The sequence below is a fragment of the Pectobacterium sp. IFB5596 genome (genome assembly GCF_021432585.1).
Classification (GTDB): domain Bacteria; phylum Pseudomonadota; class Gammaproteobacteria; order Enterobacterales; family Enterobacteriaceae; genus Pectobacterium; species Pectobacterium punjabense.
On record NZ_LXFY01000010.1, the window covers coordinates 24,856 to 76,683 of the forward strand.

46 protein-coding genes and 6 tRNA genes are annotated in these 51,828 nt (G+C 50.5%); 30 read left to right on the plus strand and 22 right to left on the minus strand.

The genetic code is table 11. The features are described 5' to 3' along the window. Positions 1-83 precede the first annotated feature (83 nt). Positions 84-2,102, plus strand: coding sequence for a Fe(3+)-hydroxamate ABC transporter permease FhuB (gene fhuB / locus A6301_RS09235; RefSeq protein ID WP_234257630.1), 2,019 nt, complete (start codon positions 84-86; stop codon positions 2,100-2,102). 42 nt (positions 2,103-2,144) lie between these two features. Here the strand turns inward: fhuB and A6301_RS09240 are convergent, their stop codons facing one another. After that, positions 2,145-2,735 (minus strand): LysE family translocator, encoded by a 591-nt coding sequence (locus tag A6301_RS09240; protein WP_039280663.1) that lies wholly within the window; start codon positions 2,733-2,735, stop codon positions 2,145-2,147. 135 nt (positions 2,736-2,870) lie between these two features. Here A6301_RS09240 and A6301_RS09245 point away from each other — a divergent pair, with 135 nt between their 5' ends. Continuing rightward, entirely contained in the window at positions 2,871-4,331 is a 1,461-nt protein-coding gene (locus A6301_RS09245) for a PLP-dependent aminotransferase family protein (RefSeq protein WP_205540069.1), read from the plus strand. A gap of 2 nt (positions 4,332-4,333) precedes the next feature. Here A6301_RS09245 and A6301_RS09250 read toward each other — a convergent pair whose 3' ends face one another. Both A6301_RS09250 and hemL read right to left on the minus strand, forming a co-directional pair. Beyond that, entirely contained in the window at positions 4,334-4,957 is a 624-nt protein-coding gene (locus A6301_RS09250; protein ID WP_205540068.1) for a glutathione S-transferase family protein, read from the minus strand. 162 nt (positions 4,958-5,119) lie between these two features. Beyond that, positions 5,120-6,400 (minus strand): glutamate-1-semialdehyde 2,1-aminomutase, encoded by a 1,281-nt coding sequence (gene hemL, locus A6301_RS09255; RefSeq protein ID WP_215484296.1) that lies wholly within the window; start codon positions 6,398-6,400, stop codon positions 5,120-5,122. Between the two features lie 267 nt (positions 6,401-6,667). Between hemL and erpA the strand changes: the two genes are divergently transcribed. After that, complete coding sequence (erpA, locus tag A6301_RS09260; protein ID WP_005969047.1) at positions 6,668-7,015, plus strand: iron-sulfur cluster insertion protein ErpA; 348 nt, start codon at positions 6,668-6,670, stop codon at positions 7,013-7,015. Between the two features lie 143 nt (positions 7,016-7,158). On the opposite strand, the gene A6301_RS09265 is transcribed toward erpA, so the two are convergent. The 3 genes from A6301_RS09265 to mtnN form a co-directional block, all read right to left on the minus strand. After that, positions 7,159-7,437, minus strand: a complete 279-nt coding sequence (locus A6301_RS09265) for a hypothetical protein (protein WP_205540066.1) — start codon at positions 7,435-7,437, stop codon at positions 7,159-7,161. Between the two features lie 233 nt (positions 7,438-7,670). Continuing rightward, positions 7,671-8,510 carry a vitamin B12 ABC transporter substrate-binding protein BtuF gene (gene btuF / locus A6301_RS09270; RefSeq protein ID WP_234257631.1) on the minus strand — a complete coding sequence of 280 codons (840 nt, stop codon included), beginning with the start codon at positions 8,508-8,510 and terminating at the stop codon, positions 7,671-7,673. Positions 8,511-8,513: 3 nt separating this feature from the next. After that, positions 8,514-9,212 (minus strand): 5'-methylthioadenosine/S-adenosylhomocysteine nucleosidase, encoded by a 699-nt coding sequence (gene mtnN, locus A6301_RS09275; protein ID WP_107168733.1) that lies wholly within the window; start codon positions 9,210-9,212, stop codon positions 8,514-8,516. 121 nt (positions 9,213-9,333) lie between these two features. Between mtnN and dgt the strand changes: the two genes are divergently transcribed. The 7 genes from dgt to A6301_RS09310 all read left to right on the plus strand — a co-directional run bounded on the left by dgt (position 9,334) and on the right by A6301_RS09310 (position 18,248). After that, positions 9,334-10,845 (plus strand): dGTPase, encoded by a 1,512-nt coding sequence (gene dgt, locus A6301_RS09280; protein WP_234257632.1) that lies wholly within the window; start codon positions 9,334-9,336, stop codon positions 10,843-10,845. Positions 10,846-11,034: 189 nt separating this feature from the next. Then, positions 11,035-12,498, plus strand: a complete 1,464-nt coding sequence (gene degP, locus A6301_RS09285; protein WP_234257633.1) for a serine endoprotease DegP — start codon at positions 11,035-11,037, stop codon at positions 12,496-12,498. A 232-nt stretch (positions 12,499-12,730) separates the two neighbouring features. Then, positions 12,731-13,888: a CdaR family transcriptional regulator gene (locus tag A6301_RS09290; protein WP_010280713.1), complete on the plus strand. Its 1,158-nt coding sequence runs from the start codon at positions 12,731-12,733 to the stop codon at positions 13,886-13,888. Between the two features lie 510 nt (positions 13,889-14,398). Beyond that, positions 14,399-15,403, plus strand: coding sequence for a sulfate ABC transporter substrate-binding protein (locus A6301_RS09295; protein WP_370642206.1), 1,005 nt, complete (start codon positions 14,399-14,401; stop codon positions 15,401-15,403). Positions 15,404-15,559: 156 nt separating this feature from the next. After that, positions 15,560-16,372, plus strand: a complete 813-nt coding sequence (gene cysT / locus A6301_RS09300) for a sulfate ABC transporter permease subunit CysT (RefSeq protein WP_107168728.1) — start codon at positions 15,560-15,562, stop codon at positions 16,370-16,372. A 12-nt stretch (positions 16,373-16,384) separates the two neighbouring features. Next, positions 16,385-17,266, plus strand: coding sequence for a sulfate ABC transporter permease subunit CysW (gene cysW, locus A6301_RS09305; RefSeq protein WP_107168727.1), 882 nt, complete (start codon positions 16,385-16,387; stop codon positions 17,264-17,266). Next, positions 17,256-18,248, plus strand: coding sequence for a sulfate/molybdate ABC transporter ATP-binding protein (locus A6301_RS09310; protein WP_107168726.1), 993 nt, complete (start codon positions 17,256-17,258; stop codon positions 18,246-18,248). Before cysW ends, A6301_RS09310 begins: the two co-directional genes overlap by 11 nt. 79 nt (positions 18,249-18,327) lie before the next feature. On the opposite strand, the gene A6301_RS09315 is transcribed toward A6301_RS09310, so the two are convergent. The 3 genes from A6301_RS09315 to A6301_RS09325 form a co-directional block, all read right to left on the minus strand. Next, the gene (locus A6301_RS09315) at positions 18,328-18,762 is read right to left on the minus strand and encodes a DoxX family protein (RefSeq protein ID WP_039352393.1); all 435 of its coding nucleotides are present in this window, start codon (positions 18,760-18,762) and stop codon (positions 18,328-18,330) included. Positions 18,763-19,084: 322 nt separating this feature from the next. Further along, a complete protein-coding gene (locus A6301_RS09320) occupies positions 19,085-19,666 on the minus strand; it encodes a TetR/AcrR family transcriptional regulator (protein ID WP_205540060.1) in 582 nt (193 codons plus the stop codon). An 84-nt stretch (positions 19,667-19,750) separates the two neighbouring features. Then, entirely contained in the window at positions 19,751-20,800 is a 1,050-nt protein-coding gene (locus A6301_RS09325; RefSeq protein ID WP_234257634.1) for an aldo/keto reductase, read from the minus strand. Positions 20,801-20,987: 187 nt separating this feature from the next. On the opposite strand from A6301_RS09325, the gene A6301_RS09330 reads away from it, so the two are divergent. Further along, on the plus strand, positions 20,988-22,094 hold the full coding sequence (locus A6301_RS09330; protein WP_215484289.1) for an NADH:flavin oxidoreductase: 1,107 nt from the start codon (positions 20,988-20,990) through the stop codon (positions 22,092-22,094). A 149-nt stretch (positions 22,095-22,243) separates the two neighbouring features. Here the strand turns inward: A6301_RS09330 and A6301_RS09335 are convergent. The 4 genes from A6301_RS09335 to A6301_RS09350 form a co-directional block, all read right to left on the minus strand. Then, positions 22,244-22,319, minus strand: a tRNA-Lys gene (locus A6301_RS09335). Positions 22,320-22,326: 7 nt separating this feature from the next. Further along, positions 22,327-22,402, minus strand: a tRNA-Val gene (locus A6301_RS09340). 66 nt (positions 22,403-22,468) lie between these two features. Continuing rightward, positions 22,469-22,544 (minus strand) — tRNA-Val (locus A6301_RS09345). 58 nt (positions 22,545-22,602) lie between these two features. Further along, positions 22,603-22,678 (minus strand) — tRNA-Val (locus A6301_RS09350). A 290-nt stretch (positions 22,679-22,968) separates the two neighbouring features. Between A6301_RS09350 and gltX the strand changes: the two genes are divergently transcribed. Then, on the plus strand, positions 22,969-24,384 hold the full coding sequence (gene gltX, locus A6301_RS09355; RefSeq protein WP_234257635.1) for a glutamate--tRNA ligase: 1,416 nt from the start codon (positions 22,969-22,971) through the stop codon (positions 24,382-24,384). Between the two features lie 76 nt (positions 24,385-24,460). Here gltX and A6301_RS09360 read toward each other — a convergent pair whose 3' ends face one another. Further along, entirely contained in the window at positions 24,461-25,345 is an 885-nt protein-coding gene (locus A6301_RS09360; RefSeq protein ID WP_234257636.1) for an alpha/beta hydrolase, read from the minus strand. A 250-nt stretch (positions 25,346-25,595) separates the two neighbouring features. Between A6301_RS09360 and A6301_RS09365 the strand changes: the two genes are divergently transcribed. Together A6301_RS09365 and A6301_RS09370 are read left to right on the plus strand one after the other, a co-directional pair. Further along, positions 25,596-25,671, plus strand: a tRNA-Ala gene (locus A6301_RS09365). Between the two features lie 47 nt (positions 25,672-25,718). After that, positions 25,719-25,794: transfer RNA gene (locus A6301_RS09370), tRNA-Ala, on the plus strand. A gap of 189 nt (positions 25,795-25,983) precedes the next feature. Here the strand turns inward: A6301_RS09370 and ung are convergent. Beyond that, positions 25,984-26,670, minus strand: a complete 687-nt coding sequence (gene ung, locus A6301_RS09375; protein ID WP_107170780.1) for a uracil-DNA glycosylase — start codon at positions 26,668-26,670, stop codon at positions 25,984-25,986. A gap of 376 nt (positions 26,671-27,046) precedes the next feature. Between ung and grcA the strand changes: the two genes are divergently transcribed. Further along, complete coding sequence (gene grcA / locus A6301_RS09380; RefSeq protein ID WP_107170779.1) at positions 27,047-27,430, plus strand: autonomous glycyl radical cofactor GrcA; 384 nt, start codon at positions 27,047-27,049, stop codon at positions 27,428-27,430. A gap of 82 nt (positions 27,431-27,512) precedes the next feature. Here grcA and srmB read toward each other — a convergent pair whose 3' ends face one another. Then, on the minus strand, positions 27,513-28,838 hold the full coding sequence (gene srmB / locus A6301_RS09385) for an ATP-dependent RNA helicase SrmB (RefSeq protein WP_107170778.1): 1,326 nt from the start codon (positions 28,836-28,838) through the stop codon (positions 27,513-27,515). A gap of 134 nt (positions 28,839-28,972) precedes the next feature. Here srmB and A6301_RS09390 point away from each other — a divergent pair, with 134 nt between their 5' ends. Continuing rightward, positions 28,973-29,719, plus strand: a complete 747-nt coding sequence (locus A6301_RS09390; RefSeq protein WP_234257638.1) for a tRNA1(Val) (adenine(37)-N6)-methyltransferase — start codon at positions 28,973-28,975, stop codon at positions 29,717-29,719. A 42-nt stretch (positions 29,720-29,761) separates the two neighbouring features. Here A6301_RS09390 and nadB read toward each other — a convergent pair whose 3' ends face one another. Then, positions 29,762-31,363: an L-aspartate oxidase gene (nadB, locus tag A6301_RS09395; RefSeq protein ID WP_215484446.1), complete on the minus strand. Its 1,602-nt coding sequence runs from the start codon at positions 31,361-31,363 to the stop codon at positions 29,762-29,764. Positions 31,364-31,764: 401 nt separating this feature from the next. Between nadB and rpoE the strand changes: the two genes are divergently transcribed. From rpoE to rseC, 4 genes are read left to right on the plus strand one after another with little or no spacing between them, the layout of a single operon-like run. Beyond that, positions 31,765-32,340 (plus strand): RNA polymerase sigma factor RpoE, encoded by a 576-nt coding sequence (gene rpoE / locus A6301_RS09400; RefSeq protein WP_005973561.1) that lies wholly within the window; start codon positions 31,765-31,767, stop codon positions 32,338-32,340. 59 nt (positions 32,341-32,399) lie between these two features. Beyond that, positions 32,400-33,047, plus strand: a complete 648-nt coding sequence (gene rseA / locus A6301_RS09405) for an anti-sigma-E factor RseA (RefSeq protein ID WP_107170775.1) — start codon at positions 32,400-32,402, stop codon at positions 33,045-33,047. Next, positions 33,047-34,009, plus strand: a complete 963-nt coding sequence (gene rseB, locus A6301_RS09410) for a sigma-E factor regulatory protein RseB (protein ID WP_107170774.1) — start codon at positions 33,047-33,049, stop codon at positions 34,007-34,009. The genes rseA and rseB overlap by 1 nt, the downstream gene beginning before the upstream one ends. Continuing rightward, positions 34,006-34,458, plus strand: a complete 453-nt coding sequence (gene rseC, locus A6301_RS09415; protein WP_205540053.1) for a SoxR-reducing system protein RseC — start codon at positions 34,006-34,008, stop codon at positions 34,456-34,458. The genes rseB and rseC overlap by 4 nt, the downstream gene beginning before the upstream one ends. Positions 34,459-34,550: 92 nt before the next feature. Here the strand turns inward: rseC and A6301_RS09420 are convergent, their stop codons facing one another. After that, a complete protein-coding gene (locus A6301_RS09420) occupies positions 34,551-34,763 on the minus strand; it encodes a hypothetical protein (RefSeq protein ID WP_133169879.1) in 213 nt (70 codons plus the stop codon). Between A6301_RS09420 and lepA the strand changes: the two genes are divergently transcribed. The 7 genes from lepA (at position 34,755) to acpS (ending at position 41,348) form a co-directional block, all read left to right on the plus strand. Beyond that, positions 34,755-36,554, plus strand: coding sequence for a translation elongation factor 4 (lepA, locus tag A6301_RS09425; RefSeq protein ID WP_039476015.1), 1,800 nt, complete (start codon positions 34,755-34,757; stop codon positions 36,552-36,554). The genes A6301_RS09420 and lepA overlap by 9 nt on opposite strands. 16 nt (positions 36,555-36,570) lie before the next feature. Next, positions 36,571-37,536, plus strand: a complete 966-nt coding sequence (lepB, locus tag A6301_RS09430; RefSeq protein ID WP_234257639.1) for a signal peptidase I — start codon at positions 36,571-36,573, stop codon at positions 37,534-37,536. Positions 37,537-37,824: 288 nt separating this feature from the next. Further along, positions 37,825-38,505 (plus strand): ribonuclease III, encoded by a 681-nt coding sequence (rnc, locus tag A6301_RS09435; protein ID WP_012822897.1) that lies wholly within the window; start codon positions 37,825-37,827, stop codon positions 38,503-38,505. Then, positions 38,502-39,407: a GTPase Era gene (era, locus tag A6301_RS09440; RefSeq protein WP_107170771.1), complete on the plus strand. Its 906-nt coding sequence runs from the start codon at positions 38,502-38,504 to the stop codon at positions 39,405-39,407. Before rnc ends, era begins: the two co-directional genes overlap by 4 nt. Positions 39,408-39,418: 11 nt before the next feature. Beyond that, complete coding sequence (recO, locus tag A6301_RS09445) at positions 39,419-40,156, plus strand: DNA repair protein RecO (protein ID WP_215484443.1); 738 nt, start codon at positions 39,419-39,421, stop codon at positions 40,154-40,156. Positions 40,157-40,236: 80 nt separating this feature from the next. Beyond that, complete coding sequence (pdxJ, locus tag A6301_RS09450) at positions 40,237-40,968, plus strand: pyridoxine 5'-phosphate synthase (protein ID WP_234257640.1); 732 nt, start codon at positions 40,237-40,239, stop codon at positions 40,966-40,968. After that, entirely contained in the window at positions 40,968-41,348 is a 381-nt protein-coding gene (gene acpS / locus A6301_RS09455; RefSeq protein WP_234257641.1) for a holo-ACP synthase, read from the plus strand. Before pdxJ ends, acpS begins: the two co-directional genes overlap by 1 nt. A gap of 17 nt (positions 41,349-41,365) precedes the next feature. Here acpS and A6301_RS09460 read toward each other — a convergent pair whose 3' ends face one another. Beyond that, positions 41,366-41,626 carry a YfhL family 4Fe-4S dicluster ferredoxin gene (locus A6301_RS09460; RefSeq protein ID WP_234257642.1) on the minus strand — a complete coding sequence of 87 codons (261 nt, stop codon included), beginning with the start codon at positions 41,624-41,626 and terminating at the stop codon, positions 41,366-41,368. A 471-nt stretch (positions 41,627-42,097) separates the two neighbouring features. Here A6301_RS09460 and pdeH point away from each other — a divergent pair, with 471 nt between their 5' ends. Next, positions 42,098-42,889: a cyclic-guanylate-specific phosphodiesterase gene (pdeH, locus tag A6301_RS09465; protein ID WP_165800677.1), complete on the plus strand. Its 792-nt coding sequence runs from the start codon at positions 42,098-42,100 to the stop codon at positions 42,887-42,889. A 787-nt stretch (positions 42,890-43,676) separates the two neighbouring features. Beyond that, entirely contained in the window at positions 43,677-45,191 is a 1,515-nt protein-coding gene (locus tag A6301_RS09470; protein WP_107170767.1) for a bifunctional diguanylate cyclase/phosphodiesterase, read from the plus strand. Positions 45,192-45,232: 41 nt separating this feature from the next. Here A6301_RS09470 and A6301_RS09475 read toward each other — a convergent pair whose 3' ends face one another. The 3 genes from A6301_RS09475 to A6301_RS09485 all read right to left on the minus strand — a co-directional run bounded on the left by A6301_RS09475 (position 45,233) and on the right by A6301_RS09485 (position 50,229). Beyond that, the gene (locus tag A6301_RS09475; RefSeq protein ID WP_107170766.1) at positions 45,233-46,594 is read right to left on the minus strand and encodes an HlyD family type I secretion periplasmic adaptor subunit; all 1,362 of its coding nucleotides are present in this window, start codon (positions 46,592-46,594) and stop codon (positions 45,233-45,235) included. After that, a complete protein-coding gene (locus A6301_RS09480) occupies positions 46,581-48,797 on the minus strand; it encodes a type I secretion system permease/ATPase (RefSeq protein ID WP_234257644.1) in 2,217 nt (738 codons plus the stop codon). The genes A6301_RS09475 and A6301_RS09480 overlap by 14 nt, the downstream gene beginning before the upstream one ends. A gap of 79 nt (positions 48,798-48,876) precedes the next feature. Next, entirely contained in the window at positions 48,877-50,229 is a 1,353-nt protein-coding gene (locus tag A6301_RS09485; protein WP_107170764.1) for a TolC family outer membrane protein, read from the minus strand. A gap of 388 nt (positions 50,230-50,617) precedes the next feature. Between A6301_RS09485 and A6301_RS09490 the strand changes: the two genes are divergently transcribed. Continuing rightward, positions 50,618-51,828: retention module-containing protein (locus A6301_RS09490; RefSeq protein ID WP_234257645.1), on the plus strand; the 1,211-nt coding region annotated here is incomplete at its 3' end.

A 51,828-nucleotide genomic window follows, 5' to 3' on the forward strand; every position in this document is an offset into this window, starting at 1 on the left:
GCCTGCCGTCTGGCTGTATGGTGGAACGCTCTCGGCGATGCGCTTCTGCCACGTATTGAATCAGGCATTGGAGGCGAGACAACATGCCTAATTCTCCGTCTGTCGCGCACAAGCGTGCTGTGCACCCGTTGGTGCTCCCCATTGTTTTAATTGGTTTTCTGCTGTTCGTGATTCTGGGCGTGGGCAGCTACAATTTGCAGCAGCAATTGCCAGTGTCGCAGTGGTTTGAGGCGCTGACGCAGCCTGCTTTGAACAACATGCAACAGCTTCTGTTCCACTACAGTTTGCTGCCGCGCATGGTGTTGGCGCCGCTGATTGGTGCTGGGTTGGGGCTGTGCGGCGTGCTGTTCCAGCAGGTCTTGCGCAATCCGCTGGCTGAGCCGTCAACGCTGGGGATTGCCACGGGTGCACAGCTAGGCATTACGGTAGTCACGCTGTGGGCGCTGCCCGGCGGCGCAGTGATCCAGCAGGCCGCAGCGATGATGGGGGCACTGATGGTTGGCGCATTGGTCTTTGGCGTCGCCTGGGGTAAACGGTTATCGCCCGTGACGCTGATACTGGCGGGGCTGGTGCTGAGTTTCTACTGTAGCGCAGTCAATCAACTGCTGGTGCTCTTCCATCATGAACAACTGCAAGGCTTATTCTTGTGGAGCAGCGGGGTACTGAACCAGCAGGACTGGAGCAATGTACAATTTGTTCTCCCGCGTCTCGCGGTGTGTTTCTGCCTGGTGCTGCTTCTGATTCGCCCGCTAACGCTGCTGGGACTGGATGATGGCGTCGCGCGTAATCTGGGGCTTGGGCTGTCGTTGGCACGTCTGAGTGCGCTTGGGTTGGGGATTTTTCTGTGTGCGCAGTTGGTGAATGCGGCGGGCATTATCGGTTTTATCGGCCTGTTTGCGCCGCTGCTGGCGAAAATGCTGGGTGCACGGCGTTTACTCCACCGCCTCTTATTAGCGCCGCTGCTGGGGGCGCTGCTGCTCGGTGTGACCGATCAGGGGGTTATCTGGCTGAGCCGGGTGTGGCTTGACGTGCCGACTGGCGCGGCGACCGCGCTGATTGGCGCGCCGCTGTTACTGTGGCTGCTGCCGCGCCTGCGTAATAGCGGTCAACCGGCGATGATCGACAATAACAGCACCCCGACGGCTGAGCGCAGTTTGTGGGGAACATGGCTGGTGCTTGGCATCGTGCTACTAGGAATGGTGGTTATCACGGCGCTGATGTTGGGGAAAGATGCCGAAGGTTGGCAGTGGGGCGGCGGTGAGGTGTTAACGCAGTTGCTCTCATGGCGTTGGCCTCGGGTTCTGGCGGCGCTGACCGCTGGAGTGATGCTGGCGGTGGCGGGAACGCTAATCCAGAAGCTGACAGGCAACCCGATGGGGAGTCCTGAAGTGCTGGGAATTAGCTCCGGTGCATCGTTTGGCGTCATTATTTTGTTGTTCTTCATCCCCGGCAATGCGTTCGTGTGGCTGCTTCCCGCCGGAAGTGCGGGCGCGGCGCTGACGCTGCTGGTCATGGTGATGATCGCCGGACGCGGTGGTTTCTCTACGCAGCGTATGCTGCTGGCGGGGATTGCGCTGAGCATGGCGTTCACCACCGTCATTGCGCTGCTGCTGGCCAGTGGCGATCCGCGTATGGGCACCGTGCTGACCTGGCTGTCGGGATCAACCTATGCGGTTGAACCGACTGACGCGATACGCACGGCAGTGATTGCCGTTCTGCTGTTATTGATTGTCCCGCTGTGCCAGCGCTGGCTGCGTATTCTGCCGCTGGGTACCACCACGGCCAGAGCGCTTGGCGTGGCCGTCACGCCGGTTCGTTTGCTGGTCTTGTTACTGGCATCGGTGCTGACCGCGATGGCAACCATGATGGTCGGGCCGATGAGTTTTGTGGGCCTGATGGCACCCCATATGGCGCGGATGCTGGGCTTTAGCCGTGTGTTGCCGCAAATCGCTAGCTCTGCGTTGATTGGTGGCGCGCTGATGGTAATGGCAGACTGGTTTGGTCGGATGATCCTCTTTCCGGCACAGATTCCGGCAGGGTTGCTCGCGACATTTATTGGTGCACCTTACTTTGTGTATCTGCTACGCAAGCAGGTGAAATAACGCGAGCCTCGGCGGGGAGGGAAGCCCGCCGACGCCGTGTGATTAGCCAGAGAGGTTAATGGCTTCGACCAGCATCCAGAAGGTGGTGAGTACCAGAGAAAGCGCCATGATGCCGTTGAAGGCTTTCAGTTTCCACGGTTCCTGAAGATGTTTACCGATGCGATCGCCGAGCAGCGCCCAGACTAAAATACAGGGTAGATTGAGCGCCATAAAGGCGACTACCGTGGTGAAAAGGCCGCCGCTAGCGGCATAAAGCAGCGCGATGTTGCTGGACATCAGCCAGGCTTTCGGATTTACCGCCTGAAATAGCGTCCCTTGCAGTACGGTCATCGGCTGTACTCGCCCCTGTAATTCCGGTGCCGATGAGCGCACGATTTTCCACGATAGCCACAGCAGATAGACGCACCCCAGCACAGTGAGCGGGAGGCGAATCATGCTCATCCAGCTCAGCAGAAGTTCCAAGGCCACGCCCATCAGCGCCGTTTGTATCCCGCAGCCAACGGAAATGCCCATCATCATCGGTAACGTACGACGCAGGCCAAAATTGACGCCTGAGGTCGCCAGCAGCAGATTATTGGGTCCCGGCGTGATCGACATAACGGTGACGTAGCTGAAAAAAGAAGGGTCGAGCATGGTGTTATCCTGATGATGGGGGAGAACACTATAGTAGGCAGAAAAAATAAATGGTTACAGATACACAAAATGATTATTGTTATGGGTACAAAATGAATTAATCGTTAACTGTACTCATCGGCTTGCGGGGGAACTGTGTCCATTATCGACTCACAAGAAAGTACGCTCTATCAACAGCTCGCGGAAACCTTCGCCACGGCGATTCATCAAGGAACGTTAGCGCCGGGAAGTCGTCTACCCTCTATTCGCCGCGTTGCCGGTTCGCATCAGGTGAGTGTGAACACGGTGCTGAACGCCTGGCGTATTCTCGAAGATCGCGGGTTGATCGAAGCACGGCCGCAGTCCGGCTACTTTGTGCGGGGGCGTCTGCCGTCGCTGACGGAAAGCAAACCTCACCGTGCGCAGGTGATTGTGCCGGGCAGTGAAAAACTGGATTTGATTGATACCGTATTTGCTGCCCAGACGCACCCTGACTACACCAATATTTCTCTGGCATGCCCGCAGCATACCGATTTCTATCCTACCGAGAAGATCAGCCGTATTGCCGCTTCCTTGCTGCGGCGACAGCCTGAATTGATTGGTCGCTATGCGCTACCGCCGGGCAGTGAACGGTTGCGGCGCGAAGTGGCACGGCGAGCGATGGATTTGGGGATGACATTGACCCGTGAGGACATCACGATCGCTCACGGCTGTATGGAGGCGCTACAGTTAGCGCTACGCGCGGTGACGCAGCCGGGCGACTGCGTGGGGTTGGAAACGCCAACCTATTTTTATCTCTTTCCTCTGCTCGCCAGTTTGGGATTGAAAACGGTGGAGATTCCGACCGATCCGCAGCGTGGGCTCGCGCTGGATGCGTTGGAGTTACTGTTATCAGAAAATCGCTTACAGGCGATTATCGCCATGCCAAACGCGCAGAATCCGCTAGGGTGCAGCATGACGCTGGCAGATAAAAAGCGGTTGGCAACGTTGGTGAACGATTATCAAGTGCCGCTTATCGAAGATGGCTTGTACAGCGAACTTCAGTTTACCTGGCCGCTGTCGCCGACGGTGAAAGCCTTCGACCGTGAAGGCTGGGTGATTTACTGCTCCAGCTTCACGAAAACGCTGGCACCCGATTTTCGCATCGGCTGGATGGCGTCGGGTCGTTTTCGGGCAAAGGTGGCGCGACTGAAAGCGGTGTCGTCGATGGCGGAATCGGCGCTGTTATCAGAAACGCTGGCGCAGTTTCTGGAATCCGGCGGTTACGATCATCATCTGCGCACGCTGCGCCGCCGCTATGCCGCGCAGATGGATGAGGCTCGCGGGCTGATCGCTCGACATTTCCCGCAGGGTACACGTGCAACGCAGCCGCAGGGCGGTTTTGTCTTCTGGCTGGAATTACCGGGTGGCGTGGATGGGGTGGAGTTATTTCATCGTCTGCTGCAAGAAAGAATTTGCGTCACGCCCGGTGAACTTTACACGCTGAGCGGCCGCTGTAAGCACGCGCTTCGGCTGTCTTGCTGCTACCCGTTTGATGAACGCTACACCTATGCGCTTAAGCGTGCTGGCGCACTGGCCTGTGAAATGAGCGGTATCGGGCCGGGTAGCACAGAATAGCGTTATGGCGTGCCGTTTCGTCCCCAGGTCAGGTAGCCTGCACGCTCGCTTAAGCGTTCATAGTAGGCGCGGACGGCAGGATAGTCTGTGTGTTCCAGCGGTGTTTCATACCAGCGATTGACCGATAGCCCGATGGGAATGTCGGCCAGCGTAAACGCTTGCCCTGCAACGTAGTGACCAGTCCGCTCCAATTGCTGGTTCAAAATGCCCATGGTGCGTGACCAAAGCGCGCAGGATTCTGCCAATAGCTGCGGTTCCTGATGTGCGGGAGACTGGCGAACCAGCGACATAAAGGCGTAACGCCATGAGGGATTGAGCTCGGTGGCCTGCCAGTCGATCCATTGATCAACCGGGGCGCGACTACGCGGCTCCTGTGGGTAGAGCCAGCTTCCGTCTTTCGCGTTAGCGAGATAGCGTAAAATCGCGTTCGATTCCCACATGACGAAATCGTCGTCCTGAATAACCGGTATCATGGCATTGGGGTTAAGAGCCAAAAATTCCGGTGACTGCGGTGACTTATAGCCGTCACCCCAGTCTTCGCGCTGAAAAGGAATCGCCAATTCGTCACACAGCCACAGCACTTTCCGAACGTTGATCGACGACGTGCGTCCTAGAACCTTTAACATGATTTCTCCGCTATTTTCAGGCAAGTAGACTTACTCATAACCAATTTGAGAGGGCTTGTCATTCTCAAATGAGCATCCTGATGAAAAAATGTAAGGCGGGGGAGGGGCTGTTATTGAACAGCCATGGCGCCACTGAGTGACGCCATGGTGTACGCGTTCGCTTTATAGGCGTGAGAAGCAGAGCTGTGCTGCTTCGATGGTGCGTTCGATATCTTGCGGTGTATGTGCCAGCGACATAAAGCCTGCTTCAAACGCGGACGGCGCGAGATAGATCCCTTCTTCCAGCATCATGTGGAAGAAAAGCTTAAAGCGCTCGACGTCGCACTTCATCACATCTTGATAGCTTGTGACGCTGTCAGCATCGGTAAAGAACAGGCCGAACATGCCGCCCGCCTGATTCACTACCAGCGGAATGTTTTCGGCTTTCGCGGCAGCCAGCAGGCCATCAGCCAACTGATTGGTCAATGCGGTGAGCTTTTCATGTACGCCGGGTTTCGCGACTTCGGTTAAACAGGCAAAGCCGGCGGCCATGGCGATGGGGTTGCCAGACAGCGTTCCCGCCTGATAAACCGGGCCGGTCGGTGCCAGTGCTTGCATGACTTCACGCTTACCGCCGAATGCGCCGACTGGCATGCCGCCGCCGATAATTTTCCCCAGACAGGTCAGATCCGGCACTACGCCGTAGTGTGACTGTGCACCTGCCAGTGCCACACGGAAGCCGGTCATCACTTCATCGATGATGAACAGTGCACCAAACTCGTCACACAAGGCGCGTAGGCCGGGAAGAAAATCTGGCAGCGGTGGAACGCAGTTCATGTTGCCCGCGACGGGCTCGACGATAATCGCGGCGATCTCATCAGGGTATTGTTCAAATGCGGCGCGAACGGATGGCAGATCGTTATAGACGCAGGTCAGCGTATGGCGGGCGAAATCGGCCGGAACGCCGGGAGAGTTCGGTTGACCCAGCGTCAGCGCGCCGGAACCGGCTTTTACCAGCAGGCAGTCGGCGTGACCATGGTAGCAGCCTTCAAATTTGATGATTTTATCGCGACCCGTGTAACCTCGTGCCAGACGGATTGCGCTCATGGTGGCTTCTGTACCGGAGTTGACCATCCGTACCATATCCATACTGGGCACCAACGAGGTGACCAGACGCGCCATCTGCACTTCCATCTCGGTAGGCGCGCCAAAACTCAAACCGCGCTCTGCGGCAGCAATCACCGCATCACGGATTGCCGGATGATTGTGCCCCAGCACCATCGGGCCCCACGATCCCACGTAATCAATGTACGCTTGCTCGTCAGCGTCATAGAGATAAGCGCCATCAGCCCGTTCGATGAACAGCGGAGTACCGCCAACGCCGTTAAAAGCACGAACGGGTGAGTTCACACCGCCGGGAATAAGTTGCTGTGCCGCAGCATACAGGCTTTCAGATTTGTTCATTACGCGGTCCTGACTGGTCTTGATCGTAAAATGTAGGGGTATTCTAATGAACTGACCGCCGTTATGAAATCGCTGTACGGGGTTTCACTTGAAAACGCATGGCATCATACCCATTGAGAGTACTGGCTGGGGGAGAGATGACACCGCATAATGCGGCGATTATTTCAACAGCTGCTGTCAAATCTTGAACGTTTTCGCAGACTGCCGGATAATAAGCGTATGAATATGGGTCTATCACCTGATAAGCCCTGAGTTGGGAGTAAAAATATGAGCGACGATATAGCAGCACTGCCTCTGCAATTTACCGATGCGGCGGCAAGTAAGGTGAAAAACCTGATTGCTGATGAAGAAAACCCAGAGCTGAAACTGCGCGTATATATCACGGGCGGCGGCTGTAGCGGTTTCCAGTATGGTTTTACCTTTGATGATCAAATCAACGACGGCGATATGACCATTGAGAAACAGGGCGTGGCGCTGGTGGTTGACCCGATGAGCCTGCAATATCTGGTGGGTGGTGCGGTCGATTATACAGAAGGATTGGAAGGTTCTCGCTTCATCGTGACGAATCCGAATGCGAAATCTACCTGCGGCTGTGGTTCCTCTTTCAGCGTCTGATCGCGTATTGCGGTTATTCACCGACTAAAAAATAAAAACCGTGTCTTATTGAGACACGGTTTTTTTATAGCAGACATTTTTTATAGCAGACAATAAGCCTTTCACAGAAGCGTTAAAAAAATACGCTCCGTGTTTTACCGTGGTTACCATTCGACCGTAATCAAACGTGTTTCCGTACCCTGCGTCGTTTTTGCCGCGGAGGTAGAAAATTTTGCCTGATCGATCTGAATACGTGACTCAGTAATTTTAGGTTGAGGTACAGACGCTACGTTACAGTTCATTTGATATTGACCGGATTGCGGCGTGACGCCACACGACGGTAATATCGTCAATTGGGCATTAATTTGCCCGCCCTGACTCCCTGCATATGCCGTGCTACAGGCCGCCATCAATAGGCCCGCGTAAAGCAACGCACTTTTCATGTTTAAAGCTACCTGGTGTAAAGGAACCGATATCGGTTCAAAATTTTTATTTACTGCATATTGCTTTGGCTTTATCGCCGAGTGGTAATCAACACCTTTTATTGATGTCTATGACTCCACTCTTACGCTCAGATTATCGGCAAATATTGGCGAAATAAAAGCCTGCTAGTGTTACAACTTGTATACTAATGAAGCTATTGTTATCGAGATGATTTTATTGTGTTAATTGGTGATCATTTTATTGGCGAGGATGCCAGTCTTAATTCAGCTAATTGAGAACAAATTTGCTGTGCTGCCAATAGCAACCGAGGGCCGCTGCGGCTAAACCAGTCTTCATTGACGGTAATCACCGGGACTGCGAGCTGTGGCTGCCAAAATGCCTGAACGCTGGCAATTTTATCTGGTGTACCACTGACAATAATGGCCTGTGGTTGCCGCCTTAATACCTGTTCACGACTGACCTGCGGCCAAGGCACGGGGCTGTCGGCAAAGATATTTTCTGCGCCACATAGTGAAACGATCTGGCTTTGCAGCGTCGCTTCCGAAGAGGTAAACAGCGGTTGAGTGCCGAATTGAATGAATACCCGCAACGGATCGGTGTGTGTCGCCTTATGCTTCTCACCCGCGCGCTGTAACTTGCCTATTTGCTGCTGAAAATTTACCGCAGCCCGTTCGGCTTGCTCAGGGTCGCGGCTATAGGTTGCCAACTGTCGCAATGACATCGGGATATCGTCCAGCGTTTTCGCATCCAGATAAACGATGGGAATCGAGAAGTTGGCGAGCTGTTCCAGCGGGCGCTGTGGGTTGCCCTCGCGCCAGGCCAGAATCAGGTCGGGCTTGAGTGCGAGGATGCGCTCCAAATTGATGCCCTGCCAGGAGGCGACCTGTTCCAGTTTTTTCGCTTCCGGCGGGTAATCTGACCAGGCGCTGACCGCAACCAACTGTTCGCCCATGCCTGCCGCGTAGGCCATCTCGGTTGCGTGTGGTGCGAGACTGATGACACGCTGGGGAATAGCATAAGCGGTGCTGCAAAGCAGCAGCCCGATCAGCCAGCAAAGGAGCCTGAAGGTCATCGATTAGCGAGCAGCTAACTTGGCCAGAATCACTTCTACCATTCGCGTTGATTGCTGTGCGGCAACGCTCAGGAACTCATCAAAACTCAGGTGTGAGGCTTTATCGGCCACATCAGAAATCGCGCGAACCACCACAAACGGGACGGCAAACTGATGGCAGACATGGGCGATCGCGGTGGCTTCCATTTCCACGGCAATGGCCTGCGGGAAGGTGGTGCGGATGCGGGCTAATGGCTCTGCGCCGTTAATGAAGGCATCGCCGCTGACAACCAGGCCGCGCACGGCATTCAGCTGTAAATCGGTAATCGCTTCCTGCGCCAGTGCGATGAGTTTTTCATCAGCAGGGAAAGCGGCAGGGCAGCCCGCCATCTGGCCGGGTTCATAGCCAAAGGCCGTGACGTCAGCATCGTGGTAACGCACTTCATCAGAAACGACGATATCGCCGACATTCAGTGTGGGTGCCAGCCCGCCTGCTGAACCGGTGTTAATCACCACGTCCGGCTTGCTGTGTTCCAGCAGCAGCGTGGTGCCGAGTGCAGCGGAGACTTTCCCAATACCGGATTTCAGCAGTGCGACGTCTACGCCGTTGATGTGTCCGGTGTAGATTTCGCAACCCGCACGCTGAAAGGTTTGACGGTTTTCAATCCGATCGCGCAGCAGCGTTACTTCTTGTTCCATCGCACCGATAATACCGACTTTCATAAGGTTCCCCGCAAATTCTGTTATAAATGGAAGGCGTGTAGCTGGGGTTAGTCTATCATGGCTAGCGGGATGAGATGGAGTGTGCATTATTTTGCTGTAGCGGGATGACGGGGAGAAGCGTATGTCTGGTATCGATTTCGCCAAAAAAATGAGCTTTCAGCGCCATTTCAGCCGGCCTAAAACGGCTGAGGATGAATATACGATTGTGCGCCAGTTTGAGAGCGATCGGGGTCGTATTATTAACTCCGCTGCCATCCGCCGCTTACAGCAAAAAACCCAGGTCTTTCCGCTGGAACGTAACGCAGCCGTCCGTTCCCGCTTAACCCATTCGATGGAAGTGCAGCAGGTTGGTCGCTACATCGCAAAAGAGATTTTGCACCGCCTGCAAACTGATGGCCGACTGGCATCGCTCGGGCTGGCCGACAGACAAACGCCGTTTGAAAGCCTGGTTGAAATGGCATGCCTGATGCACGACATCGGCAATCCGCCTTTTGGTCATTTTGGTGAATCCGCGATTAACCAATGGTTCAGAAAATTGCTGGATAGCCATTATCTGGACAGTGAATCTCCGGAACGTGTCGATGACTGTAACGTGTCTGTGCTGCGGATGCAGCAGGATGGGCTGGACGAATTGCGTGGGCAGATCCGTCAGGATCTAAGCCACTTTGAAGGTAACGCACAGGCGATCCGGCTGGTACACACATTGCTGAAGCTCAACCTGACCTACGGGCAGGTAGCCTGTATTTTGAAATATACCCGTCCCGCGTATTGGCACGGCGAGCTGCCAGCGGATTACCACTATTTGATGAAGAAGCCGGGCTACTATCTGGCAGAAGAAGCGTTTGTCGCCAAACTGCGTGAAGAGCTGGATATGGGGGAGTTTCATCGCCATCCGCTGAGCTACATTATGGAAGCGGCCGATGACGTTTCCTACTGTATCGCGGATCTGGAAGATGCCGTTGAGAAAGAGATTCTCACGATTGAAGAACTGTACGATCTGTTGCGTGAAAATTGGGGAGAAGGAACGGAGAAAGACATTTTCGCCAAAACGATTGAACATGCCTACAAAGAGCGTGAGCGTTTAAAATGGCGCAGTCACGACGACCAGTTCTTTATGAATCTTCGCGTTAATACCGTGCAGCAGATGGTGCCCCATGCCGCGAAGCGTTTTATCGATAACCTGCCAGAAGTCTATGCCGGATCGTTTAATCAGGCGTTGCTTGAGGACGACAGCCCGCAGAACCGCCTGCTCGGCATTTTCAAACACGTCGCTTTAAAGCACGTTTTTAATCATCATGAGGTTGAACAACTGGAGCTACAGGGGGATCGCGTGATTCGCGGCCTGCTGGATATTTATAGCCCGCTGCTTGAGATGCCCTATCAGGATTTCAGTCAGCTCGTTCGTGAGGATACACACAGGCGTTATCCGATTGAAACGCGGCTTTACCACAAGCTATCCAGAAAGTATTGCTTAGCCTATTGTGAAGCCGTTGCCGAGTTGGAAGGCTTACCCGAAAGCGAGCAAATCGTCCGTGAGTATTACTATCGAGCCCGTCTGATTCAGGATTACATCAGCGGTATGACAGATTTGTACGCCTACGACGAATACCGCAAACTGATGGCGGCAGATTAGCGATGAACAGACGGCAATGGAAATCGCGAGTTTTGTAAAGCCGTTCAATATTTCCTTACGCTTCACAATCTTCCCCTCGGGAACCTTGTTGGTCCATATTTATCTCATACAGCACGACCACTGAGTGTACCCGGTGTCGGGTACACGGGCCGTAAGACTCGCGTGTTGATTACTATGAGATAGACTCCTATGAAAAAAAAATCACTGGTCCTGAGTGCGTTGGCGTTAAGTCTGGCGATGACGATGGGTTCAACTACGGCGAATGCGGCTGAGTCAGCGGCATCTGCTGCGTCATCGGGTCAATTACCCAGCCTGGCTCCTATGCTGGAAAAGGTTATGCCTTCCGTCGTGAGTATCTACGTGGAAGGACATACCACCGATCAGGGGAGAGAGAATAATGTAGGCAAAGAAAATATTCCGCCGCAGCTTCAGCCATTTTTTGGTGAAAACTCGCCTTTCTGTCAGGAAGGATCGCCGTTCCAGTCATCGCCGATGTGTCAGGGAGAGGGTGACGATGACGACGGTCAACCGCAACCAAAACAGGAAAACTTCCAGGCGTTGGGCGCGGGCGTCGTGATTAATGCGGAAAAAGGCTATGTGGTGACCAACAGCCATGTGGTGGATAACGCCGATAAGATTCAGATTCGACTCAGCGACGGTCGCAAGTATGACGGTAAAGTGTTAGGTAAAGACCCGCGTTCAGATATCGCGCTGGTACAGTTGAAAGACTTTAAAAACCTGACGGCGATTCAGGTTGCGGACTCCGAGCAGTTACGGGTTGGTGATTACACGGTCGCGATTGGTAATCCATATGGTCTGGGAGAAACGGCGACATCAGGTATTGTGTCCGCGCTGGGGCGCAGCGGCTTGAATATTGAAAATTACGAGAACTTTATTCAGACCGATGCGGCGATCAATCGTGGGAATTCTGGCGGTGCGCTGGTGAACCTGAATGGTGAGCTGATTGGGCTGAATACCGCGATCCTTGCCCCAGGTGGCGGTAATATCGGGATTGGCTTCGCTATTCCTAGCAATATGGTGAAAAGTGTCGTCGCACAGATTGTCGAATTTGGTGAAGTGAAACGCGGCGAGCTGGGCATTACCGGAACGGAATTGAATTCCGAGTTGGCACAGGCGATGAAAGTGGATGCGCAGCGCGGCGCGTTTGTGAGTCAAGTGCGGCCGAAATCGGCGGCAGATGTGGCGGGCATCAAGGCTGGTGATGTGATCGTTACGCTGAATGGTAAAGCGGTTAGCAGCTTCTCCGCATTGCGTGCTCAGGTTGGTTCGTTGCCGGTGGGCAGCAAAGTGGCGCTTGGGCTGCTGCGTGAAGGTAAACCGCTGACCGTCGAGGTGACGCTGCAACAAAGTAATCAGGCTCAGGTCGCTTCCGGTAATCTCTATTCCGGTATTGAAGGTGCGGAGCTGAGCAATACTCAGGTGGATGGCGAAAAAGGCGTTAAAGTAGATAACGTCAAACCCGGTTCTGCTGCGGCTAAAATCGGTCTGAAGAAGGACGACATCATTCTCGGTGTTAACCAGCAGGCAGTACAGAATATTGGTGAACTGCGTAAAATTCTGGACAGCAAACCGGCGGTATTAGCCTTGAATGTACGACGCGGCGACAGTTCGATTTATCTGCTGGCTCAGTAATTGAGTTGTACAACGTGTAATAAAGTAATTGCCTTTTAAGACAAGGTATTACGGTGATTGTCTGGCTGGGCACTTCGGTGCCCAGCGATTTCTCGTTTCTCCATGAAAGCGCTTTTGTGAGTTCTCCCACAGATTTAACCTAATTCCCGTTTCTTTGTTAATTTGCACAATGTGTGGCGCATCGCGTGGCGGTATGCTGGTGCAATTGTCAATGTTCCTCTCAGAGGTAAAAATGGCGTCGTATCATCTCAATGCCAAGATGGCACAGGATATTGTCGCGCGAACCATGCAGATCATTGATAGCAATATCAACGTGATGGATGCTCGCGGTAAAATTATCGGCAGTGGCGATCAGGAACGATTGGGGGAATTGCACGAAGGGGCGCTGTTGGCGCTCTCGCAGGGACGGGTTGTTGATATTGATGATGCCGTGGCGCGCCACCTGCACGGCGTGCGTCCGGGTATTAATTTACCCTTGCGTATTGATGGTGAGATCGTTGGCGTTATCGGCTTGACGGGAAATCCCAGCCAGCTGCGACAATATGGCGAGCTCGTCTGCATGACAGCGGAAATGATGCTGGAACAGGCGAGGCTGCTGCATATGCTGGCGCAGGATAGTCGTCTGCGTGAAGAACTGGTGCTGAACCTGATCCGTACCGACGATCTGTCTCCCGCGCTCATGGAATGGGCGCAGCGTTTAGGCATCGATCTGAATAAACCTCGCGTCGCCGCGGTGATCGAAGTGGACAGTGGGCAGCTTGGCGTAGACTCGGCAATGGCAGAGCTACAGCAGTTACAGACGCTGTTGACCACGCCGGAGCGTGACAATCTGATCGCGATTGTTTCTCTAACGGAAATGGTGGTGCTAAAACCGGCGCTGAACAGCCATGGGCGCTGGGATGCGGAAGAGCATCGGCGTCGCGTAGACACGTTGATGTCGCGTATGGCGGAAAGTAGTCGGCTGCGGGTGCGGCTGGCGCTAGGGAACTATTTTTCCGGCCCCGGCAGTATCGCGCGTTCTTACCGTACGGCGCGCACGACCATGAGCGTCGGGAAGCAGCGTATGCCCGCCCAACGCTGTTATTACTATCAAGATCTGATGTTGCCTGTGCTGTTGGATAGCCTGCGCGGCGGCTGGCAGGCAAACGAGTTGGTGCGTCCGCTCTCGAAGCTTAAGGCAATGGACGGTAATGGTCTGCTGCGCCGAACGCTGGGAGCCTGGTTTCGTAACAACGTTCAACCCGGCGCGACGGCGAAAGCACTGTTTATCCACCGTAATACGCTGGAATACCGTCTTAATCGTATCTCTGAACTCACGGGATTAGATCTGGGGAATTTCGACGACCGTCTGCTGCTGTACGTTGCTTTACAGCTGGATGAAGAAGAGTAGGACAGAAAGATACCCGCCTTTACTTAAACCGACCTTCCGCCATATATACCTGATGCCGCACGGCATCAGGGCTATTTCCGACGCGGTCTTAGAAGGTGTCAGCGGCAACAAAATTGCTTAGACTGAAAACTATGACATAACCATTAACAATATAACGCGATAGCATAAATTATCGCGAAACAATATTTTTGCCCCTTCCTTATATCCACTATTGTCACTTCCATGTTGTCAGCCTGACATACCCGTCATATTTCAAGCTGCATGTGCGTTGGTAATACTCGGCTCAGTTTGAGCCTCGCCCTCGCGGGCCGCCGCAAGCGGCGTTCAAATCGGCTAGCCGATTTGTCCTCGCTTACCCCAGTCACTTACTGATGTAAGCTCCTGGGGGCGTAGTGTCGCCACCTTCTTGCCGCTCGAATTATTTAGGGTATCGCCGTACAAAAGGCGTCAGTCGGCCACATTCATCTAAATACTTTCAAGCATTAAGGTTAGGGAGTGATAAGAATGTCAATACGTCGTCTGGGGTTATCTGTTGCTACGGCAGCACTGTTGTTTTCCGGTGTGGCCTCGGCGGCTACCGAATTATTAAACGTGTCTTACGATCCGACACGTGAGCTGTATCAGCAATACAATGCGGCGTTTATTAAGCATTGGAAAGCGACTACGGGTGAAGATATCACCATCAAAAACTCGCACGGTGGCTCTGGAAAGCAGGCTCGTTCGGTTATTGACGGTTTGCAGGCCGACGTAGTGACGCTGGCGTTGGCCGGTGATATTGATGCGCTCAACCTGAATCAACCGCTAATCGATCCTAAATGGCAGGCGCGTCTGCCTGACAACAGCACCCCTTATACTTCCACTATCGTTTTTCTGGTGCGCAAAGGTAATCCGAAGCAAATCAAAGACTGGAACGATCTGGTGAAACCGGGCGTTGAAGTGATCACGCCAAACCCGAAAACCTCCGGTGGCGCACGTTGGAACTTCCTGGCTGCATGGGCCTATGCCAAGGCGCAGCCAGGCGGCAATGATGAAACCGCACTGAAATTTGTCACAGAGCTGTATCGCCATGCTCCTGTACTGGATACCGGTGCACGTGGTGCGACCATCAGCTTTGTACAGCGTCAGTTGGGCGATGTATTGCTGGCATGGGAAAACGAAGCTTATCTCTCTCTGAAAGAGCAGGGTGGCGATCAGCTTGAAATCGTCACTCCGTCTCTGTCGATTCTGGCTGAACCACCAGTTGCCGTCGTCGATAAAGTGGTTGAACGTAAAGGGACGCAGAAACAAGCTGAGGCTTATCTGCAATACCTCTATAGCGATGAAGCACAGCGTATTATTGGCAAAAACTTCTACCGTCCACGTAACGCCAAGATTGCCGAAGAGTTCAAAGATCAGTTTGCACCAGTGAGTTTGGTCACGATTGATAAGGATTTCGGTGGTTGGACATCAGCACAGGATAAATTCTTTAACGATGGTGGCGTGTTCGACAAAATCTTTAAAGAGATCAATAAGTAATTTTTAACGTCTGACGGATCAAGGCCGCTATTACCGTAGCGGCTTTTTTCAGGTTAAAAAGGGCAGGGAAACTGCCGCCTGAAACGTTTTGTCAGGTAGCGCGTGTCGGCAAGCAGTTGTTGGCTGAGTAGTGAGTATGAAAATTAAAGGCACGGTATGTCACAGCGTTCTTCCTCAGTGATTCCCGGTTTCGGGCTAACGTTAGGGTTTAGCCTGAGCTATTTAGGATTAATAGTTCTTATTCCGTTGGCTGCGATGTTTTTGTATGCCAGCCAACTAACGTTCGGCCAGTTTTGGGATTTGATCACCAGCCGCCAGGTCTTGTTTTCCCTGCGGCTTTCGTTTGGCACTGCACTGGCTGCGGCTTTTATTAACGGTATTCTCGGGACGCTGCTGGCGTGGGTGCTCGTGCGTTATACCTTTCCTGGCCGCAAGGTGATCGATGCCATGATCGACATGCCTTTCGCGCTGCCAACCGCCGTAGCGGGGATTGCACTGACGGCATTGTATGCGCCGAATGGCCTGATTGGTTCTCTGTTTCCGTTCAAGATTGCCTATACCGGTATTGGTATCACGCTGGCGCTCATTTTCGTCACGCTGCCTTTCGTGGTCAGAACGCTACAGCCGGTGTTGGCCGATATTCCTAAAGAAGTGGAAGAGGCCGCAGCCTGTCTTGGTGCGCGACCGCTTCAGGTTTTCCGCCATGTATTACTTCCTGCGTTGTTACCGGCGTGGCTGACGGGGTTTGCTTTAGCCTTTGCCCGCGGTGTGGGGGAATATGGTTCAGTGGTGTTTATTGCGGGAAATATTCCGTTTAAAACCGAGATCCTGCCGTTGCTGATCGTCTCTAAGCTCGATCAGTATGACTACAAGGGAGCAACCGGGATCGGAGTATTCATGCTGCTGGTCTCTTTCATCATGCTGCTGCTGATTAACGTGTTGCAGCGCCGCATTCAACCGAAACTGTAAGGGCTGGTCGTCATGGAACAGGTTATTTCCTCTCAGGCCAGCGCAGCTAAAAGAAAAAAACAGCCCGCCGCCTATTACATTCTGGTCTCACTGGCGTGGGTCGTCTTTTTCCTGATTTTGGTTCTGCCGTTGATGATGGTGGTGACTCAGGGGCTGGATAAAGGCGTTGGCGCATTTTGGGACGCGATTAGCGAGCCGGATGCGATCTCTGCGCTTAAGCTGACGTTACTCGCAACCGTTATTTCTGTGCCGTTAAACGTCGTGTTTGGGCTGGCGACGGCGTGGTGTGTGACGAAATTCGAATTTCGTGGTAAGAGCTTCCTGCTGGCGCTGATCGACTTGCCCTTTTCTGTTTCCCCTGTTGTTGCCGGGCTGGTGTATGTGCTGCTGTTTGGGGCGCAAAGCAAAATCTATCCTTTCCTGCTCGAACACGATCTGCAAATTGTTTACGCCGTGCCGGGTATTGTACTGGCGACGATTTTTGTCACATTACCTTATGTTGCCCGTGAACTGATTCCGCTGATGGAAGAACAAGGGTCGCAGGAAGAAGAAGCGGCGCGACTGCTGGGGGCGAACGGCTGGCAAATGTTCTGGCACATCACGCTGCCAAACGTGAAGTGGGCGCTAATCTACGGTGTGGTGCTGTGTACCGCACGTGCTATGGGGGAGTTTGGCGCCGTTTCCGTCATTTCCGGCCATATTCGTGGCCTGACTAATACACTGCCGCTGCATATCGAAATTCTTTATAACGAGTACAACATCGTTGCTGCCTTCAGCGTGGCGATTCTGCTGCTGCTGATGTCGCTGGTGGTGCTGTTACTGCGCCAATGGAGTGAAGGTCGGTTGACGAAGCAAATACAGAAACAACAGGAGTTGGCCAAAAATGAGCATTGAGATTCGCAATATTAATAAACAATTTGGCCAGTTTCGGGCGCTGAACGAGATTAATTTATCGATCCACAGCGGTGAACTGGTGGCGCTGCTGGGGCCATCTGGTTGTGGTAAGACGACGCTGCTGCGTATCATCGCCGGGCTGGAACAGCCGGATAGCGGCAGCATCATTTTCCACGGTCAGGACGTGTCCGTCCACGATGTGCGTAAACGTAACGTCGGGTTTGTCTTCCAGCACTATGCGCTGTTTCGCCACATGACGGTGTTCGATAATGTCGCGTTTGGGCTGCGAATGAAGCCGAAGAATATCCGCCTGTCGAAAAGCGAGATCGAAAAGAAAGTGCATGAATTGCTGAATTTGGTGCAACTGGACTGGCTGGGGGATCGCTATCCTGAACAGCTTTCCGGCGGCCAGCGTCAGCGTATTGCGCTGGCACGTGCATTGATCGTCGAACCGAGCATTCTGCTGCTGGATGAACCTTTTGGCGCGCTGGATGCCAAGGTGCGTAAAGAGCTGCGTCGCTGGCTATCTCAGCTGCATGAAGATATCGATCTGACATCGGTATTTGTAACGCACGATCAGGAAGAGGCGATGGAAGTCGCTGACCGTATCGTGCTGATGAACAAAGGCGTGATTGAACAAATCGGTACACCGGCAGAGGTGTATAACAATCCAGCCAGCGAGTTTGTTTATCATTTCCTTGGCGACAGTAATCGGTTGAAAGTCGCGCAAACGGAAGAAACCATTCTGTTCCGTCCGCATGAAGTGTCGTTGTCCGTTCAGGCACAAGATGGCTATCAGGCGGTGACCGTACGCGATATTCGTCCGCTGGGCGCTTTGACTCGTCTGTCGTTGAAATTGGGTGAGCAGTCTGAGCTGATTGAAGCCGAAGTTGCAAAAGACGATGTGAGCCTGGAAGGGTTGCAGAAAGGCGATGTGATTCAGTTCAAGCCCAAGCGCTATAATCACGATTGGGAAATCTGATTTGTATGTTGCAGACAACAAAAAACCCGCAAATTCGCGGGTTTTTTGTTTTTGCTATTAATGCTTGTGGCTGCAAGAATTAACGATAAGCAGGGTTAGAGGCGACAGAGTAACGACCACTGCCAACCAGCATGATGATAATGCCAGCAAAGAAATAGAGCGCTTCGACTTCCAGTGCCCATGCACCGACTTCGGTTAGGGTGAAGAATTTACCGGTACCCACCATCAGCGTAGCGACAACCAGCGTCAACGCAGCAATCAGGCCAGAAATACGGGTAAACACGCCCAGAATAATCAGAATTGGCGCAACGACTTCGCCTACGTAGACGCCGTAAGCGATAAAACCTGGCAGGCCAGCGCCTTGCAGCATCTGTACAATCCAACCCACACCGTGCTCAATTTTTGCTACGCCGTGAAACAGCAGCAGAATACCCACGGTTAAACGCAGTAAAAGTTTACCTGCATCGGGATGATCGGTTAAACGCGTGAACCACTGATTCAACTGAGAAATCATACTAGACAACCTCATGAGTTAGCGAAAAGTGCTATTGGAGATAAGGCGGCAGTGTCGTCGATTTAGCGCCTGAATAGAAAACAAATAAATTTGATATTTTCTGTCAAAAAATTAGGTGAAGCGTGTCAACACGAAAAGCATAGCACTGCAATTGTGGTGGTCTAATGATGGATGAGAATAACGCAATAACACTATGTTATGAGAAGAGCCGGTGACCTGAACGGTGGAAGGTTAGGGAATAGCCTGTATAAAGGGGATATTTTTGATGGGAAGCGCGATTGGGGCTTATCACGGTTGCGGTAGGCCCCTTTTCATAACATGCCTATGATTCGCCAAGCAGCGCCTTTTTCGCAGCGCTGAGAAAGTCGTCTGACAAAGTGTCGCCAGCTGTTGCACGTGCTAGTGCCAGCGCGCCGGATAACAGGGCGAATTGCGCCAGAGCATGCTGCTTACGCTGCTCTTTATCCTCTATAGTCGATAGAGACTCCAGCCTGTCCAGCATGGCTTTGACACCGCTGAGATAAACCTCGCGTACCGGCTTATCTTCACCTTCTCTGGCGACATCGCTGGCTAATGCGGTGATTGCGCAGCCATTTTTAGCGCTGTCACGGTGGTCGGGGGAAAGATAGTGTTCGACAATCGTTTGTAGATCATGTTGATCGGCGTGCTGGCTTATTTCCTGCCAGCGCGCATGGGAATCCTCAAGCGCTTTTCGGCTGGCGATGGCAGCGAGCTCATCTTTTGAGGCAAAATGACCATAAAAGCCGCCGTGGGTTAACCCGGCCGCAGCCATCAAATCGTTCACGCTGACGCCATTCAGACCCCGTTCGCGAAAGAGCTGTGAAGAAACCTGGATAATTTCCTCTCGGTTACGCTCCATCTGCTGTTTTGATACACGGGCCATGTTGTTCTCCTTTCTTTGTCAGGCATCATCTTAGAGTATGAAAAAATCAGACTCAATAGATGATGCCTTTCATCAATAGCCAGATCAGGCTCGTGGTGGCCATGGCGTAATGATATGGGTGCTGTCGCTTCCCTGAGCCCGTGGCAATGTTCCTGCAATCTGCTCGTGTGGCGTTCCCAGAGAAATAGCGCTGACTTCATCCAGCCGTGCTATTTGATCTTCACTTAGCGTCACATTTAATGCGAGTAGCGCGTCGTCCAACTGTGCCAGCGTGCGCGAACCCAGAATGGGGATCAGACTGGTGCTGGAACGGGCGGACTTATGCCGCAGCCAAGCGATAGCAATCTGTATTGGCATGACGTTCAAATCGTTTGCCACGCGAAATACCTCATCCAGCAAGGTCGTATCTTGCTCTGTGTGTAGTAATCTTCCGCCAAAACCGATCAGTCGACCTTCTTTACTTTGACGGTATTTTCCCGTCAGCAAACCGCCACCCAGCGGAGACCAAAGCGTTGCAGCCAGCCCCATTGCTTCAGCCATCGGCAGCAGTTCCCGTTCTGCGGTGCGCTGTACCAGGCTGTATTCCACCTGAATACCGGCAATGCGTGACCAGCCGCGCAGTTCCGCCATGGTGTCCGCTCGGGCAATACGCCAGGCTGGAAAATTAGAGAAGCCTGCGTATTGGATTTTCCCTGCTCGAATGAGATCGTCGAAAGCGCGAACAATCTCTTCAAGCGGGGTTAGCCGATCATCAAAGTGCGCCCACAACAGATCAATATGATCGGTTTTCAGTCTCTTCAGGCTGTTTTCTACCGATGAAATCATGTTCTTGCGGCTATTGCCGGTTTGGGAAATTCCTGCATCCAGCATGGCACTTAAGGTGTATTTCGTCGCCACGACAAAATGATCGCGTTCTGAAGCAATGAATTCTCCGACCATCTGCTCAGATTGGCCTAACTGGTAAGCATCTGCCGTGTCGATGAAGTTACCGCCCGCGTTGGCATAACGATCAAACACCTGTTTAGCCTGCTCTTTTTCAGAACCATACCCCCAACCGGTGCCAAAATTTCCTGTTCCGAGAGCCAGCTCTGAAACGCGTAAACCCGTATTCCGCCCAAACGTCGAGTATTTCATACTGTTCATTCCATATTTAAATGTTGATTGACATTTATTATATATGTCATACATCATTTATAAGTGCAAGCAGGGTGGCATTCTCTTTACAAGAGACGATGCTAACAGGGGTTGCTTAACTGCATGAATTGCGTTTTTAATCCATGTTCAACGCCACTATGGCGTTAAACCTTAAAAGGAAATATCCATGTCTGACGATATTCTATTTAGTCCCTTCACGGTGAAAGGGTTGACCCTTCCCAATCGCATCGTTATGGCACCCATGACACGGGGTATGGCGGAAGAGGGGGTTCCTGGTCTGGCGAATGCGGAATATTACCGACGCCGTGCCGAAGGCGGCGTAGGACTGATTCTTACAGAGGGGACGGTGGTCGATCGTCCCGCTTCGCGCAATATGCCAGGAATACCATTTTTCCACGGTGAGGCAGCGCTAGCAGGCTGGGATGCGGTGGCTAAAGCGGTTCATGCCGCTGGTGGTCGTATTGGCCCACAAATTTGGCATACGGGGTCAACGCACGGTCGTGGCTGGGAACCGGATGCCCCTGTTGAAAGCCCATCGGGACTGGTTGGGCCGGATGAGCCCCGTGGTGTGGTGATGACGGAAGAAGCTATTGCCGATACCGTAGCGGCTTTCGCCCGCGCAGCAGTCGACGCCAAACGGTTGGGGTTTGACACGCTGGAGTTGCATGGTGCGCATGGCTATCTGATCGATCAATTCTTCTGGCCGGGTACGAATAAGCGTACAGATGTTTTCGGCGGAGCAACGATCCGTGAGCGTTCTCACTTTGCCGCAGAGATTATTCGCGCGGTCCGAGCCGCTATTGGTGACGATTTCCCGCTGATCCTGCGCGTGAGTCAGTGGAAACAGCAGGATTACCGCGCACGGCTTGCCACTTCCCCACAGGAGATGATGGACTGGTTGGCACCGCTGGTTGAGGCGGGTGTGGATGTTCTCCACTGTTCCCAGCGTCGTTTCTGGGAGCCGGAATTCCCCGAAATTGACGGGGCTGAAGGGTTGAATTTCGCTGGTTGGGCGAAGAAGCTGACAGGTGCGACGACAATCAGCGTTGGCTCGGTAGGGCTGAGCTCGGATTTCTTTGCGGCGTTTGGTGGCGAGGGTTCCGGTACGGCAGCGCTAGATAATCTGTATGCGCGCATGGAGCGAGAAGAATTTGATTTGATCGCTGTTGGCCGAGTTCTGCTCTCTGATGCGCAATGGGTACAAAAAGTACGTGCAGGACAGACTGATAAGTTGCGCGGTTTTGATGCAGCGGATTTAGCCGTACTGGCATGATAGTTAGGTGCCGCAGCTGAGCAACGCTGTGGTACTTCATCGAAGTTTAGGAATATTACCGTAAAACTGACAACGGCTCTCATCTACACGATACGTGCAGTAGATAACATTGGGTGGATTTACTTCAGAGAGGAATCACTTTGCGGAAGTGGTGGGTCGTGCAGGATTCGAACCTGCGACCAATTGATTAAAAGTCAACTGCTCTACCGACTGAGCTAACGACCCGCAGAAGTGGTGGGTGATGACGGGATCGAACCGCCGACCCCCTCCTTGTAAGGGAGGTGCTCTCCCAGCTGAGCTAATCACCCACTTCTGTACTACATTTACTTCTTGTGCTACTTCAACTTCTAATAAGAAGACCAGCTGGTAGAGATTGGTGGGTGATGACGGGATCGAACCGCCGACCCCCTCCTTGTAAGGGAGGTGCTCTCCCAGCTGAGCTAATCACCCAATCTCAAATCTTCTTACTCTACACAGCGAGCGACTCTTACTTAATTTCAGTAAAGAGTGGTGGGTGATGACGGGATCGAACCGCCGACCCCCTCCTTGTAAGGGAGGTGCTCTCCCAGCTGAGCTAATCACCCCCGCTGTGTGGAGTCGCATTATAGGGATACTTGAATATGAGTCAACGCTTTTTAAAACTAAAATGATTGTTCGTTGCAAAATTAGGCAAGGCGTCGTATTTATCACCGCTGGTGCTGCATCCTTGCGCAATTCAGCGAGGTATCTGGTCATTTCTACCAGAATAAAAGCGTGTGCGGCATGTTACGGCGTTGAGGAATCGAAGCAGAGTGATAGAATGTTGCCCACTTTTGTTCTCTGAGCTTATGTCGGTATTGCCGACAGCCGTTGCGTAATAAGGCTGTAATCCCAAATGAAAATCAAAACCCGTTTCGCCCCTAGTCCTACTGGCTATCTTCATGTCGGTGGCGCTCGTACCGCACTTTACTCTTGGCTGTTTGCTCGTCATCAGGACGGCGAGTTCGTGCTGCGTATTGAAGATACTGATTTGGAGCGTTCAACTCAGGACGCGATTGATGCCATTATGGATGGTATGAACTGGCTGAGCCTGAACTGGGATGAAGGCCCGTACTACCAGACTAAACGTTTTGACCGCTACAACGCCGTTATTGATCAGATGCTGGAAAACGGCACGGCCTATAAGTGCTACTGTTCTAAAGAGCGTCTGGAAGCGCTGCGTGAAAAGCAGATGGAAAACGGCGAAAAGCCGCGTTACGACGGCTGTTGCCGTGGCTCTCACGAACATCATGCTGATAATGAGCCGCACGTCGTGCGTTTCCTCAACCCGCAGGAAGGCTCGGTCATCTTCAATGACCGCATTCGCGGGCCGATCGAATTCAGCAATCAGGAGCTCGATGACCTGATTATCCGTCGTACTGACGGTTCACCAACCTACAATTTCTGTGTCGTTATCGATGACTGGGATATGGAAATCACGCACGTTATCCGTGGTGAAGACCATATCAACAACACGCCGCGCCAGATCAATATCCTGAAAGCGCTGGGTGCACCGGTGCCGGAATATGCGCATGTGTCGATGATCCTGGGCGACGACGGTAAGAAATTGTCCAAACGTCATGGCGCAGTCGGTGTGATGCAATACCGCGATGACGGCTATCTGCCGGAAGCTCTGTTGAACTATCTGGTGCGTTTAGGCTGGTCATCTGGCGATCAGGAAATCTTCTCCATTGATGAGATGAAGTCTCTGTTCTCACTGGATGCCGTCAACAAATCGGCGAGCGCCTTCAATACTGAAAAGCTGCAATGGTTGAACCACCACTATATTAACTATCTGCCAGCAGAATACGTGGCAACGCACTTGTCATGGCATATTGAGCAAGCGGGTATTGATACGCGTACCGGGCCGCAGTTGAGTGAACTGATCGGCTTGCTGGGCGAACGTTGTAAGACGCTGAAAGAGATGGCGGACTCTTGCCGTTATTTCTATGAAGATTTTGCTGAGTTTGATGCCGATGCTGCGAAGAAACACCTGCGCCCGGTTGCCCGTCAGCCGCTTGAGCTGGTTCGTGAGAAGCTGGCGGCAATTAGCGATTGGACAGCGGAGAACATCCATCACGCTATTCAGGGCACGGCAGATGAGCTGGGTCAGGGGATGGGGAAAGTCGGTATGCCATTGCGCGTTGCGGTAACGGGCGCTGGCCAGTCTCCGGGCGTTGATGTGACTGTACAGGCGATTGGCCAACAGCGTTCGCTGGCGCGTATTGATAAAGCACTGGTGTTTATCGCGGAGCGTGAAGCCCAGCAGTAATCGCTATTGCGTGAATAGCGTTATACAGAACAGACCCCGGCAAAATGTCGGGGTTTTTTATGACATCAAATAATGATTATTGACCGGCGATAGTGACCGCTTTGCCTATGGCATCCGGGATGACGTCGCCGTGTCCTTTGCCAGGGAACAGAATAAAGTCGGTTTTTGTGCCCTGTTCGTTGAGTTGTGCGACCAGCGTTTTTGCTCTTTCCACCATTTTTCTTTGGCTGAGCCGTTCCGCCCGCTTTTCATCAACGGCTTTACCTGCCTGAGTTTTGACAGGTTCATCCTCATTTTCTCCAGCTGTGACAGTAATCGACAGCGGCGGTGTAGCGAGCAGCGGCGTTCTTACCGGAATCACAACACCGTTTCCCCACCAGATAGATGGACTCGCAGCGATATAACGCTGGAAAGATTCGGTGTGGTTAAAAAGCGTATAGAGCGTGAACAGGCCACCGAAAGAGTGCCCGGCAAGCGTTTGTTTTTGCTTATTGACGGCGTAGTTTGCCTCAACCCAAGGTTTTACCGTGGATTGCAGGAATTGGTAAAATGCCTCGGCTTCGCCGCCCGCGGCAAAATCTGGGTCGGTAATCGTTGTTGGCGGCGTGTAGTCACGCGTGCGGGCGGGAACATCGTAAGGTTTATCGATCGGATAACCGATAGCGACAATCAGCGGTGCCGCGCCATTTTTCGCGTTGTAACTGTTTATGGCAACCGGAAACTGGGCATTACCGTCCAACATGTACAGCACCGGATAGCCGCCTTCTGGCACGGGTTGACGGGGAAGCGCGATGAAAAGTCGATAAGCATGTTGTTCGCCACTTTGCATCTCAACGTGCCTGATTTGAAATTGGGCTTTTGCTTGTTCGGTAATATCAGGAATGGCTGGCTGTGCCCGAACGGGCAACATGCCAGACACAGATACCATCAGAGAAAATACAATCATAGAAAAATAGCGCATGTGCGAAGTGCTTAATAGAAGACAGAAGCGTAACGTAAATTGATGATAATAAATCGCGTTATCGTTGGCAGCTTTTTATTGTACTTATGATGATATGACACCGAAATTGCCGCCTGTTTTTTCTCACCTTTGGCGTCTTTTTCAGCGGTTGATCGGATAAGCGGATTTAGCCGTTGACACTGCTAATCGGGTTTCATATTATGCGACGCGTTCGCACAGTACTTGCCTTTGCGGTAATGCTGTAAGATACGGGGCTATAGCTCAGCTGGGAGAGCGCTTGCATGGCATGCAAGAGGTCAGCGGTTCGATCCCGCTTAGCTCCACCAAACACTCCCTCTGTTTGGTTGATTATCGTGAACATTCCACACGTTGTGGGGCTATAGCTCAGCTGGGAGAGCGCTTGCATGGCATGCAAGAGGTCAGCGGTTCGATCCCGCTTAGCTCCACCAAATCATCGCATTACTTCCTATTATTTATTCCTTTCGATTTATCCACATTCAATCAATGTTTTTCATTGGCTTAATACGCTTGTAAGCGACTTCTTGTTAACGATTTTTTATAAATGCTTCTTTATAAACGGTTCTTTGTAAAGGATAGTTGGTTGCCCCCATTCTTTGAAAGCAACCAAACTGTTGCACTTAGATCTCTTCCGGAAGCCTTGGCATCCAATCTATTGGCGATAATCCTTGCTGTTCCAGAAGCTGATTGGCCTGCGAAAAATGTTTACAGCCCAAAAATCCACGGTGTGCGGACAGTGGGGAAGGGTGCGGTGATTTCAGAATATGGTGGCGCTTCTGGTCAATGATGTTGCCTTTTTTCTGTGCATGTGAACCCCACAAGAGAAAGACCAGGCCTTCCCGCTGTTCATTCAATGCGGCAATGACGCGATCGGTAAAGGTTTCCCAGCCCAGATTGGCATGCGAGTGTGCTTGCCCGGCCTCAACCGTTAGTACGGTGTTTAGCAGTAGAACGCCTTGCTCCGCCCAGCTTTGCAGAAAACCGTGTCGTGGAATTTCAAACCCAGGGATGTCGTTTGCCAGTTCTTTATAAATATTGCCCAGGGAAGGCGGAGCGGGGACACCCGGACGTACAGAAAATGACAGTCCGTGTGCCTGATTCGGGCCGTGATAGGGATCTTGCCCCAGAATGACGACTTTGACCTGATGCAGTTCGGTAAAGCGGAACGCGTTAAAAACATCCTTCTGCGGGGGATAGATCGTCTTACCCGCTGCTCGTTCTTTCCCAACAAATTCAAGGGTATTGATGAAGTAAGGCTGCTGCTTTTCTTGTGCCAGCACGTCATGCCAGGTGAGAGAGGTCGCCATCATGCACTCTTTTTTTACAGGTTGAATGGTGTTGTGGGTAGCTTACCGATCTATCGTGCTCAGGTAAAACCGTAACCACGATTGTCGGGATTAAAGAGGATTTTTTGAAAAAAAATTGAAAATTTACAAAAATATTTGCAATTGAGTGCTTTGGTAAAATTGATATAAAACAATAAATTGCCTTCACGTAGTGGGATTGCAGGGTTTTAAAATTGATTTAAGTCAAAGATGTCTGGCTATCAGGCTGGTATATAAGAGGGCAGAGGCAAACAGTTTTATACGATCGTTACGAAATTTGGCATTTTTCTGCCGATAGCGATTTTAACTCAGTTAGTTTTTAACTAAGACAATAACACGCCGTTTTACGGAGGCAATTATGGTTACTGGTATTCAAATCACCAAGGCTAACGACAGCGCGCTGATCAATTCTTTCTGGTTGCTGGACGAAGAAAAATCACAGGCACGTTGCGTATGTGCGAAATCAGTTTATAGCGAAGATCAAATCGTTCCAGTGAGCGATCTGGGTCAGATCGAGTATCGTGAAATTCCACTGGAAATCAAACCTGAAGTACGTGTGGAAGGTGGTCAACACCTGAACGTAAACGTCCTGCGCCGTGAGACGCTGGAAGATGCTGTTAAGCACCCGGAAAACTATCCGCAGTTGACTATCCGCGTATCTGGCTACGCTGTTCGTTTCAACTCACTGACGCCGGAACAACAGCGCGACGTTATCGCTCGTACTTTTACCGCCAGCCTGTAAGTTGTTACTGAAGCCTTAACAAGAAGGGAGCCGAAGCTCCCTTTTTTACATCTGTGTTTTTATTGTGTTTACAGCAACGGTTTTATTCGCTGGTCGGTTCACTGGTTTTCTGCGTGGGTTGACGACGCTTACCAATGTTTTTACTATCGCGATCGCGAACTTTCACTTTAACTTTTTCTTTTTCCTTCTCTTTTTTCTCTTTCCGCTTAGCGAGCACTTTTTTCGACGGTTTGCCCGTCGTTTTGGCGCTTGGCGCTTTGGTTTCTGGGCGGAGTTCCTCAATGATGCGTGGTTTTAGCGGCTCATTCAGGTAACGGCTGATTTTTCCCAGTAGCAGATGATCGTGCGCTTCAACGAAAGAGATGGCACAGCCTTTGCGACCCGCGCGACCGGTGCGGCCGATGCGGTGAAGGTAAGTATCTGCGGTGCGCGGTAAGTCGAAGTTAAATACGTGGCTGACATCATTAATATCAATACCACGCGCTGCGATATCTGTTGCCACCAGCACGTTAACCCGGCCGTCACTCATGCGTTTGATTGCTTCGTTACGCTTAGCTTGCACCATTTCGCCTTCGAGATAGCACGAGTTAATGCCAGCTTCACGCAGCCAGGCTACCAGCTCATGCACTCGCTCACGCTTACGTACAAAGATGATAGAACGCGTAACATCTGGCTGTTTTAACTGATGGCAGAGCAGGGCTGTTTTGTGTTTGAGATCGTCGGCGCGGTAATACCATTGCAGAATTTTTTTACGTTCCCGACGAGAGGGGTCGGATTCGACTTCAACGGGTTCGTTGAGCAGACGCTCGGCGAAATCCTTGATCGCATCCCCTTCCAGCGTCGCAGAAAACAGTAGCGTTTGCTTGCGCCAACGGGTTTCCCCAGCAATGTGTTCAATATCCTGGGCGAAGCCCATATCCAGCATTCTGTCCGCTTCATCCAGAATCAGCGTTTCTACTGCGCGGCAATCGAAGTTTTCTTCTTTGATGTATTGCAGCAGACGGCCAGTCGTCGCGACGACGATATCCTGATTTTCGCTGAACACTTCTGCGTGGTTCATATAGGCCACGCCGCCAGTGATCGTGGCGATATCCAGATGCGTATGTGCCGCGAATGCACGCGCTTGATCGGCTACCTGCATGGCGAGTTCACGGGTTGGTGTGAGGATCAGAATACGAGGTGGACCTGATTTTTTACGAGGAAAATCGATAAGATGCTGCAAAACCGGCAGCAAATAGGCGGCGGTTTTACCTGTTCCTGTTGGCGCGGAGCCTAGCACGTCACGGCCTTCCATTGCCGGAGGGATTGCCTCGGCTTGAATCGCAGTCGGACGTTCATAACCCATATCACGCAGGGCGTCTAACAGGCTTTCATCAAGATCGAGCTCGGAAAAATTGGTTACAGTCATGGTCTACCTCTATTTGGGGCGCCGATTATAGACGGATTGGCCGATTTCTTCACCTGTTTAAGCAGACATCGACACTTTTCCTGCGCTGATGTTTCACCTATGCTACTGCGGTTTGCGTTTGGAATCTTATTTTCATGAGTCATCAGGCTGATAATAAACTGACATTGCGTCGGGATGGATTTACCTTCAAGCAATTCTTTGTGGCGCACGATCGCTGTGCAATGAAAGTGGGAACCGATGGTATTTTGCTGGGAGCTTGGGTTCCGGTTTCCTCTGCAACGCGAATTCTGGATATCGGCAGCGGTTCCGGCCTCCTCGCGCTGATGCTTGCACAGCGTTCTGAACCACATGTTCTCATTGATGCCGTCGAACTGGATAGCGCTGCGAGTCAGCAGGCGAAAGACAACGTTGTTGCCTCGCCATGGGCTGACAGAATCGCGGTCTATGCCGAGGATATCGTGAATTTCGCCGCGATGCGATGCGCCGATTATTCGTTGATTGTCAGTAATCCGCCTTATTTCCAGCCTGGGATCGCGTGTGGTTCGGTTGAGCGTGAGCAGGCGCGTTATACCACCTCGTTAACCCATGAAGCGCTATTGCACTGCGCGCATCAACTGCTGATGCCCGAAGGGCTTTTTTGCGTGGTGTTGCCCGTTCAGGTTGTGGAGCATTTTCTTCCTCTGGCGCAGCAACATCATTGGTTTGTTCATCAGCAGCTTCGCGTATCGGAACAGGAAGATAAAACTGCGCACCGCGTTTTGCTGGCGCTGTCTCGCCAGAAACGGGCGTGTGTGAACTCCGCATTGGTAATCCGTGATGCAGCAAAGCGTTATTCGAGCGATTTTCAGCAACTGACAAAAGATTTCTATCTTTTCATGTAGCTGGCAGACGCATTATCGCCGCGTCTGCCTTTTCTAACTGACTTATGGCACCAGAATGGTTGGTGTCGGTGCCTCGAACTGTTCTGGATAGTCCAGCGTGTAATGCAGCCCACGGCTTTCTTTTCTTTCCAGCGCACAGCGGACGATGAGTTCGGCGACCTGCACCAGGTTACGCAGTTCCAGCAGATTGTTGGAAATACGGAAGTGGGCGTAGTACTCGTTGATTTCCTGCTGGAGCAGATGGATACGGCGTTGCGCCCGTTCCAACCGTTTAGTGGTACGCACGATCCCAACGTAGTCCCACATAAACAGACGCAGTTCGTGCCAGTTATGCTGGATCACTACCTGCTCGTCGGAATTGTCGACCTGACTTTCATCCCAATCCGGCAATTTTTTTACCGCTTTGATTTGCGGCAATCGTTGCAAAATATCCTCGGCGGCTGACCAGCCATAAACCAGACATTCCAGCAGTGAATTGGACGCCATGCGGTTTGCGCCATGTAATCCGGTATAGCTGACTTCGCCAATCGCATACAGACCGTCAAGGTCGGTACGTCCATGCTGGTCGACCATCACGCCACCGCAGGTATAGTGTGCTGCCGGTACGATCGGTATCGCTTCTCGCGTCAGATCGATGCCAAGAGACTGTAATTTTTCATCAATAGTGGGGAAGTGTTGTTTGATGAACGCTTCGGGTTTGTGGCTGATGTCCAGATACATGCAGTCTGCACCAAGCCGTTTCATCTCATGGTCGATCGCTCGGGCGACCACATCACGCGGAGCCAACTCGCCTCTGGCATCGAAATCGGGCATAAAACGTGTGCCGTCGGGGCGTTTAAGGTACGCGCCTTCACCGCGCAACGCTTCCGTCAGCAGGAAGTTTCGCGCCTGTGGGTGGAACAGACAGGTTGGGTGAAACTGATTAAACTCCAGGTTTGCCACGCGACAACCAGCACGCCAGGCCATGGCGATACCGTCTCCGGAGGAAATATCGGGATTCGTGGTGTATTGATAAACCTTAGATGCGCCACCCGTCGCTAAAACTACCGTTTTCGCCCGACAGGATTCGACGCGTTCGCGTTCACGGTTCCAGATATAAGCACCAACAATGCGGCGAGTACCGGGCAAACCCAGCTTATTGGAGGTAATTAAGTCGACGGCGTTGCAGCGTTCCATAATCCGAATATTCGGGTGGGATAACGCTTTTTGCACCAGTGTATTTTCTACTTCTTTTCCGGTTGCATCCGCGGCGTGTAGAATTCGGCGGTGGCTATGGCCACCCTCGCGCGTGAGATGGTAACGTTCTTCGCCGCTGGTGCTGGTTTCGGTATCAAATAGCACGCCTTGTTCGATCAGCCATTGCACGCAGTGTTTAGCATTACTGGCGATGAATTCAACGGCTTCCCGTTCACACAGGCCATCGCCGGCGATCAGGGTATCTTCGATATGAGAATCAATGGTATCGGCTTCATCGAAAACAGCAGCGATGCCGCCCTGAGCATAAAATGTCGCACCTTCGTTCAGCGGGCCTTTGCTTAATACCGTCACGTTGGCCTGAGAAGCCAGACGCAATGCCAGTGAAAGCCCGGCAGCGCCGCTGCCAATGATTAAAACATCACAGACGTATTCAGTGGTCGTTTGCATGGTGGTGTCGTGGATGCAAAAAGAAGAGGAAATCTGATGGTAGCACCCAATGGTCGGTTGCTGTATTGGTTTTTAGCCTCTTATCTACGCTATAAAGAATAAGCGAATGACGTCATAGGGTGAATCGTGCGAATACCCTGGATTTATCGTATCATCCTCGCAAGAGCGTAGAAGCCTCAGATGAAGACCGTGTGTTCAGATAAATACAATGTGTGATGAAGAGAATGCGTCATGATACGCATCGCAAAGACGAGTAACGGTGCTAAGTAAAAGAAAAAAATGATGACCCGGAACTTTATTGAATGTCTTGGTTCTAATGAGGAGCTTGCTCTAAATATGACTTATATAGCTGGCAGTACTATTTTGTGTGTGGAGAACGGTTTGAGTAGAGATTACCTCGGATGAGCGAGCAACTGGCAGATCAGGTTCTGGTCGAGCGAGTCCAAAAAGGCGATCAAAAATCGTTTAACTTATTGGTCGTTCGTTATCAGCATAAGGTAGCGAGCCTGGTATCGCGGTATGTTCCACAAGGGGACGTGCCGGACGTGGTACAGGAATCGTTTATTAAAGCGTATCGCGCGTTAGAATCATTCCGCGGTGATAGTGCATTTTACACATGGTTGTATCGTATCGCCGTGAATACAGCCAAGAATTATCTGGTAGCTCAGGGGCGCCGCCCGCCCTCCAGCGACATTGATGCTAATGACGCGGAAAACTATGAAAATGCGGGTGCGCTGAAAGAAATATCGAACCCTGAGAATTTAATGTTGTCAGAAGAACTACGAAGCATAGTTTTCCGAACTATCGAGTCTTTGCCGGAAGATTTACGTTTAGCGATCACGCTGCGTGAGCTGGACGGTTTAAGCTACGAAGAGATTGCCGTGATTATGGATTGTCCCGTCGGCACGGTTCGTTCTCGTATTTTTCGGGCGCGGGAAGCTATTGATAATAAAGTACAACCGCTTATTCAGCGCTAGCGAGCGTTTCCAGCTATCCGCATGACTAATGATGGATTTGACAAGGTAAGGGTGTCGGTATGCAGAAAGAGAAACTTTCCGCTTTAATGGATGGCGAAGCAGTAGATTCCGAACTGTTAGGCGCATTGTCACGCGATGACGCGTTGCAGCAAAGTTGGCAAAGTTATCATCTAATCCGCGATGCGATGCGTGGTGATGTGAGTGAAAACGTGATTCACCTGGACATCGCTTCTCGTGTTGCCGCTGCAATCGAAAAAGAGCCCGTTCGTCTGGTTCCACAAGCGCAGCCTGAATCTCAGCCACAACCTGTCGAGTGGGCGAAGATGCCGTTCTGGCACAAAATTCGCCCGTGGGGCAGCCAACTGACGCAAGTTGGTGTCGCGGCCTGCGTATCTTTAGCCGTGATTGTTGGCGTACAAAATTATCAGCAGGGCAATTCGGCCGAACATGTTGTGGAATCCGGCGTGTTCAGTACCTTACCCGCTATGGGGACAGCCTCCCCTGTGAGCTTGGGTGTACCGTCAGAAAATATAGCCCCTCATAGCGGTCAACAGAAATCTGATATGCAGCGTAACCGCCTTAACGCTATTTTGCAGGACTACGAATTACAGCGCCGGTTGCATGCCGAGCATGCTCTGCCGCAGGACGATCAGCAAGCGGCAATTCAGGTTCCCGGCACTCAATCATTAGGAACACAGCCCCGGTAATGAAGCGCGTTTGGTCCGCCGCCTGTTTTCTGATTGGCAGCCTGTTTTATTCTACGTTCGCCCCGGCTCAGAATGTTGAGCCGGGCGCGTTGCTGCAACAGATGAATGGCGCTGTTCGTTCTCTGAATTACGAAATTTCATTTATCAATATCACCCTGCAAGGATTTGAGTCGGTACGGTATCGTCATGCTGTGGTCAACAATCATTCCTTGGCGCAATTGCTGTTTATGGATGGGCCGCGACGCGAGATTGTGCAGCGTGGTAATGAGATCAGCTATTTCGATCCCGGTTTTGAGCCATTTACGCTAGCCAGCGATCATATCGTCGATTCTCTGCCTTCCCTCGTCTTTGCTGATTTCCAGAAGCTATCGCCCTATTATGATTTTGTTCCCGCAGATGGGCGGGTGCGTATTGCCGATCGTCTGGCATTAGGCGTTCGCGTTATTTCACGCGATGGTACTCGCTACAGCTATACGGTGTGGATTGATGCGGAATCTAAACTTCCACTGCGTATCGATTTACAGGATCGTAATGGTGACAAGCGGTTGGAACAATTCTTAACGACATCACTGATTGTTGACGATGATGTGGTTAGCGTGATGCGTCCGCTGGAAGGGATCAAGCTGCCTCCCGTTTTACCTACGTCTGCTGTAGAAAAAGGGGATTTCACCTGGGAGCCAGAATGGTTACCGACAGGAATGAAAGCGCTTTCGCACAGCAAAAAAATCTTGCCTGGTTCGTCCATTCCGATTGAAACTCGCTTGTACAGCGATGGTTTGTTTAGTTTTTCGATTAATATTAGCCCGTCTTCTGACGTGAGCGAGGAGCAGTCACTACTTACCGGTCGACGTTCTATTCACACCGTCATGCGGGGCAACCGTGAGATTACCGTTGTCGGTGATATTCCTCCTTCTACGGCTAAGCGCGTGGCTGACAGCATCCTTTTGAAGGCGCAACCATGATTAAAGAATGGGCAACAGTTGTGTCATGGCAGGATGGCATTGCAGAGCTGCGCTGTGAGCCCAGTGCGGGGTGTGGCAGTTGTAAATCTCGCTCATCGTGTGGAACTGGCTTATTAAGCCAGCTTGGGCTTTCTGCTGAAAATACGCTGCATGTCCCTTACGATCGGCCTTTGGAAGTGGGGCAAAAAGTGGAGTTGGGTATTTCCGAAGGGCGGTTGTTGCTTTCTGCCGCTCTGGTTTACTTTGTTCCTCTGGTTGGGCTGCTGTTCGGGGCGGCGATATTCCAAACGTTGTTCAGTACCGATCTGGCTGCCGTTATTGGTGCATTATTGGGTGGCGGTTTGGCGTTTATCGGGGTTAAACGTTGGGCAAAACGGTTAGGTAAAAATAAGCGTTATGAGCCTGTTATCCTGCAAATCGCGCTGCCTGGAACGCTGTTGCAAAATTGATTCGTACGTGTTGGCGCAAAGGGCATGTGGTGCGGAAACCGTGTTCACTATCTTGCTATCTTTCAACACGCTGTTTGCCACGTAATGACACTTTACTTCCTGCTTTCCTCTTGTTGTTCTGCTATTCCAAATAAAACCGTCATAATCAAGGGGAATGCACCGGACATGACTAGGTTTTCACGCTTCCCGCATGTAGAATGCTGCGATTCAGGTGGAATAACATCGCTGCTGTTTTCACCTATGCGCATGCCCATCGGCAAGAATTTCAGGAATATCAAGGTAGAAAAATTTTTATAATGAAGCATATACGAAATTTCTCCATTATTGCCCATATCGACCACGGTAAATCGACGTTATCTGACCGTATTATCCAGATTTGCGGCGGTTTAACCGAGCGTGAAATGGCTGCGCAGGTTCTGGATTCGATGGATCTGGAACGTGAACGTGGAATCACGATTAAAGCGCAAAGTGTAACGCTGGATTATAAAGCGCAGGACGGCCAAACCTACCAGTTAAACTTCATTGATACGCCAGGGCACGTTGACTTCTCTTATGAAGTTTCTCGCTCGCTCGCTGCCTGTGAAGGCGCGCTGCTTGTTGTTGATGCCGGGCAAGGTGTTGAAGCGCAAACGCTGGCTAACTGCTATACCGCGTTGGATATGAATCTGGAAGTGGTGCCGGTTCTTAACAAGATCGACCTGCCTGCCGCTGACCCCGATCGCGTTGCTCAAGAAATTGAAGACATTGTTGGTATTGATGCCACCGACGCTGTGCGCTGCTCTGCAAAAACAGGGATTGGCGTGCCGGATGTTCTGGATCGTTTGGTACGTGATATTCCGCCGCCGGAAGGCAGCCCTGATGAGCCGCTACAGGCGCTAATTATCGACTCCTGGTTTGATAACTACCTTGGCGTTGTATCTCTGGTACGTATCAAAAACGGTACGATGCGCAAAGGCGACAAAATTAAGGTGATGAGTACGGGGCAGGTGTATAACGCCGACCGTCTCGGCATTTTCACACCGAAGCAGATCGACCGCGATGTATTGAACTGCGGCGAAGTAGGCTGGTTGGTGTGTGCCATCAAAGATATTTTGGGAGCCCCTGTTGGGGATACCCTGACGCTGGCGCGTCAGCCGGCTGAAAAAGCGTTGCCGGGTTTTAAGAAAGTCAAACCGCAGGTCTATGCCGGTCTGTTCCCGATCAGTTCCGACGACTATGAAGCATTCCGTGATGCGTTAGGCAAGCTGAGCCTCAATGATGCCTCCCTGTTCTATGAACCGGAAAGCTCTACGGCGCTGGGCTTTGGCTTCCGCTGTGGCTTCCTGGGGCTGCTGCACATGGAGATCATTCAGGAGCGTCTGGAGCGTGAGTACGATCTGGAATTGATCACCACTGCACCGACGGTTGTGTATGAAGTAGAAACGACGGCGAAAGAAACCATTTATGTCGATAGTCCGTCTAAACTGCCGCCATTGAATAATATTCAGGAACTGCGCGAGCCGATTGCCGAGTGTCACATGCTGATGCCTCAGGAGTATTTGGGCAACGTGATTACGCTTTGTATTGAGAAGCGCGGCGTGCAGACGAACATGGTGTATCACGGCAATCAGGTTGCGTTAACCTATGAAATCCCGATGGCCGAAGTGGTGCTCGATTTCTTTGACCGCCTGAAGTCCACCTCTCGTGGTTATGCATCACTGGATTACGGCTTCAAACGTTTTCAGGCATCAGATATGGTGCGCGTTGATGTATTAATTAACAACGAACGTGTTGATGCATTGGCTCTGATTACTCACCGTGATAATTCACAATATCGTGGCCGTGAGTTCGTCGAAAAGATGAAAGAATTGATTCCTCGTCAGCAGTTTGATATTGCGATTCAGGCCGCGATTGGTAACCACATTATTGCGCGCTCTACGGTTAAGCAATTGCGTAAAAACGTACTGGCCAAATGCTATGGTGGTGACGTCAGCCGTAAGAAGAAACTGTTGCAGAAACAGAAAGACGGTAAGAAACGTATGAAGCAGGTCGGTAATGTCGAACTGCCACAAGAAGCGTTTCTGGCAATTCTGCACGTCGGCAAGGACAGTAAATAAATTCTGAGGAGTTGGCATGGCCAATATGTTTGCCGTAATTTTGGCATTGGTGACGCTGGTCACGGGGATTGTCTGGGGTTTAGAGCGCTTCGTTTGGGCTCCGGCTCGCCGGAAAAAATTTGCCGCCATGAGCGGTGCCGATCTGGCTGATGGTGCGGTTTCGTCGAAAGCCATTCCACAACCCGGCTGGATCGAAACCATTGCGTCCGTATTCCCGGTAGTGGCACTGGTATTGGTTGTGCGCTCCTTTATTTATGAGCCGTTTCAGATTCCATCCGGTTCGATGATGCCAACGCTGTTGATCGGTGATTTTATTCTGGTGGAGAAATTTGCCTATGGCATTAAAGAACCCTTCACGCAAAAAACGCTGATCGAAACGGGACACCCGAAGCGCGGTGACGTCGTGGTGTTTAAATATCCGTCCGACCCGAAGGTGGATTTCATCAAGCGTGTGGTTGGCGTGCCGGGCGATCGCGTCAGCTATAACCCAATAACTAAGCAGGTAACGATTCGTCCATCCTGCCAGGGGCAGCAGGCGTGTGATACAGCACTGGCGGTGACATACAGTAATGTGCAGCCTAGCGATTTTGTTCAGACTTTTAACCAGCCTGGTGGGGAATCGCGTGGCGGTTTCTATCAGGTGTCTGCCAATGATAACAGTGTCGATGGTGTTCGCATGGGCGCGCGCAAAGAGTCATTAGGCAATGTCACGCATAATATTTTGTTAGTACCGGGCCAGCAGGATCAGCTTGGTGGTTATTATCAGCAATCGCAGCAGCAACTTGCTACATGGGTTGTTCCGGCAGGGCACTACTTCATGATGGGTGATAACCGAGACAACAGTCTGGATAGTCGCTATTGGGGCTTCGTACCGGAGAGAAATCTGGTCGGTAAAGCTACTGCTATCTGGATGAGCTTTGAGAAGCAGGAAGGTGAATGGCCCACTGGCGTACGTTTGAGTCGCATCGGTGGCATTCATTAATCCAAAGTAAGCATTACTGAAATAAGATACAGGCAGCATTCTAATGCTGTCCGTTGTAGAATATTTCTGAAATACTTTTTGAAAGAACGTGCCCTAAATAATGCGAATTGCAGGGCAAAACGTTATCGTTTGAACACCGCTAACGTGCATGCAACGCGAAGTATGACGGGCAGAAAGGCAGGCTCCCTCATGGGAGCCAATGCAAACGAAACAGTTTTGACCGAATTGGTAAGCAGGGCTGTTCCGTATGCTGCTGTTTTTGACGCATCGTTGATCTATTGGTAACACATGAATCCCATCCTGATAAATCGTTTACAAAGAAAGCTGGGCTATACTTTTCAGCAGTACGAGCTTTTGTTACAGGCGTTGACACATCGCAGTGCCAGCAGCAAACATAATGAAAGACTCGAGTTCCTGGGTGACTCCATCCTGAGTTTTGTGATCGCTAATGCGCTGTATCATCGTTTTCCCAAGGTTGATGAGGGAGACATGAGCCGGATGCGAGCCACTCTGGTGCGAGGTAATACCTTGGCGGAAATCGCGCGTGAATTCGAGCTGGGAGAGTGCTTGCGCCTCGGCCCCGGTGAGTTAAAAAGCGGTGGTTTCCGGCGTGAGTCGATATTGGCGGATACGGTCGAAGCCCTGATTGGTGGCATTTTTCTCGACAGTGACATCCTGAATATCGAACGTTTGATCTTGAATTGGTATCAAACGCGCCTGGATGAAATCAGTCCCGGCGATAAGCAAAAAGATCCGAAAACGCGGTTGCAGGAATTTCTGCAAGGGCGTCACCTACCTCTACCAACCTATCTGGTGGTACAGGTTCGTGGGGAAGCACACGATCAGGAGTTTACTATCCACTGTCAGGTGAGCGGCTTTAGCGAGTCGGTCATTGGTACAGGATCGAGCCGTCGTAAAGCCGAACAGGCTGCGGCTGAACAAGCGTTGAAAAAACTGGAGCTTGAATGAGCGAAGTACAGACACACTGCGGTTTTATCGCGATTGTTGGTCGACCAAACGTCGGTAAATCGACGTTATTGAATCAACTGCTGGGGCAGAAGATCTCCATTACGTCCCGTAAGCCCCAGACAACGCGGCACCGCATCATGGGTATCCACACAGAAGGGCCTTATCAGGCGATCTATGTGGATACGCCGGGATTGCACATTGAAGAAAAACGGGCGATTAACCGCCTGATGAACCGTGCCGCCAGCAGTTCAATTGGTGACGTTGAACTGATCATTTTCGTTGTTGAAGGTACACACTGGAACGACGACGATGACATGGTGTTGAATAAGCTGCGCGATCAGAAACTTCCCGTGCTGTTGGCGATCAATAAAGTCGATAACGTCACGGATAAGACTAAGCTGCTGCCGCATATCCAGTTCCTCAGTCAGCAGATGGATTTCCTTGATGTTGTCCCGATCTCGGCTGAGAAGGGCACGAATGTCGATACGATTGCCAGCATTGTGCGTAAGCACTTACCGCAGGCAACGCATCACTTCCCGGAAGATTACATCACCGATCGCTCACAGCGTTTCATGGCATCGGAAATTATCCGTGAGAAACTGATGCGCTTTCTGGGTGAAGAATTGCCGTATTCCGTGACGGTCGAAATCGAACGTTTCGTGACTAACGAACGTGGTGGTTATGACATCAATGGCCTGATTCTGGTTGAACGTGAAGGCCAGAAGAAAATGGTCATTGGTAACAAAGGTGCCAAAATTAAAACCATTGGTATCGAGTCGCGTCAGGATATGGAAGAGATGTTTGAAGCCAAAGTTCACCTTGAACTGTGGGTTAAAGTGAAATCCGGCTGGGCAGATGACGAACGTGCCCTGCGCAGCCTGGGTTATAGCGAAGACTTGTAAGGTTCACGCCGATGGAAGGCTGGCAGCGCGCATTTGTCTTGCATGGGCGACCTTATAGTGAAACCAGCTTATTGCTGGATCTGTTTAGCGAAAGCGATGGTCGAGTTCGCGTGCTCGCTAAAGGTGCGCGAGCTCGACGCTCTAGCCTAAAAGGCTGTTTACAGCCTTTTACTCCGCTGCTGGTACGCTGGAGCGGGCGGGGGGAAGTGAAAACCTTACGCAGTGCGGAGCCTGTCTCGTTGGCGCTGCCGCTGACGGGCTCGATGCTGTATAGCGGTTTATATGTTAACGAGCTGCTGTCTCGTGTGCTGGAACATGAAACTAATTATTCCGCTCTTTTCTTCGATTATCTCCACTGCTTACAACACCTTGCTGCACAGGATGCTTCTCCAGAACCGGCATTAAGACGCTTTGAATTAGCGTTATTGGGCTATCTGGGATACGGCGTCGATTTCCTGCATTGTGCTGGCAGCGGTGAACCTGTAGCAGATACTATGACCTACCAGTATCGAGAAGAAAGGGGATTTATTGCCAGCCTGGTTGTCGATAATAAAAGCTTTACCGGACACGAGTTACGCTCGTTGGCATCGCGTGAATTTCCTGATGTTGGCACACTGAAGGCTGCAAAGCGTTTCACCCGCATCGCGTTAAAGCCGTATCTGGGGGGGAAACCGTTGAAAAGTCGTGAACTGTTTCGACAGTTCGTTCCTGCTGCTAATGTGTCCAAATCCACCTCTTCTGATAAATAATCCCTTCTCCTCAGTACCCCGACGCTGTGACATCGGTGTAAACTCCAACGTATCGTGCATGACTTTATAGAGGGTTTATCATGGCTGAACTGTTACTTGGCGTTAATATTGACCACATCGCGACACTGCGTAATGCGCGTGGAACGGCGTATCCCGACCCCGTTCAGGCTGCTTTTGTTGCGGAACAGGCTGGTGCGGATGGCATTACAGTACATTTGCGTGAAGATCGTCGCCATATTACGGATCGTGATGTACGGATACTGAGAGAGACGCTCCAAACCCGTATGAACCTGGAAATGGCTGTCACGGAAGAAATGCTGAATATCGCCTGTGAAGTGAAGCCGCATTTTTGCTGTCTGGTACCGGAGAAACGTCAGGAGGTGACAACCGAAGGCGGGCTGGATGTGGCGGGGCAGCAGGAAAAAATCGATAACGCGGTAGCCAAACTTAGCCGGGCTAACATATTGGTTTCGCTATTTATTGATGCGGATAAACGGCAAATTGATGCCGCCGTTGCCAGCGGTGCACCTTATATCGAAATTCATACGGGAGCCTATGCCGATGCACCCGATGATGAAACTCGTCAGCATGAATTTGAGCGCATTCGCGATGCGGCGACTTACGCTGCTGCGCAAGGGCTTAAAGTCAATGCTGGTCATGGTTTGACCTACCATAACGTTCTGCCTATCGCCGCGCTACCGGAAATGCACGAATTAAATATCGGGCATGCCATTATCGGACGCGCAGTAATGAGCGGTCTGAAGGAGGCGGTTGCCGAAATGAAGAGTCTGATGCGCGAAGCTCGCCGCTAATGGCGATTCTTGGGCTCGGCACCGATATTGTCGAAATCGCCCGTATTGATGCTGTTATTGAACGTTCAGGCGAGCGATTGGCTCGCCGTGTTCTGACGGATGCTGAATGGGCACATTATCAGCAGCATCAGCAGCCAGTCCGTTTCCTTGCCAAGCGTTTTGCAGTGAAAGAAGCAGCTGCAAAAGCTTTCGGTACGGGAATTCGCAACGGACTCGCGTTCAACCAGTTTGAGGTTTTTAATGACGAGCTGGGCAAACCTTGTCTGCGGTTTTTTGCTAAGGCGGCAGAGTTGGCAGAACAGATAGGCGTAAGACGCGTACATGTAACGTTGGCTGACGAAAGACGCTATGCCTGTGCGACGGTGATTATCGAAAGCTGACACTCGCTATTGGATGCTCAAATCCTGTCAGCGTGGTGCATGAGCACATATTTTTCCCATAGCTGCTCATTACCTTCAACATGGCTTGGATCTTTGACGATCGTATTGTCGATTGGACAAACTTTCTGACATGTAGGTGTGTCGTAGTGACCAACGCACTCCGTGCAGAGCGTGGTATCAATTTCATAAATGTCCATGCCCATGGAGATGGCCTGATTAGGACACTCGGGCTCACACATGTCACAGTTGATGCATTTATGGGTGATGAGTAACGCCATGATGTTCTTCTACCTTACAAATAAGGCGCAGATTATACCCGTTGACGCTCGTTTAGACACGCGTAACTATGGTTGATGGGTAATATACTGCCGAATTGGCCTCTGTTGCCTTTGACGTGCTTTCTCCCCGGCGGCTATTTTCTGTCGCTTTCATGTGTTTTCGCAGGTCTTCAGCATGCGACCTATTGGCTACATAAATAGTGAGGTTACAGGGTAAAATTACCATCTGTTCGTTAAATTGGTTTTATGTGTATGCATTAGACTGCATAAATCAGCCAGTGCGACTGTGTTTATTGGTTTTTAATTTATTGATTTACAATTTAAATAAATTTAGTTGTGATATTGAACCACTTATTTTTGTAATATCATGGACATCGATTTAATCGGTTTTGCCGATTAAGTTTGCATCTTGAGAGTCGATGCCGGTGCATGCCCATATGATATAATTTTATAACTAATAGTGTCAGTTTAATGGCGGAACTCATAGTGCAGCAGGAAGGTCATCTTAATCAGTTTGGAACTGGATTTTTCCAACAGGGAAGCGTGGAGCCGTTAGACGCTGATTACTGGCAACAATGTCAACGGCGGTATACTTTTCAGCCCATTTATCGAACATCTGGTAAATTAATGGCTATTGAGTTACTGACTTCCGTTTTTTCTCCTACCCTGCCGCAAAAGTTCATCTCTCCTGAAAAATACTTCGCAAATATTGATGTCGATACCCGCCTGTTAATTATTGTAGAACAACTGCAACTTTTGTCTCAATGGAGTTTCCGATTTACTCGCGACGATCTTTTTGCCTCTGTCAACATCGATGGCATGACGCTATTGGCGTTGCAAAATAATCTGGAAGCCAAACGCCTGATCGCGGAAATGCCTTGGATTCGTTTTGAAATGGTTGAAAATCAGGGGGGGTTGCCGAAAGAAGTATTAACCAAACTCCCTGAGGCACAAACGTTGTGGTTGGATGATTTTGGCTGTGGCATGGCGAATTTTTCATCATTGATGCTGGCTCAGTATGATTGCATCAAAGTCGCGCGTGAGCTCTTCATTCTCCTGCAACAAAGTAGTGAAGGACGCACTGTTTTTCCCGCTTTGATCGCGTTGCTATCACGCTTTTGCAATTATGTGGTGATTGAAGGGATCGAAACACGAGAGGAGTGGGCGATTGTTCAGGCTTCGCATGCTTATGCTGCCCAAGGTTACTATCTTTCACGTCCCCAGCCATTTGAGAATTTTGAAACGTTGAAGCTCGAACTATAGGTAATAACCTGTTGTTTTGAATATGATTTTACTCATTAGAGTACTGCTATACATCTCGTCGCTTTTCTTCTTCCGTATCAACTCATTATGTTTTCTAATGCTTCATGGTTGTGTGAAAATTCGCCACGCCGACAACTTTACCTCTCATTTCACTTCATGAAGTAAAATGCCATTTTTGTTTTATTTTTGTTATTTAATTCTTATTTTATTTGTTATAACAGTGTTTAGTTTCAATAAACTAAAAGGAAGAGGGGTTACAAATTTTGCATCAAATTATGACATATATCATCAGGCACTTGCGTTAATGATTTTATTTTTTTCTTTTAATTATTTGATTTTTAATGGTAAAAAAATATAATGTTTACTGTTAACGATCAAAAATCATTTTGTGATAGATTTTATTGATTAAAACAATGATACTTATTGGTATAATTGATTTGCTTACAAAAAATTGACGTTCAAAATATATCTCCATATACCTTTAGGAATATTCTTTTATTCCATTAGAAAAGCTTATAACCCGAACAATTACTACTATTAAATTAAGATACTCTTTTGAATTTGCTGTTTTTATCTGCGCACAGCCATATGCGAGGGCTTTATGCTGACGTTGCTATGTTTCTAAATACTCCTGCTTCATGGAGCGTTTTTTCTTTCATCCTTTCTGCTCTCTGGAAATTCACCGATCCCGAAAATCGGCGGGGTAGGGGTTTGTTGCCGGGATTTTTCGCCATCTGCGTTGTGATGTGTACGATCAGGACCACTCGGGCCTGAGGAGAGTGTTATTGTGTATGAAATTATAATAACCTTACTGTTAATGCTGTTATTGTTTTCTTCTGTGAAAAATAGAAAAATTAAACAAAAGTTTAAAACTGAACAGAAAAAACAAGATTTTCTCAACATGACTTTTTTTGCAATGGAATATAGTCCTGCCTCAATTATGATCGCAGATGAAAATTGTGAAATTATTTACGTAAATCGTCAGTTTATTACCATGTCTGGCTATATGCCGGATGAAGTTATTGGCAAAAAAACGAATATATTAAACTCTGGCATGACTAACGCCAGCGTCTATGAAGATCTGTGGGCTACCATAAATAAAGGTAATGTTTGGAGTGGTGAGTTTGTTAACCGACGCAAAGATGGGCAACTGTATTGGGAAAAGGCCAATATCGTTAAAATATATAATAAAGCGAGTAACACGACTCAATATGTCGGCATTAAGTTAGATATCACGGAACGGAAATCACAGGAACATCACGATAATTCATACAATCGTGCGCTGGAACTGTTATCAAGCGGTGCGCCGCTGAAAGATATTCTGGATGCGATCATTTTCAGCGTTGAGGAGAAAAATCCTGGCCGCATCGTTTGCTCTGTACTGTTAGTCGATAAAGACAAGAAATGTCTGACGCTTGGATCTGCACCAAGTCTGCCTGGTTTCTATAAAAATGCCATTCATAATGTAAAAATTGCTGATGGTGTGGCTTCTTTTGGTACGGCAGCTTATACCGGAAAGCGCGTAGTTGCTGACGATATTTCAGTTCATCCACACTGGTCCTTATATAAAGGGTTGGCATTATACGCTGGGCTGCGCTCCTGCTGGTCTGAACCTATCATTGGCCAGAACAAAGAAATATTAGGTGTTTTAAGCGTTTACCATCGTAAAGTCTATGCACCGACCGAGGAAGAAATTTTCTCTATAGAGAAATCTGCACAGCTGATTGCGATCGCTATAGAGCGATACCATGCCATCGATATGCTGCGGAGGAGTGAGGAACACTATCGGCAACTGGCGCATTATGACTCATTAACGTCATTGGCTAACGGCCTGACGTTCGCCGAACAAATGGAACAGGCGATTCTGTTATCTAAGCAAACTGGCAGAAAAATCGCGCTGATGTTCCTCGATCTCGATAAATTTAAACAGATAAACGATTCATTCGGACATGCTGTTGGCGATTTGCTATTAAAAGAAGCCGCGGCGCGTATGCGTGGCGCGGTTCGTGATTCGGATACGGTATATCGCCGCAGCGGCGATGAGTTTATTATTCTGCTTCAGGGTATTAAAGAGATTGATAATACGCTTTATGTTGCCGATAAAATCCATAACGCATTGAACAAACCTTTTGAGATCAATGGTAAAACGTTGGATATATCATGCAGTATTGGTATTGCATTGTACCCAGAGCACGGTTCCGATTCTCTGACGTTGGCAATTAATGCCGATTCCGCTATGTATCAGGCTAAAGCGATGGGGCGGAGCCAAACACAGATTTATCACAGTATGAATGAGCACTGATTAGTGGAACAGATAAAAGGCGCATGTTGAGCGCCTTTTTATTATCTTTCTCGCAGTGCTTCCGCTTTTGCCCGAATGATTGGCTTTAACAAATAACTGAGGATCGTTTTCTTTCCCGTTATTATATCTACCGAGGCTACCATGCCGGGAATGATAAGAAGAGGTTTATCGGCTGAGCCTAAATAATTCTTATCAGTCCGCAAACGAATAATGTAAAAGCTGTTCCCTTCTTTATCGGTTACCGTGTCTGGGCTGATTTGTTCCAACTGACCTTTTAAACCGCCATAGATGGTGTAGTCATAGGCCGTCAACTTTATTATGGCATCCTGACCAGGGTGCAAAAAGGCAATATCCTGAGGGCGAACTTTAGCTTCCACCAGTAGCTTGTCATCTAGTGGAACAATTTCCACCAGATCGCTACCCGGCTGAATCACCCCCCCGATGGTATTTACCAGAACCTGCTGCACAATACCGCGAACAGGGGAGACGACTAGCGTTCGATTTACCCTGTCTTCCAGTGCTTTACCCGTAGCTTCAATTTTATTCAGATTGGTTTGTGCTTCACTGAGCTGAGATAACGCCTCGCTTTTATAACGACTGCGGGTTTCTTCTATTTTATTCTCGATCTCTTTAATTGCAGATTCCGCTCGGGGAATTGAGAGTTTGACAGAGTCGAGCTGACCACGGGTTTCGACTTCAGCACGGCGTAGGCGCAAAACTTCTACTTTAGAAATTGCGCCTTCTGCAATCAACGGTTCCGACATTTTAATTTCTTGCTGAAGCAGACCCAGACTATTGCGGAATTGAATCTCTTTGGCAGAAAAATCCCGCAGTTCTTGGCGACGTTGGATCAACTGCTCTTCCAGACCGGATACTTCATTATGAAGCTGCTGGCGACGGCTGTTATAAAGCTCTTGTTCTCCTGCTGCAATTTTAGGCGCTTGCGTCATTATTTCTTCGGAAAGCATGAGCTCCCTATCGCTGATTTCGGCGTTCAGGCGCTCAACGCGTGACAGCAGTGCAAGCCGGTCAGCTTCGGTTTCTCCTACATTGGAAGCAAAGCGAGTATCATCAAGGCGCAGCAAAGGATCGCCAGCATTGACGACCTGACCTTCACGAATGAATACTTCCGTGACGATTCCACCTTCCAGATTCTGAATTTTTTGCAAGCGAGAAGAAGGGATGGCTTTACCCTCGCCTCGGGTGACTTCATCAATATTCGCCAGTCCCGCCCACAAAATAAAGAACAGGAAAAAGGCCCCGATAGCCCACAGCGTGAAGCGAATAGAACGTGGTGAATCCTCAGCCATTGCCCGGCTTACTTCTGGCATCGTTTGTAGGCTTTCCTCATCTCCACCAACAAAATACCGTTTGATTCGTTTGATATATTTACCGAGACGCATTGATCTGCCCCTTCTTCAACGCATCCATCACGATCGCTTTCGGCCCATCCGCAATAATTTTGCCTTTATCGACAATCACTAAACGATCGACCAGCGCCAGCATGGAAACTCGATGGGTAACTAGCAATAGCGTTTTTTCCGCAATGACGGGGGCGAGAGCTTGCTTTAACCGATCTTCGCTGGTGTTATCCATCGAACTGGTGGGTTCATCAAGAACCAGAATCGGAGGGTCAAGCAATAGCGCTCTGGCTATCGCAACAGCCTGACGCTGCCCGCCGGAGAGTTGTTGGCCTCGTTCGCCGACCTGAAGGTTGTAGCCATCGGGGTGCAGGCGTGCAAACTCGTTTACCCCTGAAATTTCAGCGGCTCTTAGCATGGCTTCATCTTCGACATAGCGCGCGCCGCTAATGAGGTTATTGCGCAGCGAGCCACTGAACAATTGAATATCCTGCGGGACATAGCCGATGTTGTGGCGTAAATCGCTGACATCCAACTGACGGGCATCAACACCGTCGATCAGAATATTACCCGTGTTGGGCTGATAGAGATTCACGATCAGCTTTTGCAATGAGCTTTTCCCTGAGCCGCTGCGGCCAATTACCCCCACTTTCTCACCGGGAGAAATGGTCAGACTGATACTTTGCAGTGAACTGGTTTTTTGTTCTGGGTAGTTGAACGTCACATCGCGAAATTCGATCCCACCTCGGATACTCTCGCGCTTCAGCGGATGTTCGTTATCGCTACGTTCTTGCGGTAGTTGCATCATCTGTTCGGTGGTTTGCATCGTCAAACGCGCTTGCTGATAACGGCTGACCAGCCCTGACAGTTGGCCTAACGGCATAAGCGCTCTGCCGTTCAGCATGTAACAGGCAATCAGCCCACCCATGCTGAGTTTACCGTTAATTAGCATATAAACGCCGACGACAATCATAGCCACGCCAGCAAATTGCTGGAACCACTGCGTCAGGTTCACTGCCAGTGAAGACAACGCTTTCGCCCGCATTTCCAGCTTACTCAGACTGCCAATCGTCTGTTCCCACTGGTGCTGCCGTTCGCTTTCTGCATTGTTAACCTTGATCGCATCCAGGCAGCTCAGCGTTTCGATCAGTGTTGCCTGTCGTTCACTGGCAAGATGCATCGTTTTTTCAATCGTGGCAGACAGCGGTTTTTGCATCGCCCAGCTCGCCAGCAGGGCGATAGGGTAGGCCAGTATGGAAACCCAAACCAGCGGACCGCCGATGATGCCGATAACCAGCAGCAGAAGCAGCGTAAAGGGAAAATCGATCAGCGTCGTCAGCGTCAGCGAGGACAAGAAATCTCTGAGCGACTGAAATTCATGAATATTTTGCGCAAAGCTACCGACTCGTGGTGGCCGAGCCTTCATCGACATTCCGGTAATGCGCTCAAATAACGTGGCTGAAATAATCAGATCGGTTTTTTTGCCCGCCATATCGAGGCAAATGCCGCGTAGCGTTTTGAGAATTAAATCGAAAACAAAAGCACCAGTAACGCCGATTGCCAGCACCCATAATGTCGCCGTTGCCTGATTAGGTACAACGCGGTCATAGACATTCATCACGAACAACGGTGTGGCAAGTGCGATAATGTTCACCAGCAAACTGGCAAGGATGGCATCCAGATAGAGCGAACGTGAAAGCTGAAGCGTATCTCGAAACCAGGATTTGGTATGAGGGATCAGTGACGGATTTTGCAAATCGAACTGATGGCGGGGCTGGGCGAACATCACTAAGCCAAGGTAATTCTGTTGCAGCATATTATGCTCAACAGAAATTTCTCCGCCTTCAGTTTCACTGGGCATCAGACGTGCGCTGCCGTCGGCGTTCCAGCCTAACAGAATCGCTGCGCCTCCTTCCCGTAGCAGCAACATCGCGGGAAGTGACATCTCAGAAATTTTATTCAGGGAACGTTTGAGAACGCGGCCTTGCAATCCTGCACGTGCTGCGGCTCTTGGGAGCAATTTTACGGATAAGCGCTGGTTAGCTAAAGGCAAGCCAGCGGTGAGAGTGGTACGGCTGACGGATTTCCCCTGTAAGGCACAGAGGATCAGCAAACTATCCAATAACGGGTCGTCATGACGGCTGCGAGGGTCACTATTTTCATGGACGATGGGTTCATGAACGGTAGATTCATGGGCGACCGATTCATCAGAACCTTTCGTCTCTTGTACTGAATGCAACTTCATTTAACTGAACGTTCCCTTACACAACGTAATTCCCTCGCATATAAACCATAATTTATTGCTGGCTGACTAATGAAATATATTAATTAAGGCTTGGCAACTCTGCTTGGGTTGTCACGTTTGTCAAACTGACACCTGCATCAGGCGTTGGGATCGCTAAACGATTCAATAACTCTCCCATACGCGATGTGATCCGGTATTCGGTATAAAGGGCGATGAAGCGAACCTCGACCAGGCGTCTTTGTGCGGTGAACAGTTCGTTTTCACTATCCAGCAAGTCCAATAACGTTCTTTCTCCCAGACCAAATTGCTTCTGATAGGCGGTACGTACTTTCATACTGCGATCGGCGTATTCGGCGGCAATCGGAACCTGTTGACGTGAATTATTTAGCGCTGACCAGGCGAGCTTCAGTTCTTCATTCAACAACCGCAGAGCATTGTTTCGAACATCCTGTGCTTCTTTTACCTGATAGGCTTTAGATTCCATGCTGGCCTTGCTACTGCCGCCTTCATACAGGTTGTAGCGCATCCGCAGCATCGCTTGCCACTCATTGTTTTGGCCGCGCGTCCCATCAACGTTATTATTCATTGTGCGAGAGAGTTCAACGTTGAGGCGTGGATAAAAGGTTGATTTTGATGTTTCATACTGCTGCTGCGTGGCTTCAATATCCGATTCTGCGGATTTTAGTGCCGGGCTATTTGCCAACATGATGCGTTGTGCTTCCTCCAAAGAAGGGGGAAGTTTTATTGCGGACGCATCGGGCATAACCAAATTTTCAGGCACTTTTCCGACAATACTCATGTAGTTGATTTTGGCATCGTCCAGATTGGTTTTTTCTGTCAGCGCGTTGTTGCGTGCTTGTGCTAAACGGGCTTCCGCCTGATCAAGGTCGGCCAATCTCCCAACGCCTTGCTCGCTGCGCAGCCTTATTTGATCGTAAATGCGCTCATGGCTTGCAAGATTGGCTTCTGCCAGGCGGACGAATTCTTGGCGTTGCAGTACGTTGAGGTACACCTGAACGGTGCCTAATGCCGTCGCTTCACTTGTATTCAACACTTTATAGGCGCGTGAATTGACGGTGGCACGCTGTCTGCCAACTTCACTCGAGGTAGCAAAACCATCAAATACCGTCTGGTTCAGAGCGATGCTTGATTCCTGACGACTGAGCTCCGTGCGTTTATTGGCACTAGCACGTGTTGAGGGGCTATCGGTTTCCTCACGGCCAACGCCAGCATTCAGCGTAATGGAGGGAAGATACCCGCCTTTTGCCGCACGTAAGTCGTGTTCGGCGGAAAATCGGCTATTAATGGATGCACTCACTTCGGGGTGTGTGTAAAGCGAGCTTTTTATTGCATCCTGGAGCGTCTCGGCATACGTCGCTGTGGAAAAAAGGGCAATAAAGGGTAATAAAACAAAACGGTATCTACGCATCATTAGCAGTTTTCCTTCACAAAAACTTTATTTGTGATTATTCCTATTAAAGTGTTTGAGTGTTATATAAACGCTTAACGAATTTATTTTTTTTATTTCTTTAATATCAGTGCGTTAATTCTATCGCAAAGGGCGTATTGAGAGAAAGAAATAAGACTTACCCTAAATGAGTAAAGTTCTGGAAAGAATATTCTGAATTTTTTATTATATCGCTCATCGAGTCAAGCGTTTGACGCATAACGGCAGCATTATCGTAGCGTTTTTTTTAAAAAATGTCAGGACGACACACAGCAAATCAACCCTATCAGGATGATAGTCAAAATCTATAGCTGCAATATCGCAATATCATAAAAATAATTATAGATATCAAGGAGAAAGTATTTTGAACGGTGTGATTGGTGTTATTAAATTCGTTATTGGACAAGTTTTTGTTGTCGCGCTTGATGGGAGTCAGAGACTGTTAGTTGCTGGCGATCGCGTTTACAGTGGTGAAGAAGTGATAACCGGTGCTAACGGCGCGGTTTCAATCACATTACCTGATGGTAAGACACTGGATCTGGGACGCGATAGCCACTGGAGCGATGTAAGCAGCGCATCTTCTCAGAAAAATGTAGATGTCGCCAATGATGTCGCAGCTATACAAGATGCTATTGCTCAGGGCGCTGACCCAACGCAAGTCCTAGAGGCGGCCGCCGCTGGTAATGATGACACTGGCGAAGCGGGTGATGGCGGTGGTGGGCATTTCAATTCAACGGTGGTACTGGATTTAACGGCTGATGTCGTGACTGCCCCGATTGGTTATGATACTGCGGGCATATCGTTTACCGATAGAGCCTCATCTGTTCTGGATGGTGTCGATTCATCTACGTTGCTTACTGCCACTGCTGCTACCACTGCGGAAGATAATAGTGCACCGGTCACGGCGGATCAGAGTATTGCCACGGATGAAGATACGCCGGTGAGCGGCACCATTGTGGCCACCGATGTGGACGGCGACACGCTGCGCTACAGCGTGAGCACGCAACCTGCTAACGGCACCCTGACGCTGGACGGCAGCACCGGGCAATATACCTATACGCCGAGCGCCAACTTTAACGGCAACGACAGTTTTGTCGTCACCGTCTCGGACGGCAACGGCGGCACCACCACCAGTACGGTGAGTATCGGGGTTCGTCCGGTCAACGATGCGCCGGTGACCGCCGATCAGAGTATTGCCACCGATGAAGATACGCCGGTGAGCGGCACCATTGTGGCCACCGATGTCGATGGCGACACCCTGAGCTATACGGTCGGTACCCCGCCGGCCAACGGCACGCTGACGCTCAATGGTGCTACCGGCGCGTACACCTATACGCCGGGCGCCAACTTTAACGGCAACGATCGCTTTATTGTCACCGTCTCGGACGGTAACGGCGGGACGGCGACCAGCACCGTCAGTATCGGGGTACGGCCGGTCAACGATGCACCGGTGACGGCGGATCAGAGTATTGCCACCGATGAAGATACGCCGGTGAGCGGCACCATTGTGGCGACCGATGTCGACGGCGACACCCTGAGCTATACGGTGAACACGCAACCGGCCAACGGCACCCTGACGCTGGA

What these genes read in the sequence shown, in the direction of transcription:
- fhuB (WP_234257630.1), top strand. Translation starts at nt 84, where the DNA reads ATGCCTAATTCTCCGTCTGTCGCGCACAAGCGTGCTGTGCACCCGTTG.
- A6301_RS09240 (WP_039280663.1), bottom strand. Translation starts at nt 2,735, where the DNA reads ATGCTCGACCCTTCTTTTTTCAGCTACGTCACCGTTATGTCGATCACG.
- A6301_RS09250 (WP_205540068.1), bottom strand. Translation starts at nt 4,957, where the DNA reads ATGTTAAAGGTTCTAGGACGCACGTCGTCGATCAACGTTCGGAAAGTG.
- hemL (WP_215484296.1), bottom strand. Translation starts at nt 6,400, where the DNA reads ATGAACAAATCTGAAAGCCTGTATGCTGCGGCACAGCAACTTATTCCC.
- erpA (WP_005969047.1), top strand. Translation starts at nt 6,668, where the DNA reads ATGAGCGACGATATAGCAGCACTGCCTCTGCAATTTACCGATGCGGCG.
- A6301_RS09265 (WP_205540066.1), bottom strand. Translation starts at nt 7,437, where the DNA reads ATGAAAAGTGCGTTGCTTTACGCGGGCCTATTGATGGCGGCCTGTAGC.
- btuF (WP_234257631.1), bottom strand. Translation starts at nt 8,510, where the DNA reads ATGACCTTCAGGCTCCTTTGCTGGCTGATCGGGCTGCTGCTTTGCAGC.
- mtnN (WP_107168733.1), bottom strand. Translation starts at nt 9,212, where the DNA reads ATGAAAGTCGGTATTATCGGTGCGATGGAACAAGAAGTAACGCTGCTG.
- dgt (WP_234257632.1), top strand. Translation starts at nt 9,334, where the DNA reads ATGTCTGGTATCGATTTCGCCAAAAAAATGAGCTTTCAGCGCCATTTC.
- degP (WP_234257633.1), top strand. Translation starts at nt 11,035, where the DNA reads ATGAAAAAAAAATCACTGGTCCTGAGTGCGTTGGCGTTAAGTCTGGCG.
- A6301_RS09290 (WP_010280713.1), top strand. Translation starts at nt 12,731, where the DNA reads ATGGCGTCGTATCATCTCAATGCCAAGATGGCACAGGATATTGTCGCG.
- cysT (WP_107168728.1), top strand. Translation starts at nt 15,560, where the DNA reads ATGTCACAGCGTTCTTCCTCAGTGATTCCCGGTTTCGGGCTAACGTTA.
- cysW (WP_107168727.1), top strand. Translation starts at nt 16,385, where the DNA reads ATGGAACAGGTTATTTCCTCTCAGGCCAGCGCAGCTAAAAGAAAAAAA.
- A6301_RS09310 (WP_107168726.1), top strand. Translation starts at nt 17,256, where the DNA reads ATGAGCATTGAGATTCGCAATATTAATAAACAATTTGGCCAGTTTCGG.
- A6301_RS09315 (WP_039352393.1), bottom strand. Translation starts at nt 18,762, where the DNA reads ATGATTTCTCAGTTGAATCAGTGGTTCACGCGTTTAACCGATCATCCC.
- A6301_RS09320 (WP_205540060.1), bottom strand. Translation starts at nt 19,666, where the DNA reads ATGGCCCGTGTATCAAAACAGCAGATGGAGCGTAACCGAGAGGAAATT.
- A6301_RS09325 (WP_234257634.1), bottom strand. Translation starts at nt 20,800, where the DNA reads ATGAAATACTCGACGTTTGGGCGGAATACGGGTTTACGCGTTTCAGAG.
- A6301_RS09330 (WP_215484289.1), top strand. Translation starts at nt 20,988, where the DNA reads ATGTCTGACGATATTCTATTTAGTCCCTTCACGGTGAAAGGGTTGACC.
- gltX (WP_234257635.1), top strand. Translation starts at nt 22,969, where the DNA reads ATGAAAATCAAAACCCGTTTCGCCCCTAGTCCTACTGGCTATCTTCAT.
- A6301_RS09360 (WP_234257636.1), bottom strand. Translation starts at nt 25,345, where the DNA reads ATGCGCTATTTTTCTATGATTGTATTTTCTCTGATGGTATCTGTGTCT.
- ung (WP_107170780.1), bottom strand. Translation starts at nt 26,670, where the DNA reads ATGGCGACCTCTCTCACCTGGCATGACGTGCTGGCACAAGAAAAGCAG.
- grcA (WP_107170779.1), top strand. Translation starts at nt 27,047, where the DNA reads ATGGTTACTGGTATTCAAATCACCAAGGCTAACGACAGCGCGCTGATC.
- srmB (WP_107170778.1), bottom strand. Translation starts at nt 28,838, where the DNA reads ATGACTGTAACCAATTTTTCCGAGCTCGATCTTGATGAAAGCCTGTTA.
- A6301_RS09390 (WP_234257638.1), top strand. Translation starts at nt 28,973, where the DNA reads ATGAGTCATCAGGCTGATAATAAACTGACATTGCGTCGGGATGGATTT.
- nadB (WP_215484446.1), bottom strand. Translation starts at nt 31,363, where the DNA reads ATGCAAACGACCACTGAATACGTCTGTGATGTTTTAATCATTGGCAGC.
- rpoE (WP_005973561.1), top strand. Translation starts at nt 31,765, where the DNA reads ATGAGCGAGCAACTGGCAGATCAGGTTCTGGTCGAGCGAGTCCAAAAA.
- rseA (WP_107170775.1), top strand. Translation starts at nt 32,400, where the DNA reads ATGCAGAAAGAGAAACTTTCCGCTTTAATGGATGGCGAAGCAGTAGAT.
- rseB (WP_107170774.1), top strand. Translation starts at nt 33,047, where the DNA reads ATGAAGCGCGTTTGGTCCGCCGCCTGTTTTCTGATTGGCAGCCTGTTT.
- rseC (WP_205540053.1), top strand. Translation starts at nt 34,006, where the DNA reads ATGATTAAAGAATGGGCAACAGTTGTGTCATGGCAGGATGGCATTGCA.
- lepA (WP_039476015.1), top strand. Translation starts at nt 34,755, where the DNA reads ATGAAGCATATACGAAATTTCTCCATTATTGCCCATATCGACCACGGT.
- A6301_RS09420 (WP_133169879.1), bottom strand. Translation starts at nt 34,763, where the DNA reads ATGCTTCATTATAAAAATTTTTCTACCTTGATATTCCTGAAATTCTTG.
- lepB (WP_234257639.1), top strand. Translation starts at nt 36,571, where the DNA reads ATGGCCAATATGTTTGCCGTAATTTTGGCATTGGTGACGCTGGTCACG.
- rnc (WP_012822897.1), top strand. Translation starts at nt 37,825, where the DNA reads ATGAATCCCATCCTGATAAATCGTTTACAAAGAAAGCTGGGCTATACT.
- era (WP_107170771.1), top strand. Translation starts at nt 38,502, where the DNA reads ATGAGCGAAGTACAGACACACTGCGGTTTTATCGCGATTGTTGGTCGA.
- recO (WP_215484443.1), top strand. Translation starts at nt 39,419, where the DNA reads ATGGAAGGCTGGCAGCGCGCATTTGTCTTGCATGGGCGACCTTATAGT.
- pdxJ (WP_234257640.1), top strand. Translation starts at nt 40,237, where the DNA reads ATGGCTGAACTGTTACTTGGCGTTAATATTGACCACATCGCGACACTG.
- acpS (WP_234257641.1), top strand. Translation starts at nt 40,968, where the DNA reads ATGGCGATTCTTGGGCTCGGCACCGATATTGTCGAAATCGCCCGTATT.
- A6301_RS09460 (WP_234257642.1), bottom strand. Translation starts at nt 41,626, where the DNA reads ATGGCGTTACTCATCACCCATAAATGCATCAACTGTGACATGTGTGAG.
- pdeH (WP_165800677.1), top strand. Translation starts at nt 42,098, where the DNA reads ATGGCGGAACTCATAGTGCAGCAGGAAGGTCATCTTAATCAGTTTGGA.
- A6301_RS09475 (WP_107170766.1), bottom strand. Translation starts at nt 46,594, where the DNA reads ATGCGTCTCGGTAAATATATCAAACGAATCAAACGGTATTTTGTTGGT.
- A6301_RS09480 (WP_234257644.1), bottom strand. Translation starts at nt 48,797, where the DNA reads ATGAAGTTGCATTCAGTACAAGAGACGAAAGGTTCTGATGAATCGGTC.
- A6301_RS09485 (WP_107170764.1), bottom strand. Translation starts at nt 50,229, where the DNA reads ATGATGCGTAGATACCGTTTTGTTTTATTACCCTTTATTGCCCTTTTT.